The sequence below is a fragment of the Helicobacter cinaedi CCUG 18818 = ATCC BAA-847 genome (assembly GCF_000155475.1).
Lineage (GTDB): Bacteria > Campylobacterota > Campylobacteria > Campylobacterales > Helicobacteraceae > Helicobacter_C > Helicobacter_C cinaedi.
On the sequence record NZ_DS990391.1, the window covers coordinates 303,645 to 347,440 of the forward strand.

Sequence of the window (43,796 nt, forward strand, 5' to 3'; positions counted from 1 at the left end):
TTTAGCCCACTCTTGTGTGCTTAAACCATTGAACGCATCTTTACTTTTTTTATCCATTTAATTTCTCTCTTGCAATGTTTTTTGCTAGATCTAGGGCTTCTTGGACTTTATTAGATTCTGTAACCTTACCTCCAGCGGTGGCAAAATCATCTCTGCCTCCACCATTGCCCCCTAAGATTTGTGCGACTTGCTTTACCCACGCTCCAGCTTTAAGGCTAGATACACCCTTTACTCCAGCGGTTAGAGAGACTTTGCCGCCAGATTCTGTTACAAGCAAAATCGCTACCTTTTCATTCTCATTTTTCGCCCTATCTATGATGTCCTTTGCCTCTTTTGCCTCCACTAAATCTAGCTTTAGGACGATGAGTTTCACGCCATTGACTTCTTCATAATCTAGGCTTTTGACACTCTGCTTTGCCTTGTTTGCACTCTCTCTTGCCTCTTTTAGTGCATTTTGCAGCTTTGCCACACCTTGCAGGACATCTTGGGCTTTTAGCTGCTCTTTTAGGCTTTTTATGGATTCTAGTGCTGCTTTGCCATAGTGATACGCCGCTTTGCCACACACCGCTTCAATACGCCTAACCCCACTACTCACGCTACTTTCACGCACGATATAAAAGCTCCCAATCTCTGCGGTATTGTGGATATGAATCCCCCCGCATAGCTCAATAGAATCGCCGAGGGTTATCACACGCACACTCTCCCCATACTTCTCGCCAAAGAGTGCCATAGCCCCCTTTGCTTTAGCTTGGTCTATCCCCATAGTCTCACACACTTGCGGGGAAGATTCTGTAATTTTACTATTGACTAGGGCTTCTATTTGCTCTAGATCATTGACGCTTAACGCCTTTGGGTGAGAGAAGTCAAAACGCAAGCGATTTGCTTCCACAAGACTTCCAGCTTGAGCAATATGAGATCCTAGAATCTGCCTTAAGGCGTAATGCAGTAAATGCGTGGCAGAGTGGTGCTTAATGATTTCAAAACGACTAGAATCCACTTGTGCTTTCACCAAATCCCCTGTTTTTAGCATACTTGTGGCAACGACTTTAGAGAGATTTAGCCCAAAATATTTTTGGGTGTCTAAAACTTTAGCGATTATATTTTGCGGACTACTAGAATCCACTTTGCTAGAATCTACAATTCTAGTATTTGCGGTGTTGCTAGTGGGGCTTTTTGTGGATTTTAGGGGGGAGCTAGACATAGAGTCTGCGGCTCCCCTAAAATCCACAAAATCGCCACTATGATTACCCAAAGACGAATTGTTACAAGCTGAATGCTCCAAGCTAAATAATACTCCCTTATCCCCAATCGGTCCGCCTGACTCCGGATAAAACGGCGTAGATTCCAACATCATCCAGCCCTCTTGCCCTGCCTGTAAAGATTCCACTCTTTTGAAGTTAGAATCTAGCAAGGCTAGAATCTTAGATTCTGTGCTTATGCTTTCATAGCCCACAAACTCATTCTCACCAAATTCACTCAACAGTGCGTTAAAATCGCCATCCTTGACACTATCGCCGCTTCCTTTCCAGTGTGCTTTGCTCCGCTCTTTTTGCTCCTGCATACATTTTTCAAAGCCCTGCATATCCACGCCCAAGCCAAGCTCCCTTAGCATATCTTGTGTTAAATCAAGCGGAAAGCCGTAAGTGTCGTAGAGTTTAAAGGCTATTTCACCGCTAAAGTGCATTGCTTCTTTGGTCTTGTTAGAATCCACTTTGTGAGAGTCTTGGCATTCTAAGGATTGAGATGAGAAATCGGCGTTACCAAGTGAGCCAACAAGAAGCTTACTAGAGGTAAGTGCCGCAGTTGGCGAACGCAGATTCGCCGATTTATCGCTCAATACTGAATACCCCCTTAATTTTTCTAGCTCTGCGTTAAACAACGCCATTCCCGATTCTATCGTCTCAAAAAACCTCTCTTCTTCTGCCTTGCACTGCTCTTGCAGGGCATTTTTACGCTCTATTAAATAGCTATAATGTCCGCCCATAGAATCACACACTACCCCTACAACTTCATATAAAAACGCTTTTCTTAAGCCTAGCAAATAGCCGTGCCTAACCGCTCTGCGTAAGATTCTCCGCAAAACATAGCCCCTGCCCTCTTTGTCAAAATTTACCCCTTGTGCCAACAGAAACGCCACAGCTCGCGCGTGGTCGGCAATGACTCTAAAGCTTGCAATGTCTTTCTTACAAGAATCTATTATGTCTTTTGCAAAACCCATCGTGTTTTTAAGCAACACGCTATCGCGGTAATAGCTCTTGCTTGTAAGCTCCTTAATACACTGCATTATGGGTGCAAAAAGACTAGAATCAAAATTATTTATCTCGCCCTCTTTGAGTGCTATTACTCGCTCTAGCCCCATACCTGTATCAATGCTAGGCTTAGGCAATGGTGTCAAACTCCCATCAGCACTTCTTTCATACTGCATAAACACAAGATTCCATATCTCTAAAAATCTATCCCCCTCACCGCCGAAATAGTCCTCTTCTCCATTAAAAAACTCCGCTCCTTGATCCACATATATCTCACTGCAAGGTCCGCAAGGTCCTGTATCGCCCATTTGCCAGAAGTTATCCTTATCACCCATTCTTTTAATGCGACTAGATTCTATATGCTCATGCCATAATTCATACGCTTCATCATCGCTTTCGTGAATCGTTACATATAAAAGGCTCTTATCAAAACCTAAAATTTCTGTTACAAACTCCCACGCATACGCAATAGCTTCTTTTTTAAAATACGCCCCAAAGCTAAAGTTACCAAGCATTTCAAAAAGCGTGTGATGTCGTGCTGTATAGCCGACATTTTCTAAGTCGTTGTGCTTCCCACCTGCACGGATACAAAGCTGTGAGCTTGTAGCGATATTGGGACTTGGGATTGGAATCTTACCTGTAAAAATATCCTTAAACTGCACCATTCCCGCATTGGTAAAAAGCAGACTTGCATCATCTGGCACTAAAGGCATAGAATCATAGACTTTATGCCCATTGCTTTTAAAAAACTCCAAATACAATGCTCTAATATCTTTCATCACTTTGCTCCTTTAGAATCTATAACGCACATTTAGGCTTACTGTTGGGTTGCCTTGCATATCAGTATCAATATTTGGCGTAATGAGCGTATTTTTTGGCATATATTCCTTTGTAAAAACCCACGCAAACCCCCAAGCAATTAACGCTCCAACACTCACTTGCAACACAGAATGCTTTTTTGCCTCTACCCTTGAAGCTGCTGTGAGTGTGGCTAGAATCCCAACGGGAATGGCGGACTTCCACCCATAGCGATAATACACATACCCCGCCGCACTAAATGCCCCACTTGCGTGTCCGCTTGGCATACCTTTATAAATATCACAGCAAGGGCGTTTAGCAAACTCAACCTTATAGCCATTCTCGTGCATTGTTTCAAAAATCTCTTTAATACCCTCTGTGGCAAGTTGTGTGCCAAGTGTGCCAAGTGCAAGCTGCGAAGCACCCTCATAATCCTCCATTGCAATAGACACAATCATCACATACAAAGGCAAGAATCTAAACGCATCGCCAAATTGTTCAAACTCATTCTCTCGTGCGTGAGACACACCGAGTAATCCACATATACATAAAACCATACAAAGCCGCTTCATTCTTATCCTTCATTAGCAAAAATAAAGGCGTTATTATAAGATTCTATCCTTAAAATTGCTTATGCTAAGAGTGGCTTAGATTTCCTATCCACCGCATATTTCACCGCATTCATATAGCTTTGAGTATGAATTTTCACGCTCTTTTTATATGCCACATCAAAGCCCACACCGTGATCAACAGAAGTGCGGAGAATGGGGAGATTCAAGCTCACATTAATGCTTTGCTCAAAATACAATGCCTTAAGTGGGGCTAATCCCACATCGTGATACTGACTTACAAAATATCTAAATTTCTTGCGATTAAGCGGGGAAAACGCACTATCAGGCGGATAAGCTCCAAAAAATAGCTCTCTATTTAACACCATATTTGCTTCACATACCGCTTGAGTAATATATTTATCCTCATCTCCCATAAGCCCACCATCGCCACAATGCGGATTTAGCCCAAGCACACAGCAAGGCTCATTTAGCCTAACCGCCCCAGCAAAAGAAAGTAAAAATGTTTTTATAGAATCTTGATTTATGCTTTGACTGACTTTTCTAAGCGGTATATGATCAGTATATAGGGCTACAAACATCTCTTCACAGCCTAGCATCATAATAGAATCTGCTCCAAAATATTGTGATAACACTTGCGTATGCCCGATGGATTTTACCCCCGCTTCTTGCCACGCTTTTTTGTGTATAGGCAAAGTTACAAGGGCTTGTGTTATCCTAGATTCTGTAAGTTTGATAGCTTGAAGAAAGCTTTTATAGCTATATAGCCCACTCTCTTTACTCACCACACCGGGCTGTATATCAACACAAAGCTCAAAGTCCGCTACACATTTCATATCCTTTGGCATTGATAAGCCTAGAATCTTTGCTGCAGATTCTACAATCTCTAAATGCGTAACATACACAGGCTCACAAATTTGAGATATAGCATTATGCGACTTTAGGGCAATCTCAAGCCCTATGCCATTTATATCGCCTATGCTGATAGCTATCTTTGGCACATTGCCCTTCTCATATCCATAATAGCACGCTCCAGCCCCACAAATACAGATCTAGCAATGATGCTATGCCCGATATTTAGCTCACTGATATAAGGAATACGCACAATATCAGCGACATTTTGATAATTTAACCCGTGTCCTGCAAAGCACTCTAACGCCCTTGTGTCCATACTAGAAGTGGCAAGTTTAGCACATTGACCAATAGAATCTAGGCTCTTTTGTATTTCAGATTCAAGCTCTTGTGGGGGTAAATCAAGCTCTGTAATCCTGCGATGTGTGCGGGAAAGGTTTGTATTTTTCATTAAATGCAGGTTCGCATATCGCCCAGTGTGTAGCTCCACAGCTTGTGCGCCAAGCTCACGCGCTAGAAAGATAGATTCTTTTTTAGGGTCAATAAATAACGCCGTGGCAATGCCTTGAGCTTCAAAGGCTTTGAGCACTTCACGGATACTCTCATAATGAGATTCTATATCTAGCCCTCCTTCAGTTGTTATCTCCTCTCGCTTTTCAGGCACAAGGGTAATGCGTTGTGGGACAATCGCACAGAGATAATCAATCACCTTTTCATCAAGGGCAGATTCAATATTGACAGGCAAGGGGCTAGATTCTACAATGCGTTTGACATCGCTATCGTGGATATGCCGCCTATCCTCACGCAAATGCAGTGTAATTTGACTAGCCCCTGCATTTTTAGCAATAAATACCGCCTCTAATGGATCAGGCTCATAAATCGCCCTTGCTTCACGCAAAGTTGCTATGTGATCAATATTCACTCCTAGCCGCATATTCTCTCCTTAATCTATCGTTCCATTGCGATGACACCGCTTCGCACAATCTCTTTAGGATTAAAAATCTTAATGGCGGAAATAAACTGCTCAATAGCGGTAGGTCTATCTGTGGCTATTACAATGACATACTTTTCATTGGCATTGACGATTTTGCCATTATAGGCTTTACATAATGCCTGTATATCTGCGAGTTTCTCACTGATTGGAATCTTCACAAGCACCGCTTCTTTCTCAAGCAAATCATCACTTGAAATCACGCTCACAACAGGGATAAGCTTATGAAGCTGCTTGATAATCTGCTCAATAACCACTTCCGAGCCTTGCGTCACAATCGTAATGCGTGAAAGATTGCTATTGGGAATGGGAGCGGTGGTAAGCGATTCTATATTATACCCACGCGCTGAAAAAAGCCCAGAGATTCTAGCCAAAACGCTGTGTTCATTAATCACATTTACACAAATGCTTTTTCGTAAAACTTTTGCTTCCATAAGTTCGCCTTTAATCTTGTTTTTGTTGTGTCTTTGGGAGTATCATCTCGTGTATTGCCCCACCGCTTGGCACCATAGGTAGCACATCTTCATACCTATCCACAATCACTTCAATAAACGCCACTTTCTTAGAATCTAATGCCTTTTGCAACGCCAAATCAAACTCGCTTTTTTTCTCCACTCTAAAGCCCACGCCACCAAAAGATTCTATAAGCTTTATGAAATCAGGCTGTAAAGTCAAATCTGTGTGTGAAAATCTATGCTCGTAAAAAAAGCTCTGCCACTGCCGCACCATACCCAAATAATTATTATTCAAAATCACACTCACAAGTGGAATCCCATACGCGACGCAAGTCATCAGCTCTTGGATATTCATTAGAATTGAGCCATCACCAGTGACATTAATAAGTGTTTTATCTTCACGCGCGAGTTTTGCTCCCATAGCCGCAGGTAGCCCATAGCCCATAGTCCCAAGCCCACCGCTACTTAAAAACTGACGCGGAAAGCTAAAGGGGTAAAATTGTGCCGCCCACATTTGATGCTGTCCCACATCTGTGGTAATAATCGCATTTTCTCCTAGAATCTCGCCTAGCCTTTGAATCACCCATTGTGGCTTAATACAATCAAGGCTATCTTCAAAACTTAGCGGATGCTGCCTTGCATACTCTCGCAAATGCTCTTTCCACTCTAGAATCTTAGCACTCTCATAGCCACTTAGCTCACTTAACATATCACTCACAACACTCTTTAAATCCCCAACAATGGGATAATCCACGCCTACAACCTTACCAATAGAGCTAGGATCTACATCAATATGGGCGATTTTTGCCTGTGTGGCAAATGCACTTAATTTACCTGTTACCCTATCATCAAATCTAGCACCCAAGCACACGAGTAAATCACACTCACTCACCGCCATATTTGCCGCGTAGCTTCCGTGCATTCCTAGCATTCCTAGCAGATTATCATCATCATATCGTAGCACCCCACGCCCCAAAAGTGTCTCCGTGCAAGGAATACCCGTGCAATGCACCAAATCTCTAATCACCTCACCCGCATTTGAGAGAATAGCCCCACCACCGATATAAAATAAAGGCTTTGAAGCCTTAGAGATAGCTTCACAGAGCTTTTTAACCTGACGCGGATTGCCCTTAATTGTAGGCTTATAGCTTTGCAACACAATAGAATCTGGGTAGGAAAACTCGCCTTTTGTGCCTGTAATGTCTTTTGGAATATCCACAAGCACCGGTCCGGGTCGCCCACTTCGTGCGATATAAAAGGCTTCTTTCAAGACTCTAGGGAGTTCTGCTAGATTCCGCACTAAAAAATTATGCTTCGTGCAAGGGCGAGAAATCCCCACCGCGTCAATCTCTTGAAACGCGTCTGTTCCAATTTGTGTAATAGGCACTTGTCCGCTAATCACCACAAGTGGGATAGAATCTGTAAAGGCCGTGGCAATACCTGTAACGGCATTTGTAAAGCCCGGACCTGATGTGATAATGGCTACACCCACATCGCCACTAGCCCTAGCATAACCATCAGCGGCGTGAATTGCCCCCTGCTCGTGGCGTGCGAGAATGTGGGAGAAATAATTTTGCTTATAAATCTCATCATAGATGTGTAAAACAGCCCCACCCGGATACCCAAAAACAACCTTCGCACCCTCTAAGTGCAAGGCTTGAATCACCATCTCCGCACCTGTCATTGTTTTCATAAAATATTCCTTCCATAGATAATCTTAAGATAATCTTAACGCTTGAAACTTAGAATTTTAAGAAAAGGCAAATCATACCAATTTTGCTTAAGAATGCAATAAAATCATTCAAAGTTTGAAAATTTTTCAAAAATTTATACTTATTTTATACAATACCCCTTTCACATTCGCAATACCCTGTAAATAAGTTAATTACAACGCCCAAGACACAATGGAGCAAGATTTTATGAATATGCGTCAAAAAATCTTTTTTATCAATCTTTTGCCAATTATTCTAATAAGCCTTAATCTCCGTGCCCCCATCACCGCCATAAGCCCCGTTGTTGATATTATCAAGGACTATTATCATTTAAATGCCGCATTAACCGGACTACTGACTTCCCTGCCCCTTTTAGCTTTTGGGCTTGTATCATTTTTTGTATCATATTTTCAGCCTACAAGGGCTTTATTCATAGGGCTTATATGTATTTTTGTAGGCGAGATTTTGCGTTGTGTGGGGGAGAGTGCGGAGCTTTTCATCGGCACAGCGATTATGGGAGGGGGCATAGCTATTGCAAATGTTTTACTCCCTAGCCTTGTAAAAGCAAAATTCCCACGCAATATTCCAAAAATTATGGGGATTTATAGCCTTGTGCTCAATCTCTCTGCCGCACTTGGTATTGCCCTTATCTTGCCACTTATGATGATTTTACCCGTGCCAATCGCACTTGGAATCTGGGCGATTTTAGCTCTCATTGCATTAATAAGCTATTTTCCGCAAATGAAAAATCGTAGAATCTCACGCCCAAAACTTAAAGCCGATTCTAAAGGCTCAGTTTTTGCTAATCCCAACGCGTGGAAAATCATCTCTACTTACCAATCATAAAAAGGCAACATAAAACTTTCATTCTTATTTTATGCGTTTTTTAAGATAAGTATGATTATACTTCAGCCCGGGTTTTGACCCAAACAAACAACAAATAAGGGAGCAGAGCTATGGCTGTTAAGATTACAGATATTTGTATCGCTTGTGGTTCTTGTATTGATGAATGTCCTGTAAGTGCTATCGTTGATGATGATGATAATCCAACAGGCGAAGGCATTTACTATGTGTATTCAGACAAATGCGTAGAGTGCGTTGGGCATAATGAGCAACCTGCTTGTGCAAGTGCTTGCCCAACTGATGGTTGCATCGTGTGGAGCGAATTGGGAAGTAGCAATCGCGACAATATCGGTGCTGATATGAGAGATGGCACACACCCTGTGGTATCTTAAAATATAGAATCTCACGCTTGTGGGATTCTTGCTTTACAAATCTTCTTTTAAACTTTCACTTTTTCATCTTGAAATTTAACTTGTTTTTGCTAATTTAGATTCTTAAGCTAGAATAAATCCGTTTTTAAATTTCACTTTCAAGGAGACATAATGAGGTTATTACACACATTTGGGACTTTTGCATTTGGAGCTTTTGGTTTAGGGTTATTGTTAGCAGGGTGCTTTTCTGGTGAGCCTAGCACACCACAGGATAATGGGGAAATTACACAAATTTGCAATGAGCCAAAATATACCATTGCCCTTGGTAAGATTGAGACAACAAAGGAAAATATCCTTTCAAAAAAAGATTTTCAAGTAATCTTAGATGAAAGCCTTGCTAAAAGCGGTTGCTTTAAGATTGAATCTAAAATAAGCCCAACAAACTATACGCTTAACATCAAATATGGCTTTGAGATTCAAGAGACAAAAGAAGACACAAGTGCCATTAGCACCAAGGATAGTGCGACTTTAAAAAGCGATGTAAGCTTCACAATGACAAATAAGACAAACACGATTCAGCAAAATGCAACAAGTACATTGAAGATGAGTGAGAAAAAATATCTTGGCGTTGGCGATGAGCTAGAAATCACGCAAGATCAAAAGCAAAATGTCATTAGACGCTCACTCCGCACGATTTTTAATAACCTTTCAAATATGCCTAGCAAATAAGCTTTAAGGATACAAATGCAGGTTACGATTATTGGTAGTGGGTATGTAGGGCTTGTGGCTGGGGCGTGTTTTGCCCAAATGGGAAATGAAGTGATTTGCCTTGATGTAGATTCTAAAAAGATAGAATCTTTAAAGCAAGGCAAAATCCCTATCTATGAGCCGGGCTTAGAAGAAATGGTGCGTGAGAATGCTAGGCTTAAAACTTTGCGTTTTAGCACGGACAAAAAGGAAGCTATCTCAAATGCGGAAGTGATTTTTATCGCTGTTGGCACACCAATGGGTGAAGATGGCAGTGCGGATTTAAGCTTTGTCAAAGCTGTGGCACAGGACATTGGCAGTCATATAGAGCGAAAATATGTCGTGGTGGTGGATAAAAGCACAGTGCCGGTTGGGACGGCTAGAGAGGTGAGAAGAATCATAGAATCTGCGTTAATCAAAAGAGGGAGGCATTCAGCTTGTCAAGGCAATTCGTCTTTGGGTAATCATAGTAGCGATTCACAAAGTGAAACGCCCACTTTAGAGGCGTTGTCGGGGTTGGGGATTGCTAAGGGGGAGGGAGCGACCTCGCCTAATTCAAGCCTCTCCCCCTTAGCTCAAAAAAAAGAAGCAGAACAAAATCCCTTTTTGCGAAAAGAAAACAACGAAAACAACGAAAACAACGATGATTTTTTAGAATCTAACATTCATCACTCAACTGAAATGCAACCCATTGCATTTGATGTCGTAAGCAACCCCGAATTTCTCAAAGAAGGCGTTGCTATAAAAGACTTTATGAGTCCAGATAGAGTGGTTATCGGCACAGATTCTACAAGGGCATTAGAAGTGATGAGAGCCTTGTATGCACCATTTTTATTGAAAAGCGATAGGTTCATTGCGATGGGGATAGAATCTGCGGAGATGACAAAATATGCAGCAAATGCAATGCTTGCTACAAAGATTAGCTTTATTAATGAGATGAGTCAAATCTGTGAGCGTGTGGGGGCAAATATCAATGATGTGCGGCAGGGCATAGGCAGCGACTCACGCATAGGATATAGCTTTATTTACCCGGGCTGTGGGTATGGCGGGAGCTGCTTCCCTAAAGATGTAAGGGCGTTAGAAAAGAGTGCAAAAGATGTGGGCTACACGGCAAAGATTTTGCAGGCGGTGCAGGAAGTCAATGAAAAGCAAAAAATGTTTTTGGTGGAAAAAATAGTCAAGCATTTTGGGGAGAATCTGCAAGGGCTTAGCTTTTGTGTATGGGGGCTTAGTTTTAAGCCAGAGACTGATGATATGCGTGAGGCAAGCTCTTTGATGTTAATAAATGAGCTAACTAAGCGTGGGGCAAGGATACAAGCCTATGATCCAAAGGCATACGAACAAGCAAGATTCTATCTCAAAGATAGGCTAGATTCTATTATATTTATGGAGAGTAAATATAGTGCGTTGCAGGGCTGTGCAGCGTTGGTGCTGCTAACTGAATGGCGGGAGTTTAGAAGTCCTGATTTTGGCGAAATAGCAAAGCTGTTAAAAGAGCCTATTATCTTTGATGGACGAAATATTTATCAGCATTGTGGCTTAGAATCTAAGGGCTTTGCGTATTATCAAATTGGGGTTGCACAGAGGGCTTAAAAACATACCATTTAATAAAAAAGCCGATTGTAAAAGTTAGGATTCTATAAAAGGAGTGTGTATGCTAAAAAGTATTGTAATTTTTATGGGTATGATAGGCTTTCTTATGGGGGCGGAGCTTGAGATACGCACCACGACAATGGGAACGGTTGGTGAGGTCAAGCAGATTCGTGTGAGCTACATTAAAGGCACAGACATTAAGCACGGGCGTGAGGCGTGGTATGATGAGAGTGGGCGTTTGCTTCATCAAATGCACTATATTAATGGACGCAAAGAGGGGCGAGAAATGCAGTATTCCCAAGATGGCGAAGTGCTGTATGATGCGAACTACAAAAACAATAAGCTAGATGGATTAGCCCAAGAGTTTTATCCGCAAAGTATTTTGAAAGCAGAAATGACCTATGATGAGGGTAAAATCATCGGCAAGGCAAAGTGGTATCACTCAAATGGCACACTTGCTAAAGAAGCAGATTATAATGATGGAATCTTGGAGAGCAAAGTCGTAGAATACTATGATAATGGTAAGGTCTCTCGGCAATATGCCTATAAGCAGGGCAAGATTGAGGGGGTAAGTCGGGGATTTTTTAAAAGTGGTAAAATTGCCGAGATGGTAAATTACCGCGATGGCAAGAAAAATGGCGATATGAAGCAGTATGATGAGAATGGGCTGGTGCGTGCAGAGGCGAGTTTTGAAGATGATGAGAAAGTCGGCAAAGAGCGAACCTTTGATGAAAATGGCAATCTTGTAACGCAGCGTATTTACAGCACAGGCTCTCCCAAAAAGGTGGAAGTGAGCTGGTTTTATCCCAATGGCAAACTCAAGCTTGAAATGCTCTATGAAAATAATCAAGCTATATGGCAGAAAGAATACAACCAAAAAGGCGAAATCACCGCAAAGCTAGACTGCCAAGCACAAAGTTGTCTTCCGGGCTTAAGCGAAGTAAGAACACGGGGGGATTAGTTTTTAGATTCTGTTTTCACATTGTATTGCTTTGAAGCCTTAAGGATTGCCTACCTAGCATTTTTACAAGGCAAACTTACAAGCCTTAAATCTTTAAAACAAGAGCTGTTTTTTCATACTTGTCAATTAGCCAAACGCCAAGCTACCTTTAACCGCACACAATTCCCCAAAATCACACTTTTACCAAAACAAGATTTACAAAAAAAGAGAGATTTATAAACTTTTAGCTACTTAAGACAAAGACTGATTAAGATTCTTGAATCTTGCCAGAAAAATAGAACAATACAAAAACCTATTACACAAGGAACTTTTTGTGTGCACTTTGGACTTCAATTTTTCGAGATTTATGACAAGAAAAGGAAGTCATATCCGTAAGATTTGTTTATTCGATGGCGAATATTATATAAAGGACTTTTTTGATGAGACAAACTAGCTCATATCTAAGCCTATTTTGCCGGGATTCAAAATATTATTTTGAGTCAAATGCCTTTATGATAATCTAAAAATATTTATTTGTAATTAATGTTTATCTGCGTCTATTTCCAATATCAACTCAATTTATTTTGTTACTTTTTGTGATTAATTTTTGTAAATCTCCGTTTTTTTTTGTCAAAGAATTAGATTTTTTTCAAATAGAATTTGGCCTTAATTTCGCTGGGGAGTTAGAATATCAATGAAAAAAGTTTTTGTAGTAATTCTTTTAAGCTTATCATTGAGCTCAAACATACTTGCCCAAGAAAAAAGTGGCTTATTTCTTGGGGCAACGGGAGGGCTTGGCTTTATAACGGGCGTATTTTTTGATACAGCTGGTAATGACACATCGTGGGATAGTGTGCTAATGAAAGAAACAACCTACTCAACCGCACTTGGCATAAAAGGCGGATATCAGTATTGGTTTTCTCCACGCGTTGGTGTTAGGACATATTTGCAATATGATTTCAATTCTGGTCGCACTTGGCACATCAAAAATGATAAATTATTTATCCATTTTCAACACTCAACCGGCAATATGGACTTAATGATTAATTTCCTTAACACAGAATCTTTTTCACTAGGTGTATTTGGTGGGTTTGGGCTAGGCTATACTATCAGCACTTGGAATAATGCAGACATTCTTAACTTTCTTCAAAACAAATATGATTATTTTGGATTAGCATTTATTACGAATGTAGGCGTTTCAGCGACTTTTACACAACAGCACAAAGTTGAACTTGGCTTAAGATTCCCCCGATTGCCTATATTTTATCAAAGCCTTGAGTCGCAAAACAGAAGTGGCTTTGGATTCACAGCAGCAAGTGTGAATCTAAGCTATTCTTACATATTTTAGCCATTACTTCATATCTAAGCCCATTTTGCCGGGATTAAGAATATTATTTGGATCAAATGCTTTTTTGATATTCGCAAATAAATTCATCTCCGCTTCACTAAAGGCTAAACGCATAAAAGGGGCTTTTGACAAGCCTATGCCGTGTTCCCCACTAAGAGTGCCTTCAAGCTCAATGGCGATTTTAAAAATCTCCTCTATACACGCATAGCCCCTTTGCATAGATTGTGCATCATTTGGATCACTCACCATTACATTTACATGCACATTCCCATCGCCCGTATGCCCAAAGCAAGGAATCTTAAAGCCATATTCTTTGCTTAGAATCCCAATGCGTTTAAGTAGCTCCGGCAAGGCTGAACGCGGCACGGTAATATCTTCATTGAGCTTTTTCTTACCATAAATGGTGATACTTTGGCTGACATTCCGCCTTGCAAACCACAAATCCGCCGCTTCATCATCAGTTTGAGCGATTTTGAACTCCACACAACCATTTGCCTTAAAGCATTCCTGCAAAACTTCAAGCTGAAAGTCTAACTGCTCTGGCAAATCCCCATCAACTTGCGTGATGAGAATAGCCCCCGCTTGAGTTGGTAGCCCCTTGTGGAATCGCTCCTCAACCGCACAAATACTCAAATTATCCAAAAACTCCATTGCCACAGGCGTAATGCCACTTGCCATACTTTTATACACTGCATTCATCGCTGATTCTATATCAGCAAACACGCCCATAGCCGAGCGTGTGAGCTTTGGCTTGGCAATAAGCTTGAGCGTAATTTCTGTAATAACAGCTAAAGAGCCTTCACTTGCTATTAAGATTCCAGCAACATTGAATCCTGCTACATCTTTTATCGTCTTTTTTCCTGCACGAATCACATCGCCATTTGGCAAAACCGCACGCAATGCCATCACATAATCTTTTGTGATTCCATATTTCGCCGCTCGCATACCTCCAGCATTTTCACTGACATTGCCTCCAAGTGTGCTGTATTCCTGACTTGCAGGATCTGGCGGATAGAATAAGCCCTTTGCCTCCACCGCTTCTTGAAACGCCTTATTCACCACGCCGGGTTGCACTCTAGCGATAAGATTTTTTTCATCAATTTCTAAGATTCTATTAAAATGCTTTTCTAATGCTAAAACAATCCCCCTTTGAACGGGCAATGCCCCACCGGTAAAGCCACTTCCCGCCCCTCTAGGAATAACAGGAATCTTTTGATCATTGCAATAGGCTAAAACCGCACTGACATCTTGCTCATTCCTAGGAAACACCACTGCATCAGGCTCATAACGCTCCCTTGTCGCATCGTAGCAATACGCCACCAAATGTGCCTTGTCATCATAGCAATTCTCTTCCCCTACCATTTGCTTAATGGCTTGAATATGTCGCTTGTGTAGCATAATCACTCCTTATTTGTGGGATCAAAAGCTTTAAGGCTTGGGTTTAAAAGCTCATCATAATAGCTAAAATATTGACGCGATTTTTTTGAACGCAACTTGCTTGCGAGTGATCCGGTATCAATATTAGCAATGCGTGAAAAAAATGGTGCTTGGGTTGTCTCTAGCTCTGGCTTAGTAAAGGGCTGCACTTCAAGCAGGGCAAAACTTTGGCAATCAAGCACATTTAGCCCATTTGACGCCAAAATATACACAAGCCCTATGCTATATGCGTTACAAAACTTACGCAAATGCTTGGGCTTTGGGTCATTAATGCCATCTTTTGCCAAAAACGCCGCAAACAAATCAATATGCACAAAATGCGTTGGATTGGTAGATAGAATCTTATTGTAACTCTCTTGATTTGGAGCAATAGCAATGGCTTTATTATAAAACCCACCAAATATCACCTTATCATCTTTTGTTGGTGTAGCTTGTGGTGTGGGGAGATATTTTTGTGCGATATTTTCAAAATGAGCAAATCTCGCATACGCATTGCCACTCTCAATCCGCTCAATCACAGCACTTGCGATAATGACATTATAATCCCCATTTTGTGCTAGAACAATCCCACTTTGCCCCACTCTCAATCCATTAGCCTCAAAGGTGAGTATTTTGCCCTTCACTTCTGCTATATTTTTTGACACAGGCTCAAGATTGAGCGCAAAGCCCATACTCACCGCACATACAATACCTAACCACAATCGCCACAACATAAATTCTCCTTCTATTTATTCACATATTTTTTATTTCTTAAAAACCACATCACGCCAAAGGCTAAGCCGGGCGTTTTTGTCTTGCTTTCATTATATAAAAACTGCTCTAAACAATCCACCTTAACAAACACAGATTCAATCACTTCTCCATCAATACCCCCACCTGTGCTAACCCTATCATTTTCATTAATTTCAGCATAAAAAAGGTTTTGTTTTGCCCCGCTATGCCCTACCGCTGTGGCAAAAGAAGTGATATATTCTAAGCTATTGACCTTATATCCACACTCTTCTTCTACCTCTTCTTTAGCGATTTGCTCCACGCTCTTGCCCTTTTTATCCACAAGCCCAGCACATAGCTCATAAGTGTAGCCAACCTCATCTTGAGTCTTTGAATCTGTCCTAGATTCTAAATGTGATTCTCCAAAATGACGCACGAATACCGGCGGACGAAACTGCTTAACAAACAACAAACTTTGCTTTTGTGTGTGATAGAGCAAAACAGAGACAGAATCTAGACTATGGATAAAATCCCAACTGCGTTTTGCCCCATTTTCCACATAAAGCATACGGCGAGGTTTGATATAGGCTGAATCCACACATTCACAAAAGCTTATATCTGTAATAATGGACTTCATTAGACTACTTCCCTTGTGGATTTTGCCGTGTGGATTCAGCAGAATCGGCAGAAGTGCTAGATTCACTAGATTCAGTAGAATCTTCGTCTGCTTCACTCGGTGTAAGACTAAAGCTTTCATTTGCCACAATGCTATTGCCACCTTTTTCCAACGCCTCTTGCAAAAGTGGGATAAAGCTTTCACTCACAGCCATAAACTTCTCTTTTTCCTTACCTTGTAGCTCTTTACTTACCGCCTTGACACTTGAAAGCGGATTAATAGGCACATTATTGCGATACAGCCCAAAATGCAAATGTGGTCCTGTGCTTAAGCCTGTTGAGCCAACGCGTCCTATAAGCTGTCCCCGTTTGACTTTTTTGCCACTTTTCATACCTGAAGCAAAGGAATTCATATGTGCGTAAAGGGTTTTAAGATTATTCTCGTGGCGGATTTCAATAAGATTCCCATATCCGCCCCGCTTACCTGCAAAAATCACAACCCCATCAGCAGCTGCGACAATGGGCGTGCCTTTGGGTGCGGCATAATCCACCGCATAATGTGGGCGAATCGTGCCTAAAATCGGGTGTTTTCTACCAAGTGAAAAGCGTGAGCTAATCCTTGCTCCAGCCACCGGCGTTTGTAGCAAAAAGCCTTGAATCTCCTTGCCGTCCTTATTGTAATAACGCCCATTATTGAATCTAAAAATATAATGTGGCTTTTTGTTGATCTCTACAACCGCAGCTTTAATATTTGCATTTTTAAGCGGTTTGCCTAAGCGATATTTGCGATCATAAATTACTGCTAGTCTATCGCCCTTTTGGATAGAGCGAAAATTGACACTATTTTTGTATGCGTTTAAAAACTCACTCACAAGCCCATTATCGCGTGTCATCTCAAGTAAATCTTGATAGGGAGAACTTTGAATAGAAAGACTGATTGTTTGCTCTTGTTCAAAATAAATCATCGGTGCGAAATCAAGCTTAAACTCGCCATCTCGCTTAAAAATATGAATCTGCATACCATCGCCTATGGGAATAAGTGCCTGTAATAATTCCTCATTATCATCTAAAAGTGTGTAGTATGTAACACCCGCATATACCTCCGAAGTTAGCTCCCTATCTTTTGGAGGGAGATTGTAATATACGCTTGTTGGAATATTATACTTTTGAAAAAAAGCAAAAAATGTATATCCACTCTCCCAAATTTGACTATATGCAGTCGCTCCAAAGCTTAGACTACTCCACAAACTTAACAATACAATCGCTTTTTTCACCATAGAATACCTTAAATAAAATGATTTGGGGTTTTAAAATTGCTCTTTTTAAAATGCTGGATTCTAGTATAAAAATTTTAATAAAAAATGCTAGAATACGATTTTGCACTTTTGGCATTCTTTTTGCTGTCTCTTTTGTAGCAGGAGTATTTTTAAGGAGTGAAATATGAGCATAGGCTTGAAAAATTGGCTATTCCCTACAATCAGTTTTGTTGCATTTTTGTATGTGATGCTGTTGCTTGGGATTTGGACATATCGCGTTGATGCCAGTAAGCCTTTGTTTAGCTCTGATGGAAGCTCTAAAAGTGTAACAACACTCAAAGACTTTAAGCAAGAAATGCAAGGCTATGTAAAATAAAGAGTGTGTCAAACAGCTAAAGTTTTTTAAACATTAGCCGATTTGGCATTAATCGCACATCAATAAAAGGGGTATCTTATGGTAAATGGTATCAATACAAGCATAAAAGCAACAGCAGCTCTCAATAGAGATATAATCTCAAAGCAAAGTGAGAATAATGAAGTCAAAGAAAAAGAGCAAGTGCAGCTCTCTCGTGCTGAACAAATCAAAGAGCAAATCAAAAATGGCGAGTATAAGATTGATTTGCAACAAACTTCCGAAAAAATGGCATCAAATTTGCTTAACCTTTAAGAACTATCCATTGTGGCTTGTTTGTCTAAAAAAGCAGGTTAAACAATGGATCTTTGAAGGATTAGGCTATGCTACACACTTATATCAATGGTGCTATCGCTGATTTAGAAGCACTCATAGAATTAACACAACTTGATAACGCCGACATTCAAGTGGCGAACCACGAAGCGATTTTTGCTAGAGTTGAGCAAAAGGATTCTCTTGTGAAAGCATTTGAAAACAAAAAATCGCTCTTACAGCAAGAAATGCTTTTACTTTGTGAAAAAAATCCACATAAATCACTCCAAGATCTTTTAAAGCAAGAAACTAGTGCATTACTTGATACAATGCGTGGAAAATTAGAAGAGCTAAAAACCCTTAATGCCAATTACGCACGAAGTGTGTTTGCTGTGGCAGAGTTTTATAACTCCCTTATCCAAAGGGTTATTCCACACGAAAACAATGGCTACGGGCATAACCGCCCACAAAGCCATATTCTTAAGATTCAGGCATAGGCTAGATTATGGGTGGCATTCTCTCATCTCTCAATACTTCCTACACAGGCTTACAAGCTCATCAACTTATGGTTGATGTAACGGGTAATAATATCTCAAATGCAAGTGATGAGTTTTATAGTCGTCAGCGTGTGCTTGTCCGCCCAGAAAAACCTCTATACTTTCAAGATTATAATCTCGGCAGGGGCGTGAGTGTAGAGACGATTCAAAGAATCCACGATGAATTTGTCTTTAATCGCTACCGCAAAGCCGCAGAAGAAGCACAATACTATGATACGCATTTCACAACCTTGCGTGAAGCTTCAGCCTTTTTCCCAGAAGTTGATGGTGTGGGAATCTACAATGATTTAGAAGAGTATTTTAACTCGTGGAAAGACCTAGCTAAAAACTCCACAGACCCAGCCCAAAAGCAAGTCCTTGCCAAGAACTCCCAAGTGCTTAGCACAAATATTAAAGACACAAGAGCTAGGCTTGTGCGATTACAACAAAAAGCAAGTGAAGAGCTTGAAGTAACGATTAATGAAGTTAATCGTATTGCCAAGGAAATCGCCCACATTAATGGCAAACTCAAAGAAATGGAAGACCAAAGAGAGTTAAAACAAGCCAATGAATTACGCGATAGACGCGATGAGCTAGAATACAATCTCCAAACGCTCGTAGGGGCAAATGTCTTTAAAAATCATCTAGATTCTAACGCTTCCATACACCCAAAACTTGCAGACTTTGATGATGAGTATGTGCTTAATATCGGTTTTGGTTTTAATATCGTTGATGGGGCGATGTATCACCCCATTGTGCTTAAAAAAGATGATAATCATCTCAATTTAAACCGCGTATATTTTCAAGGTGATGACTTCAAAACAGTTGAAATCACAGATAAAATCGTGCAGGGCAAAGCCGGCTCACTCATTAGCCTATATAATTCCGGGGCAGATGGCACAAGAGTAGGTAAGATTCAAGATTATATCAATCATTTAGATATTTTCGCAAAAGGCTTTATTGAAGCGACAAACAGCATTTATTCACAAAGTGCGGCAACGCAAATCCGCAGCGATAAGCTTGATGTGTGGAGCTTGAATGCCCTTGTAGATAGCAACTATAATATTAAAGAGGGAAGTTTTGATGTTGTTGTATATAGCACACAAGGCGAAGAAATCGCACGCAAAACCATCACTATTGATAGAATCACCACAATGCACGATGTGGTAAAAGCCATTAACGAAAACACCGATGACAATAATGATAATAACGCCCTAAATGATGTTGATGACTATTTTCGTGCGTATTATGATAATGGCACAAAGGAGTTTAATATCCTATCAAAGAATCCATCGCAAGGCTTGTATGTGGCGATTCAGGATAATGGCAGTAATTTCACCGGGGCTTTTGGGCTAAATAAGTTTTTTAATGGAGAATACGCACACGATATTGCCTTAAATCAAGAATATGCTAAAGACGCTACACTTATACGCCCTTGGCTTACCCCCGTAAATGGGAACTTTGATGTGGCAAATATGATGCAACAGCTCCAATATGATGATGTGGATTTTTATGTCAATAAGTATGAAAAAAAACAGATGAGAATCCCAGAGTATTTTCAGTTCCTAGCTGGACGCGTGGCAAACCAAACCGAAGCCGCCCAACGCACAAAAGAGACTAAAGATTCTGTCCTATCTGCCGTGAAAAAGGAGCATTTAGCTATCTCGCAAGTAAGCCTTGATGAAGAAATGGTAAATCTCATTAAATTCCAAGGCGGTTATGCGGCAAATGCTAAAGTCATCACAACCATTGATCGTATGATAGAAACCCTGCTTGGTATCAAGCAATAAGCATAATAAAGCTTAGTTATGCAAACTTCATCATCTTCTCTATTTACACTCTTGGGCAAAAGTCTCAATGACTTTTTTTCCGCTAAGATTCTAACACTCACCCTTTTCCCAGCACTCTTTGGCATTATACTTTGGGGCGGTGTGCTTTATATTTTTGGCAATGAGATTTACACCTATCTTTCACAAATGCTTTTAGGCTTTATGCCCGATTGGCTCAATATGCAAGGCACGGCACAAAGCATTTTAAATGGTATTATCCATTTTAGCCTATCCTTTGCTCTTTATACTTTGTTTGGAATCTTTTTTCTTATAGCGATTTTGCTTACAAATATGCTTTTTTCCATTTTCTACACGCCCTTTATCGTGGAATATGTGCGGGTAAGAAGCTACCCCCACTTACCAAAGGCGGAGTTTGGCTCTCTTTTTGAGTGTATTTTTGTATTTATCAAAAATTTTTTACTTTTTGCACTTTTAGCCCTTCTCTCACTTTTTTTATACCTTGTGCCACTTATTGGCTCACTGCTTGGCTCTTTTGGCTTATTTCTCGTGTGGTATTTGTTTTTTAAAAATATGACTTTTTATGATGTGGGTAGTGCTAGTATGGAAAAATCACATTTTCAATCTATCAATCAAACGCGTTTTTTTACAAATCACGCCTACGCCCTAAGTGCTTATCTCTTAAACTATGTGCCGTTTTTTAATTTTTTTCTTATGCCATTGCAGATTCTGCTTATCACGCATTATTTTTTCACAAGGCTAAATGAAAATATAACAAGCTAGTCAAATTTACAATGCTTATAATATCTCACAATACCGCAACTCGCAAAAAGCTCCATAGATTCTATACTGCTTTCACGCCCCATATATATGTCTATATCCACATTTGAATCCACTAAGCCAAGCAAACTATGCAATTCAATCGGTGGGGCAAAAAGTATAAGATTCTGCACTCTTAGAATCTCTTGTGTCGCCCCCTTTGTCTGCCTATGCTCCCCATATTTTTCCAAACGCTCTAATGTCCGCTCCACCGCCCTTTTTGCTGAATCTACGCGGGGAGACAAGCCAAACGCCCCATAGCCTATAATCACATAAGGGTTTAGCCCCGCTCTTGCTAGAATCTGCTCTAGGATTCTAGCAAGAGCCTGATTAGCACTTTCACAGACTTGCTTCATAAATGGCTTTTATCTCTTCTTTGCTCAAACGCTCCTTTGCCAAAAGCTCCTTTGCTACTTTTTCAAGCAAGGGCTTAGCGTTTGTAAGAAACTCGCTCATTTCCTTTTGTGCCATGTCTAAGATATACGCCACATCGCTCACATCGCCCAAAAGTCGCTCCGCCATACCATATTCCGCACACATCTGCGTAGCAATCTCTTTTGCCCTAGCCACATCATCTTTAGCATTGCTAAAACTTTGCTGATAAATAAGCTTTGTGGCAATATTCCCAGCTAATGCTACTTTAATCTTACTCATAAGCTCTTGCTTACTAATCAATTCCTTATCCACCTGCTTAAAGCTCTCCCCCACAAGCCCAATCTTATCAAAATCAACTTCTAGCCAATACGCACTTAACGCCTTTGCCCCTTGATAAATAGCTAGAATCTCCTTTTCTTTCTCGCTCAAACTCAAAGCCTTCTTTTTCCCCACAAGCACCTTATCCTTTGTCGCTAAAATATCTTCCTGTGTTATCTCTTGTCGTTTATGTCGCAGTGCATTTAACGCACTCTCATTTACCAATGCTGCTAATGCCGCCCCGCTAAAGCCCACGCACAAACGCGCAATGTGATGAATATCTAGGCTATGCTTTTTGCCACGCAAATACAGCTCTAAAATAGATTCTCTCTCCTGCAAATTAGGCAATTCCACATAAATGCGTCTATCAAACCGCCCACTTCTTAATAACGCTTCATCTAGCACTTCAATCTTGTTTGTCGCGGCAATCACAATCACCCCACTTGAATCTTCAAATCCGTCCATTTCGGTTAAAAGCTGATTGAGTGTTGCCTCACGCTCATCACTCCTAGCATTGCCCCTTGCTTTCCCCACCGCATCAATCTCATCAATAAAAACAATACTCGGTGCATTTGCCTTTGCCTTTAAAAATAGCTCTCTTACGCGTTTAGCACCCATTCCTGCATAAATCTGTACAAAGCTAGAGCCACTTTGATAGAAAAATGGCACATTTGCTTCCCCAGCCACAGCCTTTGCAATCATCGTTTTTCCCACACCGGGAGGTCCTACAAGCAGCACTCCCTTAGGCAGAGCAATGCCTAAATCTTGATAGAATCTAGGATTTTTAAGATAATCAATAATTTCTAATAACTCTTCCTTAACTTCACTAATCCCAGCAACATCTTTAAATCTCACTCTAGAATCTAAGGGCATATATGTTTGCACACCAAGAGACACAGGCGTTTCCATAGGCGTTTCACTCTCACGCAAAAACTCTGCCCTTTTGTTTTCACGCATTTTTGGCTTTTTAAACAATAATCGCAATGCTTGAAACAGCACCGCTAAACCCAAAATCAGCACAATCACTATGCCAAGATTGCCCAAAATCTCGCTAAAAAAATGCTGATTTTTGATTGTTACAGGTTTATCTAACGCCCATAGTTTAGAATCTAAGCCCTCTGCATAAGCCTTATACCGCTTGTTTTCAAGTGTAAAATAAATATATTGTGTATCATAGATAATATCACTCACGCTTTGATTTGTAAGCAAATGCTCTGCCTCCTTAGCACTCACAAGCTCTATATTATCTTTTAACACCAGCACCAAGCCTAGTGCGATAACAAGCACAAGCCCTACAAGCCCTATAATCAAACTTTTAGATTTTGCCATTATTCTGCTCCATTGCTATATCATAGTCCTTAAAAGTCAGCCACTGCCCGATAAGATTATCTTTTTCACTCTCAAATCTCATACGATTAAAAAATTCATCTAGCCCCGTATAGACAAAACCATCGCTAGATTCTATATTACTAGATTCTATTTTGCTTTCACACAGCACATTAAGCGGTATCTTATGGGCTTTTCTAAATGCAACATTATTTTGTGCCACAATGTCTTTAAGCGTATGCAGTCTTTGCTTACTCACATCGCCCTTAATGTCATTTTTCATCGTGCTTGAAGGTGTTCCATCGCGTTTGCTATATACAAAGGGGTGCAAATGTGTGAGTGGAAAAAGCTTAAAATTTGCTAATGCCTTTTCCCACACAGATTCACTTTCCCCCGGATGCCCCACAATAAAATCACTCCCCAAGCAAAAGCCTTTTTGAGCGAAATAATTAAAAAGCTCCAAATCACTCTCCACACGATTATGCCTATTCATAATCTCTAGCATTGTATCGCTTGTATGTTGCAAAGCAATATGCAAATGCTTCTCCATTATAGGCAGCTCTAGCACTTCTTTAAACTCACTATCAATTTGACTAGGCTCAAGGCTACCTATACGCAAACGCCTTAACACCCCTAAATTATAAATCTCTCTTATAAGCCCTGCTAGATTAGAATCTAAATCCCTACCATAGCTCCCCACATTTGTGCCTGTTAGCACCACTTCGCTAATGCCAGATTCAGCTAAAGTAAGAATCTGCTTTAAAATCTTATCTTTTGGGTATGATCTCGCCTTGCCCCTAACACTAGGGATAATACAATAGCTACACGCAAAATCACAGCCCTCTTGAATCTTCAAAAATGCTCTTGACTTCCCTACAAACTCACTTACAATCGTGCTATCAATATGCTCCGGGCTATCTTCTTTATGAAAAAACCGCTCCTTATTTTGAAGCAATTCATCAATATTTTCCTTAAAACTATGGGCAAACACCCCATAAGCAAGATTGAGTGAAAAGACTTCCTGCCCCCTTGTGCCAACGCCACAGCCTGTGAAATACACCTTTTTATTTAAATCTCGCATTTTATGCAAATAGCCACGCACACCAGCATCTGCCCCATTTGTTACCGTGCAGGAATTGACAATCACAATATCCGCTTCACTCTCACATTCCACGCATTCAAACTGCCCTAAGTTACTTTTCATCACCTGCGTATCAAAGAGATTTGTGCGGCAGCCAAAGGTTTTAAAATATACTTTTTTTAATGCACTCATAACGCTCCTTTAATGTCTCCCTAGAATCTACATTTGCCGCTTAGAATCTACACATTCTCTTTAGAATCCGCCACCGCCCCACCAAACAGGGCAAGATTCTCCACATTTGCTTCATCAATCTTTTTATCCTTATTGCCAATGCCATCATTTGCCGAAGTAACAACCTTGCTTGTGGGGTAAGCAATATGTATATCATCTTCTTTAAGAATCTGCTCCATCATCTCGCCCGAAATGGTGCTACGCAACGCTAAAGTCGCATAGGCGTTTGTTTGATACCACATAGAGATTCTAAGCCCATTTGGCTCAATCATACAATAGCTTCTTACTTCCAAGTTTGGATTTCTCAAAGAATACTTATCACGCATACGATGCACCTGCTGTCGCACCATTTCTGTATAGCCTTTAGCGTATTTTTTGCCCGTGTCTGTGGCGATTTTAAGGGCTTTTTTGTAATTGCTATCAAAAGTAATGGTAAAGTCTATCCCGTCCCACACGGTTTTTAGCCCTCCGTGCGTGTAGTTAGCAAACATTGTTGTAAAAATATAATTATTTGGGATAAAGATAATGCGTCCAGCACGGCGATTTTCCATATAGCTTGTAAGCGTTACATCTTCAAAAATAGTAATTCTAAGCATTGAAATATCAAGCACATCACCCACATAAACACTACCATCTTTACACACACGCACCCTATCACCTACATGCACACTTCCACCTAGGACAATTACAAACCACCCCAGCACACTCATAAATAAATCTTTCATAGCAATAGCCAAACCAGCCGAGGCAAAGCCCACAATCGCCACGAGATAGCTGACATTCTCCATATAAGCAAAGAGCAAAATAAGCACAATAATAGTGATATTTAAAAAGTTTATAACCTTACTTGCGGTGTAGATTCTATCGGTATCAAGGATATATTTGCGTAAAGTGAGCTTTAATAAAAAGGCTAAAAGTATCGTAATCAGCACGGCTATGCCAATATATATCGTCTTTAAAAATTGTGCTTTGATTTGATGTTTAAGCTTTAAAATTGTGCTTTGGGATTCTTGATTATACAAATCCATAGAAGTAGCTAGAATCCTTTGTGCACCCTCTAGCTCCTCTAGCATTGTTTGAATCCGCACAATCTTATCTGCCACCGCAACAGATTTATCCACAAAAGAGAGCTGATTTAAGATTCTATATTTTTCCCTTACAAGCTCTAGCAAAGATTCTAAACTCTCTTGGTTTGCCACAAGGGCGTTTTTCTGCTCATCAATTTGTTTGATAAAAGAATAGCCCGATAGGATTAAAAAAGGATTTGTAATTTGTGGAATCTCTTCCATATTTTTGGCTTCTAGCAGTGAGCCATAAGGGTGTTTAGCATATTCTTTGAGTAAGTCCTGCTGCCTTTGCAATGTCTCAAGGCGATGCGTTAAAGAACGCGGAGGATTTGTATAATGAGATTCTAGCTCCTTTTGAAGTGCGGTAATCTCATTTGTAATCTCATTATAATTTTCCAAGCTCACATAATGCTTTAGCCACACATTCTCACTGCTTTCAAACTTCGTATCAATAGCTTCTAGCTCTTTTTGTAATTGCGTGATTCCAAAATCCTGCTCTTGCTTTGGCGTTTTCTCCGCTAGTAGCACCGCACAACAGCACAACAGCCACAGCACAAATAACACAAAGACTTTTTTCATTTTTCAAACTCACTTAGAATCCTAAGCACTTTTTGCTTTGGCACATCTTCACACAAAGCCACATCGCCAAGCCCCTTTGGCAAAATAAACATAATCTTAGAATCCGCACTCTTTTTATCCAAATAAAATTTTTCATAAAAGCCCAACACATTGCCAATTTCAAAAAATGTCGGTAAATCATACCTTTCAAGCAGATTTTTTATCGCCTCCACCTCATTATCTTGTAAGAATCCTAGCTCATAAGCAAGTGCATTTGCCATACACATACCAATGCTAACCGCCTCGCCGTGCAAATACCGCTTATAATCCGTAAGATTTTCAATCGCGTGTCCAAAAGTATGCCCATAATTTAACGCAGCCCTAATGCCCTTCTCTTTTTCGTCACTGCTGACTACCTTTGCCTTAATGCTTACCGCTTGAGTGATAGCATATACAAGGCTTTGCGTATCTTGCAGATTCAAAGTGTGATTTTGCAAATACGCAAAAAACTCCTTATCAAAGCACACCGCCATTTTTATAATCTCTGCCACTCCAGCCCCAAACTCTCTTAAAGATAAAGTCTGTAAAAAATGTGGATCAATATACACTGCCTTTGGCTGATGAAAAAGCCCTATAAGATTCTTGCCAAACTCATTATTAATGCCCGTTTTACCACCCACAGACGCATCTACTTGAGAAAGCAAAGTCGTAGGAATCTGTATAAAGTCAATCCCCCTTTGGTAAATCCCGCTTACAAAGCCCACCATATCCCCTATGACACCACCGCCTAGGGCAATCATCAGCGATTTTCTATCAAGCCTATGAGAAAAGGCACATTCAAGGATATATTCCACACTTTGCATATTTTTATACTGCTCCCCATCAGGCACAATACACACATACACTTCTTTAGATTCAAGGCTTTGTAATACTTGAGAGAGATATAATCCCGCTACTTTGGGATTTGAGACTATCAGCACCTTGTGGGCGTGGGCGATTGTGGGGAGCTTGCCTATATGGATAGGATAGGTGGAATGTGGCGTTTGTATCTGCAATGTTGTCATTATGAGCCTTGTTTTTGGGGAAGTGGGATAAAAATTTGAGGATTTTTATTATTCATAGAGGCGATTTTATGCACATCTGTTGAAGTAAAGGCAAAAGTCTTTGTTTTGGCAATATTGCGTTCAAAAGGCACGAAACACAAATAAGGTGTAAAGCTATCTTGGATATAAGATATGGGATTTTTAGAATCTGTTTGTATAGTATTGAGCTTGCGTTCATAGATTCTAGAGAGTTCCTCATAGCTTTGCATAATCTCATTATGATATGAGCCATCTGTGTCATAGTCATACACATCAACTTCTAAATTTAACTGCTTTGATATATCAAACACCACAGAAGCGACATTTTCAGTATTTGCCATATTTTCACTTAACACTACAAAGCTTTTTTTACACTCATCTATATGCTCCCAGCCTGTCTTTAACACAGGGATAGAAAGCTCAAACAACGCCCTGCGGTTTCTGCGTAAAGCAAAAATATCTTGATTGATAATAACTAACCCAAAGCGTTTTTGTGAATCTTTAGCGATTTTCTCCCTAAAATTCGCATTTGTGTAATCCACCCACACTTCAACATTTTTAGATTCTAAAGCCTTAATTTTATCAAGCAAATCAAAATTGCTCGGCTTTAAGATATGTATAAAAAGCTTGTTGTTTTTAAGCTTCTCATTGAGAAAAAGGGCATTTTGTACATCATTATAGATTCTATGCTCGTTTGATAGCGACATATCCACATACAAAAATATATCACGCCCAAAAGGTGCGGGAAACTGCCCTATATCGCTTTTAATCTGCATATACACATCATTTAGTATTTTTGGATCACCCACAATCAGCAAACTATCATTTGGCCGAATCACCACAGAATGTGAGCTTAAAAGCAGCTCCCCGCGTCTATACACGCCCACTATACGCCATTTTCTCTGCTGGATTGAGCCTATATGCCGATAGGCAAAAATACTGCCAGAAGGCACACCCACTTCCATAATCTCCCCCTGCCCCAAGCCAAAGCTACGCGGGATAAGCGGGACATTTGGCAGTCGCTCAATAAATTTATTGGCAATAATCTGCCTTTGATTAAGCACAATAAGATTCTTATCATCTTTCATCGCTTGTGTGTACTTCTCTAACGCAAGGGAAGTAACAATGCGTGTCTTTTTATTTAACTCTCTTAAAATCTCATAAGTAGCTAGAATCTCACTCTCATCATCAAGCACAAGAAAAATATTATAAATCTCTTCATTATAAACTTGTGAAATCCTAAACGCAGAAGTATAGTCAAAAGTATGAAATTCAAATGAGCTTGGGATTTTCTCCGGGATAAAGCACATATCTTTTGAGATGACAATATAATAATCATTGCTAAAATATTTATCCAAAATACTATCAAGGAAAATCTTTGCTATATCACCTTGTGCGATGACGAGAGTTTTTTTCACACATACCCTTTTGCTTTGGAATCTTAAAATCTTACTTTGATTAAAGCCTAGCATTATAACCAAGAAGTGATAACCAAAGCTTTTTAAAAACGGCTTGGCTTTTTTATGCCTTTCAAGCGGAGTTTAGCATAGAAACGACTAAGGGCGAGTTTTTCCTTTTTGCCTATTTTGTAATGGATATGCTCCAAATATGCCAAAATGTCCTTTTTAGCAATACCAGATTCTATCGCCCTTTGCTGCAAAATATAGTGTGGAATCTTTATGCGTTTATTGACAAAGCTTTGAGCCATTGTTGTGTAAAACTTCGCATTTTTATTGAAACACAGCCGCCCGAAACTAAAGCCTAGATGATGAGCGTCCCACCACTTCTGCCCCAAATCTATATAGCTATTTTCATTATGGCTTAGCTTATAGGCTAATGCCCTATCGCCAATGAGAATTTCCCCCCTCACATCAAGCACTTTGGCTAACGCATTTGATGAAGCAGATTGATAGTCATCTTTTTGTTTTGGATTATGTATAGCTATTACGCTCCACACCGCACCCCTAGCGATAATCCCAGCATTTGTAGCCTTATTTAAACGCATAGATTCATACCCAGCAATAGATGAGATAAACCCCGCATCAATTCTTTTATATAAAAAATCCTTATTCAATCTCGCAGGATAGGACTTCCTAAGCCCCAAAAAAGTCTTAAAATAACAAGGCGTAGGGTATTTTTTAATAAATACATCAAAAGGCAAAAGATTAAGATAAGCAATCTTACCAAACCTCACGCTTACCCCCTTATAGCACCATTTTGACTTCTTGGCTTTTTTGTAACGCACTAAAAATCTCATTGCGTTCATTTTCACTTTGCACCACAAGCTCCACATACAAGCTCACATAATGTCCTTGTGCGGAGTTCTTGCCAAACTTTATCTCATATTCACGCGGCATAATCTCAAAAATAAGCTCCCGTAGCTTTTTCTCATCTTTCCCTATAATGCGATACTCCCACTTACACGGATAGGTAATATTTGGCTTTTGTAAATCAAGATTCATTCTTACTCCCCTTAAGCTTAAACAAGCACTTCACGCATTTGCTGTGGAATCTTGGCAATCTTCCCATTTTTCACATCAACAAAAGCAAGTGTAATCTCACCCTTAAACACAAGCTCATCACATTGCCTATTCTCTAAGGCATTGTAGATTCTATAAATATCTTGTTGCATTATCACAGAGGCATTTTTCATCTCTTTTAGCTCACTTCTTACCTCTAGCAAATCCCCAAGCCTCGCACTAGAGCAAAAATCCGCTTTTAAGCTTTTTAACACAAAGCCACTATCGCCTAAAAATGGCTTTAACCCTTGAGAAAAAAATAGCTCACTCCTTGCCCGCTCGCAATATTTTATATAGTTTGTATGATAGACAATCTGCCCACAATCCGTATCTTCAAAGTAGATTCTTACCTGATAGTTCTGCATTCCCTATCCTTTATCATCTTAGCTTTTCCACTTTTTAAGCACCTTATTCTACGCCATTTTTACAATCTTAAAGTTATTATTGTGAGTTTTTCTTAAAAAATTGCAGTGAAATGTTTTATTTTTTGTTTGTTTTTTTTATTCTTATAAGGGGGAGGGGCTTGAATTTACAAGTGTGGGTTTGCTTCGCTACACGCGAAGTCGGCTCGTAGTCGTGCTACTTGCTCCCCCTTATATATCCCCCCACCCCTACAACGCTTTTATAGGTTTGCGTTTCACGCGATTTAATTTAACACGCTTAAAGATATACTTTAAGCGTAAGTCGCTCCACTCCCTTGCTCCCCAAAATCCCTAAAATTTATACTCAAGCCTTATATCGCCCTTGCCACCAAATCCGCCTTGTATATCACTCATACCCGTAAGCCCATATTGCAACGGCAAAGCCTTTATCAAACTGCTTTGTCCCCACAAAGCCAAGCTGAAAGGTTAAAGCTGTGGGTTAATCTCATAGCCGATAAAGTTTTGGGCGTTACTCAAAGTTACAAAAACCTGATTTGCCGAGCTATACACATTTTGCTTAGCCAAAAGCGAAAAAGTATAGGAAGTTTTCTTACCTACAAGGGCATATTCCACCCCAGCACCCAAGCCCACATTAAAGGCATTAAATGCCTGTTGTCTCGCCAATGCCATTATAGCCGATACTAAAAAGTCCCACCGGTTTAAGCATAGATTCAAAACTATCTGTCTCTTTGAGTAAAAATCTGTGTCGTTCGTGGTGTTTTTAAGCCCTTTAAAGATAAGATTCTTCACTTCCGCATTGCTATTATTCATCGATAGAATCGCACCGGTTTTATTCGTCTCTCTATCAAGTGTTAAAAAGTCTGCATTCAAACTCGCATTATTTTTTAAATCAAGCTTGGCATTAAAGTCATAAATGCTTGAGTTGATTTTTGTGCCGTCCGCTTCAATACTGCCTTTAAAGTGGATAGTTTGATTTGCGATTTTCTGCGTTTCTTCTTCTAGCTTTTTCTTCTCTGCGATTTGCTGATACTCAAAGCCATTGCCTGTGGTGTTTTCGCCGTCTTTTTTATCAATATAATGCTCTATATCCCCGCCAAAGTTTATAGCCGAGCTAGAATCCGCCTTGATATTCCCCTCCAAAGTCGCCTCACGCCCCACATTAAGCCGAGAGTTTTGCAAATCAATCGTGCCGATTTTAAATGTCCTATGATCCCAGTCGGGCAAATCGCTTCCCTCCGCCGTTTTTACCAAATCTAAAAGTTTTTTTGTTTGATTGCCAATTCTTACCATTAAATCTTCTCTAATATACGCGTGAGTTGTAGGGTGTCCTTGTAGCACGACTTTGCCATTATCCACTTCTAGCCCCTTGACATTGACATTCCCATCAAAGACTAATGCGGCTTTGTCTTTATCATCGATACCCTTGCTATCATCGCCCTTGTAGATAAGGTTTATATTGTTATTTTTATCGGTATTAGGACTTTTAGAATCTGTGCTTTGCCCAAAACTTGCGTGGATAATGGTATCCGCTTTTTGGTTTGTCTTTTTCTTAGAATCATCATACCCCAAGCCTTCAATAGTGATATAGCTAGGATTATTTCCATCTGTATCAGTATTGATAATATTTGCACGAGAATCATTGCTTGAGATAGTATTAAGCGTGAGACTATTGCCTTTTAAGTCTAAGTTCCCACCGCCATTGCCAAAGTAGATTCCCAGCTCATCGGCTTTATTTTGCTCTAGCTTAAAATGATGTGGCAATTTAGAATCTATCGGTGAAGTATCCTTAACCGCACCAAAAGCTTGAGCCTTATTTTGTTAGCTCTAAAGTCCCACGCCCACTTGTAAGATACACACCTTTAAACACTTGATGTTCTGTATTGAAAATCACCTTGCCATCGCCTACGCGGAGATAGCCGTATTTATTATCATTTGGGGTTGTTGTGTATTTGGTTTGTATCACTAGTGTGCCTTTGCCGACTTTATGCAGAGCATCATCTACGCCGGTTTCGTTATTGATAAAGCCTATTCCCCATTCTTAAAGTCAATTTGCCATTACTGCCACCATTGCCAGCATTTTTTAAGTCAATTTCCTGTTCGTATTCTTTTTGATACGCTTCAAAGTCCTTTTTAGTCGCCACAGCGATATTTGATGCTCCCCATTGCCCGGTGCTGTGGAGGTTACCCCAAGCAAAACCTACTTTTGCTCGTTTTTTGTTATAGATGCAGAATCCTGTCCCGCTATCACCGCTTGTTATGGCGTTGTAAAAGTCGTTGGTTAAGCCCACCGTTACTTGTAAGCCATAATTTTTCACCGAAGATTCTCCATACAGCATATTGTCCCACAATTCCCCAAAGCTCCCACCGCGAAGCCCTGTCAAGTCGCTTATCCCCGCACTATTAAAGCTTGTGCCATCTCCGCCCCTTATGCTAAGTAGCCCCTGCCCAGCTTGAAACGCAAGGATACTGCCATCAGCTTTTTTATAGGCTTCTAGGGCGTTTTTCAAAGTTTCTAGATTCTGTTTTTGGTCTGTTTCATTAGGCTTTGAAGTCCTTCCGTTTGTTAGCGGTAGGCTCGTGTCAAAAATCTCTGTCTGCCCTTCTACGATATATTTGCGATACCGCAAAAACTTCACATCAAGCCCATTGTTGCCTGATTGCTGTGGCTTGTTTGTTTGCGTGGCATAGAGAGTGTTGCCCCATTTGAGTTCGTTTGTGGCTGTTGAGCTTGGGTCTGTAATGGTATTCATGTGTGTGGCGGTAATAGCAAAGTTCCTACCAAGTGAAGTTGAGTTACCATTATTACTTCTAGCAGATTGATCAATAATAGGGGCTTCAAAGCTCATAGAAATACCCGGGGTTTTGCTAGAGTGGATAACGACATTTTCCGCCCCAGCACTAAAAGCCCCCCCCCCTATTCTGTCCTAAGTCCAAAAAATCGCGGTAGAAAAACTTATCTGTATAGATAATTTGTGCGTTTAGCCCACTCAAAAGTATCGCTGATAGCACAATTGCAACGCCAAATTTTCCGCTGTTTGCATATCTCATAATGATTAAATTCCTTAAAAAAATCTTATTGTTACAGAAAATAAATCATGTATTTTAGCATTTTTCTGTTACGAATAAAATGGGATAACCTGCCAAATCCACGCAGAATCCGCAACTCCAAAGAGAGCATTTAGCTTAGTATTTTCTAAAAATACAATGCTTAAAGACATTTTGCTTTGTTATAGAGCCATCTTTGTTTAATATTTCCTTAGATTTTCGCAAAGTCGTAGCATAAATGGCAATAAGCCCTAGTGATTTAGCGTATTCTACCATTGCGTAAGTCGCCCCAAAATCCCCTTGCACGAATAGATAATCACCCTTGCTAGATTGAGCTTGTAAGGCTTGTTTATAAGGCTGAAGCAGTGGGGAGATATCTGCTATCTCTGGTGGAATCTGCCCCCATAAACCCCCGCTACTAGAATCTAGAGTGGATTCTGTGTTGAGGCTTATTATCTCTGTAATGTTAAGGGTGTGAATCTGTGCGAGTTGCTCTTGGGTTAGGCTGTGATTAAGCAGGGTAAAAAGCTTCATTTATCTATCCTTGTGCCTTTGAAGTGCTGATTAAGCTTTTGGGCGGAGGTTTGTGAATCTTGCTGTATGGGCTTTTGTGTTGGGCTGTATTTTGGACTATGTGTTTGTGTGGGCTTTTTAGGTGGTGGGTTTAGAATCTCATCAAATGCCCTGCCTTGCTCTAGGCTCAAGTATTCTGTATTATCATCAAAACTCGCAAGTAATGCAATAAGAGCTTGGGCTTTTTTGGAGTTTTGAAACTTTGAAGGGCTTGTTTTGGGAATGGGGAAGTTTTTCTTTTTCATCGCATCTATTTGCTTAAAAAAGATTTTAGAGAGTTTAATCCCAAATGTGCTATTAAAATAATCATAAATGCTTAGCCCCAACTTCTCCACATCATATACAACAATATCTATTTGCGTAAAGCTATCCTGTCTTATACATAAATCATAGAATCTTGCGTAATTGTTTTGTAAATCTTGTGCTATATCAAGCCCTTTGTCGCTTAGCTCTTTGTCATTGATATGAACGAGATTGTTGCGTATGTCTTTGAGTTTGCTTAAAATTTCTCTCAAATTCTCAAACTCGGCTTTATGCTTGTCGTAATAAAAACACGCCTTGTCATAGGCAAATACCTTGTAATTTGCTATTTTTTCTAGCACAAATTGATTTATGGCTTGAGCTTTATCATATTGGCTTAAACTCTCATCATCTTTCATAATGCCACACTGCTGGAACTTACCTATAAGGTATTTTGGCAGAGCTTCAAAGGCATAAGTTACAGAGATAAGGTAATAATGCTTTTCAAACATAATATGTGAGATTTCATAATACTGCTGATACTCTGGCAAGTCTTGTATCCTATCAAATCTATGGAGAATCTTAGCTATTTCTTGGGTAAGAGAGCTTAGGGCTTGATAGTCTTTTTGAAAATCTTGTAAGGATTCTAGGGTTTTTTTGCTTGTTTGAAAGAGGGAGGAAAAGGCATTGGTATGCAAGTCATTGCTAAACTTTTGTAAATCTTGGATAAATTCTAGGCTATGGGGGAGCTTTGGCATACTGAGTGTGCTGATAAAGCCATTTAGCAAAATCGCATTAATCCCTAAATCGCTGTATTTATCTAAAAATATATACTCATATTCCTTGTTTGGCTTTATCTCTTTAGCATAGAGAACTGTATATCTGCTTTCACATCAACACGCGCAAGTGTCGCACCAAAGGCAGCCATAAGCGGTTGATGACGCATTCCGTGGGTGATGTCTAGCAAAATCTTTTGGTGAGAATCTTTGCTTGTTTGGATAATCTCTAGCACTTTTCTTAGCACTAAATCTATATCATCATTGCTTTTTAACTCGTGGGCGTGGGATTCTAGCTTGTGTAAATACTCCAATCTATCATCAAAAACAAGTTTTTGTCGCTCAAGGGCTTCTTTTGTGGTGATAAATTCAAACTTGGCATTTGGGAAGTTACTTAACAGCACATCTGTGGAGTTGCTATACTCTTTATCTATGATGTTAAAGTCTTGGCTTGTGTATTTGGCAAAGCTCTTTTGCCTATCTTTATTTATCCCAACCATACCTAAAATCATAATAATAAGCATTGCAATTCCTTTTTGTATGTGCTTGACTTGTAAATTGTAGAATGAAATCTTAACAAATCTTTATCACAAAGTATAAACATTAAAAATCCTATATTAAAATCTCTGCCTTATGTTTTAGTTTTATAAGGATTCTATGAATATTATAAGCACTTTTATCTCTCTTGGGACTTTTGGTATTGTGGCGTATAGGTTCGGGAGAGATAATCACAAAATCAGTATTATTATCCATAGGGATAATTTGGAGCAAGAAATTCCCATTAAGATTTTAAGAAAGCAGGTTACGCGTTCAGAAATTTTAGGAATCTTAGGCACACTTGATAGGGAGAGTAATTTTTCAATCGCTTATACGGGGGAGAAAGCATTTTTTGATAATATGGTCGCCGTGCAGAGTGGGTGGAGGGCAAGAAAGATTCATATCTATATACAAGAGGGAGATAAGTTTAACTACGCATTATGATATATACAAAACTCAGCATTATTTTTAAACATAAGCCACCATATTTTATCGGCTTACAGCTTCGCGGAGCTTTGGGCTATGCGTTAAAACATATCGTATGTATTAACTAAAAGAGAATCTGTCATAACTGCTATGCCTCATCGCAATGTGTGTATTATGACTTTTATGAAAATAAAAACACTTATCACGCCTACCGCTTTGACTATGAGCTTGGCAAAGCGTATTATGACTTTAACTTTTATCTCTTTAATGAAGCCACACAATCGCTCCCGCTTATTATCTCTGCCTTTCACTTTATGCTAACAGAGCAGGGGCTAGGCAAGGAACGCCGTATTATCAAAGATTTTGATTTATTTGTGAATGACATTAACTGCTATAAGGACAAGAGCCTATCTCTGCCTACTTCTTACACAAAGCATATAGATATACAAGATTTTCATCAAAATGTGATATTACATTTTCGCACACCGCTTAGAATGAAGCAAAACAATGTCTTTGTAAAAAGTCAAAACTTAACCTTACACGATATAGGCAATTCCATATATCAAAGGCAAGTGCGGATTTTGGGGCGTGAATATGAGAAATTCCCCCATCAAATAAGTGGCGAGATAGCAGAGAGAGACTTATTTTTTAAAGAGCTTACCCGCCTAAGCAATCGCCAAAAAACTACAATGAATCTAGGAGGCATAATGGGGCAAATCACTTTACAAGGTCTAAATAAAGAGACTTATGAGATTCTTAAAATTGGCGAGATTCTAGGCGTTGGGAAGCAATGCGTCTTTGGACTAGGCAAAATCACATTGGAGGTCATATAATGGGACAATATTTGTATGGAGCGAGCTTGCAGGGGCTGCAAGAATTTATTTTTAAAACAAATAAGCTAAGAGAGATTGTAGGGGCAAGTGAGATTATCAAAACTTTTGATGAGATAGATTTAAAAGCGGAGTTTCATCTTAGCACAGAGCCAGATGTTATTCTCAAGGCTGCGGGGAATCTGCGAGTGATTTTTGATAATGAATCTGATGTAAAAAAGGTCGTCAAATATCTACCAAAAAAGATTCTTCAAAGTGCCTATGGTGTGAATCTCTCCTAAAGTGTCGTTGTGATGAATGAGTATAAAAGTGCAAGTGCGAAGCTAGAGAAAAATCTAAAAATTGCAAGAAATAAAATCGCCCTGCCTTTAGATACTCATCTTAGCATTTGTGCGATAAATCCACGCAAGGGCTTAAGTGCGATTCCAAGTAAGCTAGCGACAAATAAAAAAGAAATGTTTGATACAAGCGTAAACCAAAAACTTCAAGCCTTTAATGAAGCTGTAAATAAAAACAAAGCCCTAGCCCAAGACATCAATGCTATAAAAAATAAAAAGAATAAAATTGCTGTGATACACATTGATGGCAATGGGCTAGGTGGCATTGTAAGGGGATTAGAAAAAGATGAGATGAAGACATTTTCACAAAAGCTTGATAGTGCGACAAAGGAAGCCTACAAGCAAACCTTGGAATCTATCATAGATTCTAATCCCACATATCAAAATGCCTTGCGTGATATTATCCTAGGGGGCGATGATGTAACGCTTATTTGCAATGCTAATATCGCCTTAGACTTGAGTGAAAAATTTTTAGAAAACTTTGAATCTAACACACAAAATATACATAAGCAAAGCTCCTTAACTGCGTGTGCGGGTATTGCCTATTGTAATGAAAAATTTCCCTTTTTCTATGCGGTGAAACTAGCGGAAGATTTATGTGCTTATGCCAAAAAAGATGCTAAAGAGATAAATCCTAAGCTCCCGCCCTCTTGCCTTATGTTTCATAATATTCAAGGCTCGTATGTGGAGGGCTTCTCACAATTCCTTGATGAAGAGCTTAGTATCAATAGTGTGCGTTGCGATTTTGGACCTTATTATCTTAGGGATATTGAAAATAAGCCTAGCATTAAGGCTTTCAAATCTCTTATACAAGATTTTAAAAAGGATAATTCGCCTAAGGGGCGGCTGCGTGATTGGCTTAGCTCACTACAATTTAATAAAGAATACGCTAAGGCAGAGAGCATAAGAATAGCAGAGATTTTTAAAGACAAATGGAAAGGTGAGAATCTTGCTACACTCCATAGAGAGCTAAGCTTAGCCAATCTCATTCTTGTGATAGACAATGTAGAAAAAACGCCCATTTATGATATTTTACAAATTCTATCCGTGCAAGACTAAAAAAAGAGGGATAAAATGAGCCACAATATCACATTTAAAATCACATTTTTAGACTATTGGCATTTAGGCAGTGGGCAAAGTGGCGGGGCAAAATATGATAGCTCTGTTATTAAGGATAGGCAGGGCTTCCCTTATGTGCCGGGTAAAACGCTTAAGGGCTTATTGCGTGAGTATGCGGAGGGAGAGTTTGCAAAAGTATGCTTCGGGGAGCAGGGGGAAACTCGCGGAATGTGCTACTTTAGCAATGCTTATATAGAATCTAGCACAAGGGCGGAGCTTTTAAAGCATAATCATCAATTTTTGCTTGTAGATTCTATATCCGCTACAAAGATAAATGATAAAGGTGTAGCTGAAAGTGGAAGTTTGCGAGAGATTGAAGTAGTTATTCCGCTAAGTCTTTATGGCAGTATTGAAAATGTCCCTAATGAGTTTGTGTCATTGATGAGTGCTGCTCTTAAAAAGATGAAAAGAATGGGGCTTAATCGCACAAGGGGCAAGATTCTGCTTGTAGATATGTATTACAACAAAGCAAAGGGTAAAACATTCCCACATATAAAGATTGACAACTTCACCGGTGGCGGGATAGATGGTGCACTTTTCCAAGAAAAGGTAGATACCCTAGAATCTTTCAAGCTCAAAATTTGGCTAGAAAAAGGCATAGACAAAACCGCCCTAGAAGCCTTTGAACACGCCTTATGCGACATAGCCAACGGACTTTTAGCACTAGGTGGGGCAAGCTCAAAAGGACACGGCTACTTCCAAGGGAGTATTACAAAAAATGGAGAGAACTATGACACAAGCAGATTTTAAAGCATTCTACGCAAATTTAACAGAATCTTTTGAAGGCTATATCCAGCTATCAGATTCTAAAGACTTTATCATTTTAGATAATGAGCCTCTGCCACAATGGGAAGCCCTGCATAATGGCAAAAACTTCATTCACCAAATGTGCCTATACAGCCCCACCACACAGCGAAGCATTAATGCTACACAAATCAATAATGGCTTTAATGTGCTAGATAAGAATCTAGCAGACTTTAAAAAGAGTGCTAAGAGTGAAGTGGAGTTTCTCGTCAACGCACAAGCCCATAAACGCAACATCAGCCAAATCAAAATCACGCAAATATGGCAGGAAGTCGCAGATGAGCTTTGCTGTGATTTTAATGTGCTAATGCCTACTTTCACGCTCTTTAGCGGATTCACAAAAGGAGAAAATAATGATTGATATAACAGCACCTTATCGCTTTGTGCGAACATATAATAAGATTTTTTATCCATCGTGGGGGCAGAAGCAGGGCAAGGACATAAGCTTTGATATGCCCTACATAGATTCACAAAGTGGGCAAATCAATATTACCATTACGGCTAAAAGCCCCATTTTCGTAGGCAATGGCACGGGCAAACAACAAGATGATACAGGTAAAAATAAGAGCGATAAGACAGACAAACCCCAAGAGTTTTTTAACCACAACGGCACTTATTATATCCCCGGCTCATCTATCAGGGGTATGATACGCACCATCGCTACGATTCTAAGCTTTTCAAAAATGAGCTTAGATGATAAGACACTCTCTTGCAGGGACATTAACAATCCAGCCTATAAGAAAAAAGCAATGAAGCAAAATCAAACTTTTATAGGTTGGCTTTATGTCAAATCAAAAAAATGGTATATAGACGAGATTGGCACACTTACCAAAGAACACAAAATATCTTACGAGAAATTGGAGCAGTTATTTGGCAAATCACTCATTGCAAATCTCAAAAATAAACAAGCCCACGCAAAATACGAGCTACTTCAACATAAAAATCTACATCTAAAAGAAGGCACGATAATCCTTACAGGCTTTTTTGGTAAGAAAAAAAATGAGTTTATATTCCCGCACACCATTACCCAAACCCACAATCTCACAAACGAGCAAGTCAAAACTTTCCAAGAAGCCTACTACATCGGCACACCAAATGAAAGCAAGGATTGGACAAAAAGGTGGAAGCAAGAAATCAAGCAAGGCAAAAAAGTGCCTATCTTTTTTCAAAAAACACAAAATAATCAAATCCGCCATTTTGGACTTTCTATGCTCTATAAGCTCCCTTATGATAACTCCACACAAGCCCTCTACACAAGAAGCCTAGCAGAATATAACAAAAGCTACCTTGACTGCGTGGATAGAATCTTTGGCTTTGTGAGAGATGATACACAAAGCCACGAAAATAAAGCCCTAAAAGGACGCATTAGCTTTTCGCATTTTAAAGCCCAAGGCAGCCCAAAGTCCTTTGCTAAACAATCTCTCATTCTCTCCACACCACGACTGACATTCTATCCCTACTACATAGACCAAACCCCAGACACACTCTTTAAAACCTATGATGACCAAGATTCAAAGCTAAGCGGCTTTAAATTCTATGTCCCAAGGCACAATATTATGGATCACAAGGGCAATGGCAATAGCAACATACTTTCACACATTATCCCCCTAGATAAAGGCACGACTTTCACAGGCACACTCCGATATTTTAATCTCAAAAAAGAAGAGTTAGGCTTGCTACTCCTTGCCCTTACATTCCTACAAGATAAGCATTATTATAAAATCGGCGGGGCAAAGCCCTATGGCTTTGGCGACTGCCATATCAAACTCCACACAAGCCTAAATACACAAGAGTATATAAACGCCTATATTGACTTTGTGAAAAGAGAATTTGGCGATGATCCTATCAATTCTCAAAGTGCTAAAGACCTTTTAGAAGTTTCTCAACAAATGCCGAGCGATGAATATTTAGACTATATGGAGCTACAAGAATTTACAAAATTAAAAAGTGAAAATCAAAGCAAATTTGGCAAACGCCATAGTCATAATGGAGGCAACAACCCCCATCGCAATCATCATCACAACTCTCCTAACCCCAAAGCTCCAAAACCTTACAATGAGTCAAGAGAGCATAAAAACAAAGATGACGCATTTAAAAACACTATAAGAATTTCACAAAAAGGGCAAAAACACTAAATCTTAAAAAACAAACCTTGCAATATGCTCCCCCACCATAGAATCTAGCCTTTTTCTAGCCCATCTTTAAAACTTTTTGACTAGGTTCTACTTTTTATTTCTCCTAACATAACCATACAACATTGTTACAGTCCCATGGCAAAATTTTATAAAAAATACCCTAATTCCTAGCAGTAGAAATTCAGCAAAGCTTATGTATAATCCGCGACTTTGTTGTATAAAATTTATCTAAAGATAGAATGTGGGGAGATATGGAGACAGGTATGCTTCTTTGGGCTTTGAGTAGCTTTTTTATAAGCTTTGTGTTGTGCGTTGGGATTATCGTCAGTTCTAGGCGATTTGGCGTTTTTATAGATAGTGGCACTTCGCATAAACCTCAAAGATTCCACACTCAAGCCACGCCTCGTGCTGGTGGGATTGGAATCTTTAGTGCCTTTGCTTTGCTTATATTGTATGCATATTTTACCCAAATAAGCTTAGGCATAAACACACAAACGCTGATTATCCTGCTTGGCAGTGGCATTATCTTTGCAAGTGGGTTGATAGAAGACTTTAGTGGGAATCTTTCTCCAAAAATGCGTCTCATTATGCAGTGTGTGGCGGCATTTGGCGTGTGTGCGTGGATTGATGTGTATTTGAAAGATTTATCGCTTGGTTTCACTCTGCCCTACCTTATCGGTCTATTTTTTACCACATTTGCACTTGTAGGGGTGAGTAATGCGATTAATATTATTGATGGGTTTAATGGCTTAGCAAGTGGAGTGTGTTTGCTTATTTTAGCTGGGATTATGTATGTAGCCTATGATGTGAAAGATGTAGAGATTTTTTATTGTGCTTTGGTGCTGTTTTTTGGAATCTTGGGATTTTTTGTGCGTAACTTTCCTTTAGGTAAGATATTTTTAGGCGATGGTGGAGCGTATTTCTTAGGATTTATCTTAGGTATGCTTTTAGTCTTACTCACACAAAGACATACTGAATCTGTAAGTGCCTTTTTTGGATTAAGCATTATGATATATCCTGTATGGGAAGTGGTGTTTTCTATATGGAGAAAGCGATTTAAACGCAAAATGTCCGCTACAAAGCCAGATAAGGTGCATTTGCATATGCTCGTTTTTAAACGCATTACACATTCTAATAAAAATACTTCACTTATTCTCCTTGCCTACAATGTGCCCTTTGTGATGTTGAGCGTATGTTTTTATCAGCACACTTGGCTGCTTTTGGCATTTTGTGGGATTTTTGCCCTGCTTTATGGCTATTTTTATGCAAGATTAATCCGTTTTGGTATGTAATGCTCCTTTAATAAAAAAGGAGAGTCTATGCACTATATTTATTTAAGGGTGTCAAGCCACAAGCAGAGTGTGAAAAATCAATATTTTGAGATACAAAAATGGTGTGAGCAACGCAATATCCACACATATCGCGTCATTGCAGAAACGATGAGTGGGGCTATTAGCCCTGATTATAGACAGCTAGGAATCTTGCTTAAAAAAGCACAGAAAGGGGATTGTTTAATCATCGCTGAAATATCGCGACTTGGCAGGAGCATTTTGCAGATTATGAGTGTGCTTCATCAATGTATGGAGCGGGGCATTACGATTTATTCTATCAAGGAAAACTACGAGCTAGGGGATAATCTCAATTCAAAAGTGCTAACCTTTGCTTTTAGCTTGAGTGTGGAGATTGAGCGACATCTTATTAGCCAACGCACAAAGGAAGCATTATCTAGGATTAAGAGTGAAGGCGGGAAGCTTGGCAGACCAAGAGGGATAGCACCACTGCAGTCTTTGAAGCTTTATGAAAATAAAGACAGCATTATCAAAATGTATCAAAACCGCATACCAATGGTGCGTATTGCTAAGAGATTCAATGTCAATCGCAAAACTCTAGCTTGTTTTTTGAAGCGATTAGGGTTGTTATAGGCGTTTTGATAGGGCAAAATAGCAGAGCATATACAGCCCTACAAAGCCCATAATACCGCAAATCAGCACAAGCGTATGTGCGTGAAAATAAATGCTAAAAATCACTATAGGTATGTGGAGGGCTAGTATCACGCTTGAAGTGCCGACATTGTGGCGTGAGATTTTGAAAATGAGCGTGTGGAGGTGCAAATCATCTGGGCTTGTGGCATTACGCCTTAGCCTTTTGCGTCTCCATATAGAAAACACCACTTCCCATACAGGATATATCATAATGCTTAATCCAAAAAAGGCACTTACAGATTCAGTATGTCTTTGTGTGAGTAAGACTAGAAGCATACCCAATATAAAACCTAAAAAATACGCTCCACCATCGCCTAAAAATATCTTACCTAAAGGAAAGTTACACACAAAAAATCCCAAGATTCCAAAAAACAGCACCAAAGCACAATAAAAAATCTCTACATCTTTCACATCATAGGCTACATACATAATCCCAGCTAAAATAAGCAAACACACTCCACTTGCTAAGCCATTAAACCCATCAATAATATTAATCGCATTACTCACCCCTACAAGTGCAAATGTGGTAAAAAATAGACCTAAAAAAATCATCACATCTATACAAGCCCATACAATACAAAGCCATTATGCTAATTTTGCCTAGCCACCTAGCTTAAGATCTCTTAAAACCTTTAGACTGCCCCTCTTAACACATCTCATCTTTTAAAGCCTACGATTTTAGAATCTTGCCATACTTTTAAAACCTTGTCATACTGAGACTTTTGCCGAAGTATCTATATTCTAAAATTCTTATAAAA

Annotated in this window: 47 protein-coding genes; 20 read left to right on the plus strand and 27 right to left on the minus strand. The window is 39.7% G+C overall.

From position 1 onward, the window contains the following. Window positions 1-49: 49 nt before the first annotated feature. The 6 genes from alaS to HCCG_RS01700 are packed head-to-tail and all read right to left on the minus strand — an operon-like array spanning window position 50 to window position 7,607. On the minus strand, window positions 50-3,028 hold the full coding sequence (alaS, locus tag HCCG_RS01675; RefSeq protein WP_002955641.1) for an alanine--tRNA ligase: 2,979 nt from the start codon (window positions 3,026-3,028) through the stop codon (window positions 50-52). Between the two features lie 12 nt (window positions 3,029-3,040). Then, window positions 3,041-3,619 (minus strand): phosphatase PAP2 family protein, encoded by a 579-nt coding sequence (locus HCCG_RS01680; RefSeq protein ID WP_002955642.1) that lies wholly within the window; start codon window positions 3,617-3,619, stop codon window positions 3,041-3,043. A 59-nt stretch (window positions 3,620-3,678) separates the two neighbouring features. Next, a complete protein-coding gene (pdxA, locus tag HCCG_RS01685) occupies window positions 3,679-4,617 on the minus strand; it encodes a 4-hydroxythreonine-4-phosphate dehydrogenase (RefSeq protein ID WP_002955643.1) in 939 nt (312 codons plus the stop codon). Next, complete coding sequence (locus HCCG_RS01690) at window positions 4,605-5,402, minus strand: pyridoxine 5'-phosphate synthase (RefSeq protein WP_002955644.1); 798 nt, start codon at window positions 5,400-5,402, stop codon at window positions 4,605-4,607. Before HCCG_RS01690 ends, pdxA begins: the two co-directional genes overlap by 13 nt. A 14-nt stretch (window positions 5,403-5,416) precedes the next feature. Next, on the minus strand, window positions 5,417-5,893 hold the full coding sequence (gene ilvN, locus HCCG_RS01695; protein WP_002955645.1) for an acetolactate synthase small subunit: 477 nt from the start codon (window positions 5,891-5,893) through the stop codon (window positions 5,417-5,419). Window positions 5,894-5,903: 10 nt separating this feature from the next. Continuing rightward, window positions 5,904-7,607 carry an acetolactate synthase large subunit gene (locus tag HCCG_RS01700; protein WP_015453807.1) on the minus strand — a complete coding sequence of 568 codons (1,704 nt, stop codon included), beginning with the start codon at window positions 7,605-7,607 and terminating at the stop codon, window positions 5,904-5,906. Between the two features lie 226 nt (window positions 7,608-7,833). Here HCCG_RS01700 and HCCG_RS01705 point away from each other — a divergent pair, with 226 nt between their 5' ends. The 6 genes from HCCG_RS01705 to HCCG_RS01735 all read left to right on the plus strand — a co-directional run bounded on the left by HCCG_RS01705 (window position 7,834) and on the right by HCCG_RS01735 (window position 13,468). Next, entirely contained in the window at window positions 7,834-8,472 is a 639-nt protein-coding gene (locus tag HCCG_RS01705) for an MFS transporter (protein ID WP_014667604.1), read from the plus strand. 110 nt (window positions 8,473-8,582) lie between these two features. Then, window positions 8,583-8,861 carry a DUF362 domain-containing protein gene (locus HCCG_RS01710; RefSeq protein ID WP_002955648.1) on the plus strand — a complete coding sequence of 93 codons (279 nt, stop codon included), beginning with the start codon at window positions 8,583-8,585 and terminating at the stop codon, window positions 8,859-8,861. A 150-nt stretch (window positions 8,862-9,011) separates the two neighbouring features. Then, window positions 9,012-9,569: a hypothetical protein gene (locus tag HCCG_RS01715; protein WP_002955649.1), complete on the plus strand. Its 558-nt coding sequence runs from the start codon at window positions 9,012-9,014 to the stop codon at window positions 9,567-9,569. 15 nt (window positions 9,570-9,584) lie between these two features. Next, window positions 9,585-11,180, plus strand: a complete 1,596-nt coding sequence (locus HCCG_RS01720) for a UDP-glucose dehydrogenase family protein (protein ID WP_002955650.1) — start codon at window positions 9,585-9,587, stop codon at window positions 11,178-11,180. A 61-nt stretch (window positions 11,181-11,241) separates the two neighbouring features. Further along, window positions 11,242-12,141 carry a toxin-antitoxin system YwqK family antitoxin gene (locus HCCG_RS01725; RefSeq protein ID WP_014667268.1) on the plus strand — a complete coding sequence of 300 codons (900 nt, stop codon included), beginning with the start codon at window positions 11,242-11,244 and terminating at the stop codon, window positions 12,139-12,141. Between the two features lie 673 nt (window positions 12,142-12,814). Next, window positions 12,815-13,468: an outer membrane beta-barrel protein gene (locus tag HCCG_RS01735; RefSeq protein ID WP_002955653.1), complete on the plus strand. Its 654-nt coding sequence runs from the start codon at window positions 12,815-12,817 to the stop codon at window positions 13,466-13,468. A gap of 3 nt (window positions 13,469-13,471) precedes the next feature. Here HCCG_RS01735 and HCCG_RS01740 read toward each other — a convergent pair whose 3' ends face one another. The 4 genes from HCCG_RS01740 to HCCG_RS01755 are packed head-to-tail and all read right to left on the minus strand — an operon-like array spanning window position 13,472 to window position 17,508. Further along, window positions 13,472-14,866, minus strand: coding sequence for an FAD-linked oxidase C-terminal domain-containing protein (locus HCCG_RS01740; protein WP_002955654.1), 1,395 nt, complete (start codon window positions 14,864-14,866; stop codon window positions 13,472-13,474). Window positions 14,867-14,868: 2 nt separating this feature from the next. After that, window positions 14,869-15,618 (minus strand): plasminogen-binding N-terminal domain-containing protein, encoded by a 750-nt coding sequence (locus tag HCCG_RS01745; RefSeq protein ID WP_002955655.1) that lies wholly within the window; start codon window positions 15,616-15,618, stop codon window positions 14,869-14,871. Window positions 15,619-15,629: 11 nt separating this feature from the next. After that, a complete protein-coding gene (locus tag HCCG_RS01750) occupies window positions 15,630-16,253 on the minus strand; it encodes an NUDIX domain-containing protein (protein ID WP_002955656.1) in 624 nt (207 codons plus the stop codon). 4 nt (window positions 16,254-16,257) lie between these two features. Further along, the gene (locus HCCG_RS01755) at window positions 16,258-17,508 is read right to left on the minus strand and encodes a peptidoglycan DD-metalloendopeptidase family protein (RefSeq protein WP_015453809.1); all 1,251 of its coding nucleotides are present in this window, start codon (window positions 17,506-17,508) and stop codon (window positions 16,258-16,260) included. Between the two features lie 163 nt (window positions 17,509-17,671). On the opposite strand from HCCG_RS01755, the gene HCCG_RS01760 reads away from it, so the two are divergent. The 5 genes from HCCG_RS01760 (at window position 17,672) to HCCG_RS01780 (ending at window position 21,257) form a co-directional block, all read left to right on the plus strand. Continuing rightward, a complete protein-coding gene (locus tag HCCG_RS01760) occupies window positions 17,672-17,863 on the plus strand; it encodes a hypothetical protein (protein ID WP_002955659.1) in 192 nt (63 codons plus the stop codon). A 78-nt stretch (window positions 17,864-17,941) separates the two neighbouring features. Next, window positions 17,942-18,154: a flagellar biosynthesis anti-sigma factor FlgM gene (locus HCCG_RS01765; protein ID WP_002955660.1), complete on the plus strand. Its 213-nt coding sequence runs from the start codon at window positions 17,942-17,944 to the stop codon at window positions 18,152-18,154. A 68-nt stretch (window positions 18,155-18,222) separates the two neighbouring features. Next, window positions 18,223-18,648, plus strand: coding sequence for a hypothetical protein (locus HCCG_RS01770; protein ID WP_002955661.1), 426 nt, complete (start codon window positions 18,223-18,225; stop codon window positions 18,646-18,648). 8 nt (window positions 18,649-18,656) lie between these two features. Further along, window positions 18,657-20,477, plus strand: coding sequence for a flagellar hook-associated protein FlgK (gene flgK / locus HCCG_RS01775; RefSeq protein ID WP_002955662.1), 1,821 nt, complete (start codon window positions 18,657-18,659; stop codon window positions 20,475-20,477). A gap of 18 nt (window positions 20,478-20,495) precedes the next feature. After that, entirely contained in the window at window positions 20,496-21,257 is a 762-nt protein-coding gene (locus HCCG_RS01780; RefSeq protein WP_002955664.1) for an EI24 domain-containing protein, read from the plus strand. On the opposite strand, the gene HCCG_RS01785 is transcribed toward HCCG_RS01780, so the two are convergent. The 16 genes from HCCG_RS01785 to HCCG_RS01850 all read right to left on the minus strand — a co-directional run bounded on the left by HCCG_RS01785 (window position 21,254) and on the right by HCCG_RS01850 (window position 35,391). After that, window positions 21,254-21,649: a hypothetical protein gene (locus HCCG_RS01785; protein ID WP_002955666.1), complete on the minus strand. Its 396-nt coding sequence runs from the start codon at window positions 21,647-21,649 to the stop codon at window positions 21,254-21,256. The two genes, HCCG_RS01780 and HCCG_RS01785, sit on opposite strands and share 4 nt — an antisense overlap. Then, window positions 21,633-23,315: an AAA family ATPase gene (locus HCCG_RS01790; protein ID WP_002955667.1), complete on the minus strand. Its 1,683-nt coding sequence runs from the start codon at window positions 23,313-23,315 to the stop codon at window positions 21,633-21,635. The genes HCCG_RS01785 and HCCG_RS01790 overlap by 17 nt, the downstream gene beginning before the upstream one ends. Then, entirely contained in the window at window positions 23,302-24,585 is a 1,284-nt protein-coding gene (locus tag HCCG_RS01795) for a MiaB/RimO family radical SAM methylthiotransferase (RefSeq protein WP_002955668.1), read from the minus strand. The genes HCCG_RS01790 and HCCG_RS01795 overlap by 14 nt, the downstream gene beginning before the upstream one ends. 47 nt (window positions 24,586-24,632) lie before the next feature. Beyond that, window positions 24,633-26,270 carry a mechanosensitive ion channel domain-containing protein gene (locus HCCG_RS01800; RefSeq protein WP_015453811.1) on the minus strand — a complete coding sequence of 546 codons (1,638 nt, stop codon included), beginning with the start codon at window positions 26,268-26,270 and terminating at the stop codon, window positions 24,633-24,635. Then, complete coding sequence (gene aroB, locus HCCG_RS01805; RefSeq protein WP_002955670.1) at window positions 26,267-27,313, minus strand: 3-dehydroquinate synthase; 1,047 nt, start codon at window positions 27,311-27,313, stop codon at window positions 26,267-26,269. Before aroB ends, HCCG_RS01800 begins: the two co-directional genes overlap by 4 nt. Next, window positions 27,313-28,749, minus strand: a complete 1,437-nt coding sequence (locus HCCG_RS01810; protein ID WP_002955671.1) for a COG3400 family protein — start codon at window positions 28,747-28,749, stop codon at window positions 27,313-27,315. Before HCCG_RS01810 ends, aroB begins: the two co-directional genes overlap by 1 nt. An 83-nt stretch (window positions 28,750-28,832) precedes the next feature. Then, window positions 28,833-29,525: an MqnA/MqnD/SBP family protein gene (locus tag HCCG_RS01815; RefSeq protein ID WP_002955672.1), complete on the minus strand. Its 693-nt coding sequence runs from the start codon at window positions 29,523-29,525 to the stop codon at window positions 28,833-28,835. 10 nt (window positions 29,526-29,535) lie between these two features. Next, window positions 29,536-29,793, minus strand: a complete 258-nt coding sequence (locus HCCG_RS01820; RefSeq protein WP_002955673.1) for an HP0495 family protein — start codon at window positions 29,791-29,793, stop codon at window positions 29,536-29,538. Between the two features lie 17 nt (window positions 29,794-29,810). Further along, window positions 29,811-30,215, minus strand: coding sequence for an acyl-CoA thioesterase (locus HCCG_RS01825; RefSeq protein ID WP_002955674.1), 405 nt, complete (start codon window positions 30,213-30,215; stop codon window positions 29,811-29,813). 483 nt (window positions 30,216-30,698) lie between these two features. Then, window positions 30,699-31,994 (minus strand): S6 family peptidase, encoded by a 1,296-nt coding sequence (locus HCCG_RS01830; protein WP_015453812.1) that lies wholly within the window; start codon window positions 31,992-31,994, stop codon window positions 30,699-30,701. 49 nt (window positions 31,995-32,043) lie between these two features. Beyond that, complete coding sequence (locus tag HCCG_RS12775; protein ID WP_015453813.1) at window positions 32,044-32,196, minus strand: truncated serine protease; 153 nt, start codon at window positions 32,194-32,196, stop codon at window positions 32,044-32,046. A 49-nt stretch (window positions 32,197-32,245) separates the two neighbouring features. Further along, window positions 32,246-33,079 (minus strand): hypothetical protein, encoded by an 834-nt coding sequence (locus HCCG_RS01835; protein WP_015453814.1) that lies wholly within the window; start codon window positions 33,077-33,079, stop codon window positions 32,246-32,248. Between the two features lie 52 nt (window positions 33,080-33,131). After that, window positions 33,132-33,281 carry a hypothetical protein gene (locus HCCG_RS11885; RefSeq protein WP_015453815.1) on the minus strand — a complete coding sequence of 50 codons (150 nt, stop codon included), beginning with the start codon at window positions 33,279-33,281 and terminating at the stop codon, window positions 33,132-33,134. Between the two features lie 135 nt (window positions 33,282-33,416). Beyond that, window positions 33,417-33,812, minus strand: a complete 396-nt coding sequence (csx20, locus tag HCCG_RS01840) for a CRISPR-associated protein Csx20 (RefSeq protein ID WP_002955677.1) — start codon at window positions 33,810-33,812, stop codon at window positions 33,417-33,419. After that, entirely contained in the window at window positions 33,809-34,879 is a 1,071-nt protein-coding gene (locus HCCG_RS01845; protein WP_002955678.1) for a hypothetical protein, read from the minus strand. Before HCCG_RS01845 ends, csx20 begins: the two co-directional genes overlap by 4 nt. Window positions 34,880-34,944: 65 nt before the next feature. Further along, a complete protein-coding gene (locus HCCG_RS01850; protein WP_002955679.1) occupies window positions 34,945-35,391 on the minus strand; it encodes a CRISPR-associated DxTHG motif protein in 447 nt (148 codons plus the stop codon). Window positions 35,392-35,524: 133 nt separating this feature from the next. Between HCCG_RS01850 and HCCG_RS01855 the strand changes: the two genes are divergently transcribed. From HCCG_RS01855 to HCCG_RS01895, 9 genes are all read left to right on the plus strand, one after another. Next, window positions 35,525-35,848 carry a hypothetical protein gene (locus tag HCCG_RS01855; RefSeq protein ID WP_002955680.1) on the plus strand — a complete coding sequence of 108 codons (324 nt, stop codon included), beginning with the start codon at window positions 35,525-35,527 and terminating at the stop codon, window positions 35,846-35,848. A gap of 149 nt (window positions 35,849-35,997) precedes the next feature. Then, the gene (gene cas6, locus HCCG_RS01860) at window positions 35,998-36,663 is read left to right on the plus strand and encodes a CRISPR system precrRNA processing endoribonuclease RAMP protein Cas6 (RefSeq protein WP_015453816.1); all 666 of its coding nucleotides are present in this window, start codon (window positions 35,998-36,000) and stop codon (window positions 36,661-36,663) included. After that, on the plus strand, window positions 36,663-36,941 hold the full coding sequence (locus HCCG_RS01865; RefSeq protein WP_014667283.1) for a hypothetical protein: 279 nt from the start codon (window positions 36,663-36,665) through the stop codon (window positions 36,939-36,941). The genes cas6 and HCCG_RS01865 overlap by 1 nt, the downstream gene beginning before the upstream one ends. A 12-nt stretch (window positions 36,942-36,953) precedes the next feature. Then, complete coding sequence (locus HCCG_RS01870; protein WP_015453817.1) at window positions 36,954-38,057, plus strand: Cas10/Cmr2 second palm domain-containing protein; 1,104 nt, start codon at window positions 36,954-36,956, stop codon at window positions 38,055-38,057. A gap of 15 nt (window positions 38,058-38,072) precedes the next feature. Then, complete coding sequence (locus HCCG_RS01875; protein WP_002955684.1) at window positions 38,073-38,867, plus strand: RAMP superfamily CRISPR-associated protein; 795 nt, start codon at window positions 38,073-38,075, stop codon at window positions 38,865-38,867. Further along, window positions 38,848-39,282 (plus strand): TIGR04423 family type III CRISPR-associated protein, encoded by a 435-nt coding sequence (locus HCCG_RS01880; RefSeq protein ID WP_015453818.1) that lies wholly within the window; start codon window positions 38,848-38,850, stop codon window positions 39,280-39,282. Before HCCG_RS01875 ends, HCCG_RS01880 begins: the two co-directional genes overlap by 20 nt. Then, a complete protein-coding gene (locus tag HCCG_RS01885; protein WP_002955687.1) occupies window positions 39,275-41,056 on the plus strand; it encodes a TIGR03986 family type III CRISPR-associated RAMP protein in 1,782 nt (593 codons plus the stop codon). Before HCCG_RS01880 ends, HCCG_RS01885 begins: the two co-directional genes overlap by 8 nt. Before the next feature lie 263 nt (window positions 41,057-41,319). Further along, window positions 41,320-42,348 carry a glycosyltransferase family 4 protein gene (locus HCCG_RS01890; protein ID WP_015453819.1) on the plus strand — a complete coding sequence of 343 codons (1,029 nt, stop codon included), beginning with the start codon at window positions 41,320-41,322 and terminating at the stop codon, window positions 42,346-42,348. A gap of 27 nt (window positions 42,349-42,375) precedes the next feature. Beyond that, a complete protein-coding gene (locus tag HCCG_RS01895; RefSeq protein WP_002955690.1) occupies window positions 42,376-42,978 on the plus strand; it encodes a recombinase family protein in 603 nt (200 codons plus the stop codon). Here the strand turns inward: HCCG_RS01895 and HCCG_RS01900 are convergent. Continuing rightward, window positions 42,973-43,590, minus strand: coding sequence for an MraY family glycosyltransferase (locus HCCG_RS01900; protein WP_015453820.1), 618 nt, complete (start codon window positions 43,588-43,590; stop codon window positions 42,973-42,975). The two genes, HCCG_RS01895 and HCCG_RS01900, sit on opposite strands and share 6 nt — an antisense overlap. Between the last annotated feature and the right edge of the window lie 206 nt (window positions 43,591-43,796).

Coding starts and splice junctions, on each gene's coding strand:
- HCCG_RS11885 (WP_015453815.1), bottom strand. CDS start 33,281: ATGAGATATGCAAACAGCGGAAAATTTGGCGTTGCAATTGTGCTATCA.
- HCCG_RS01855 (WP_002955680.1), top strand. CDS start 35,525: ATGAATATTATAAGCACTTTTATCTCTCTTGGGACTTTTGGTATTGTG.
- HCCG_RS01725 (WP_014667268.1), top strand. CDS start 11,242: ATGCTAAAAAGTATTGTAATTTTTATGGGTATGATAGGCTTTCTTATG.
- HCCG_RS01750 (WP_002955656.1), bottom strand. CDS start 16,253: ATGAAGTCCATTATTACAGATATAAGCTTTTGTGAATGTGTGGATTCA.
- HCCG_RS01760 (WP_002955659.1), top strand. CDS start 17,672: ATGAGCATAGGCTTGAAAAATTGGCTATTCCCTACAATCAGTTTTGTT.
- HCCG_RS01875 (WP_002955684.1), top strand. CDS start 38,073: ATGAGCCACAATATCACATTTAAAATCACATTTTTAGACTATTGGCAT.
- HCCG_RS01820 (WP_002955673.1), bottom strand. CDS start 29,793: ATGAATCTTGATTTACAAAAGCCAAATATTACCTATCCGTGTAAGTGG.
- HCCG_RS01825 (WP_002955674.1), bottom strand. CDS start 30,215: ATGCAGAACTATCAGGTAAGAATCTACTTTGAAGATACGGATTGTGGG.
- HCCG_RS01890 (WP_015453819.1), top strand. CDS start 41,320: ATGCTTCTTTGGGCTTTGAGTAGCTTTTTTATAAGCTTTGTGTTGTGC.
- HCCG_RS01790 (WP_002955667.1), bottom strand. CDS start 23,315: ATGGCAAAATCTAAAAGTTTGATTATAGGGCTTGTAGGGCTTGTGCTT.
- HCCG_RS01680 (WP_002955642.1), bottom strand. CDS start 3,619: ATGAAGCGGCTTTGTATGGTTTTATGTATATGTGGATTACTCGGTGTG.
- HCCG_RS01900 (WP_015453820.1), bottom strand. CDS start 43,590: ATGATTTTTTTAGGTCTATTTTTTACCACATTTGCACTTGTAGGGGTG.
- HCCG_RS01705 (WP_014667604.1), top strand. CDS start 7,834: ATGAATATGCGTCAAAAAATCTTTTTTATCAATCTTTTGCCAATTATT.
- HCCG_RS01870 (WP_015453817.1), top strand. CDS start 36,954: ATGAATGAGTATAAAAGTGCAAGTGCGAAGCTAGAGAAAAATCTAAAA.
- HCCG_RS01865 (WP_014667283.1), top strand. CDS start 36,663: ATGGGACAATATTTGTATGGAGCGAGCTTGCAGGGGCTGCAAGAATTT.
- HCCG_RS01700 (WP_015453807.1), bottom strand. CDS start 7,607: ATGAAAACAATGACAGGTGCGGAGATGGTGATTCAAGCCTTGCACTTA.
- aroB (WP_002955670.1), bottom strand. CDS start 27,313: ATGACAACATTGCAGATACAAACGCCACATTCCACCTATCCTATCCAT.
- HCCG_RS01690 (WP_002955644.1), bottom strand. CDS start 5,402: ATGCGGCTAGGAGTGAATATTGATCACATAGCAACTTTGCGTGAAGCA.
- HCCG_RS01850 (WP_002955679.1), bottom strand. CDS start 35,391: ATGCTTATTATTATGATTTTAGGTATGGTTGGGATAAATAAAGATAGG.
- csx20 (WP_002955677.1), bottom strand. CDS start 33,812: ATGAAGCTTTTTACCCTGCTTAATCACAGCCTAACCCAAGAGCAACTC.
- HCCG_RS01895 (WP_002955690.1), top strand. CDS start 42,376: ATGCACTATATTTATTTAAGGGTGTCAAGCCACAAGCAGAGTGTGAAA.
- HCCG_RS01880 (WP_015453818.1), top strand. CDS start 38,848: ATGACACAAGCAGATTTTAAAGCATTCTACGCAAATTTAACAGAATCT.
- HCCG_RS01800 (WP_015453811.1), bottom strand. CDS start 26,270: ATGAAAAAAGTCTTTGTGTTATTTGTGCTGTGGCTGTTGTGCTGTTGT.
- HCCG_RS01785 (WP_002955666.1), bottom strand. CDS start 21,649: ATGAAGCAAGTCTGTGAAAGTGCTAATCAGGCTCTTGCTAGAATCCTA.
- alaS (WP_002955641.1), bottom strand. CDS start 3,028: ATGAAAGATATTAGAGCATTGTATTTGGAGTTTTTTAAAAGCAATGGG.
- HCCG_RS01745 (WP_002955655.1), bottom strand. CDS start 15,618: ATGTTGTGGCGATTGTGGTTAGGTATTGTATGTGCGGTGAGTATGGGC.
- HCCG_RS01885 (WP_002955687.1), top strand. CDS start 39,275: ATGATTGATATAACAGCACCTTATCGCTTTGTGCGAACATATAATAAG.
- HCCG_RS01755 (WP_015453809.1), bottom strand. CDS start 17,508: ATGGTGAAAAAAGCGATTGTATTGTTAAGTTTGTGGAGTAGTCTAAGC.
- HCCG_RS01795 (WP_002955668.1), bottom strand. CDS start 24,585: ATGAGTGCATTAAAAAAAGTATATTTTAAAACCTTTGGCTGCCGCACA.
- HCCG_RS01780 (WP_002955664.1), top strand. CDS start 20,496: ATGCAAACTTCATCATCTTCTCTATTTACACTCTTGGGCAAAAGTCTC.
- HCCG_RS01715 (WP_002955649.1), top strand. CDS start 9,012: ATGAGGTTATTACACACATTTGGGACTTTTGCATTTGGAGCTTTTGGT.
- HCCG_RS01735 (WP_002955653.1), top strand. CDS start 12,815: ATGAAAAAAGTTTTTGTAGTAATTCTTTTAAGCTTATCATTGAGCTCA.
- HCCG_RS01710 (WP_002955648.1), top strand. CDS start 8,583: ATGGCTGTTAAGATTACAGATATTTGTATCGCTTGTGGTTCTTGTATT.
- flgK (WP_002955662.1), top strand. CDS start 18,657: ATGGGTGGCATTCTCTCATCTCTCAATACTTCCTACACAGGCTTACAA.
- HCCG_RS01720 (WP_002955650.1), top strand. CDS start 9,585: ATGCAGGTTACGATTATTGGTAGTGGGTATGTAGGGCTTGTGGCTGGG.
- HCCG_RS01740 (WP_002955654.1), bottom strand. CDS start 14,866: ATGCTACACAAGCGACATATTCAAGCCATTAAGCAAATGGTAGGGGAA.
- HCCG_RS01835 (WP_015453814.1), bottom strand. CDS start 33,079: ATGAGCTTTGAAGCCCCTATTATTGATCAATCTGCTAGAAGTAATAAT.
- HCCG_RS01765 (WP_002955660.1), top strand. CDS start 17,942: ATGGTAAATGGTATCAATACAAGCATAAAAGCAACAGCAGCTCTCAAT.
- HCCG_RS01770 (WP_002955661.1), top strand. CDS start 18,223: ATGCTACACACTTATATCAATGGTGCTATCGCTGATTTAGAAGCACTC.
- ilvN (WP_002955645.1), bottom strand. CDS start 5,893: ATGGAAGCAAAAGTTTTACGAAAAAGCATTTGTGTAAATGTGATTAAT.